53 protein-coding genes and 2 pseudogenes are annotated in these 55918 nt (G+C 70.0%); 33 read left to right on the top strand and 22 right to left on the bottom strand.

Annotated features, from left to right (window positions below; translation table 11 throughout):
* The first annotated feature begins 39 nt into the window (after positions 1 to 39).
* From ABZ192_RS12545 to ABZ192_RS12480, 14 genes and pseudogenes are all read left to right on the top strand, one after another.
* Complete coding sequence (locus tag ABZ192_RS12545; RefSeq protein ID WP_356924482.1) at positions 40 to 519, top strand: deaminase; 480 nt, start codon at positions 40 to 42, stop codon at positions 517 to 519.
* A gap of 109 nt (positions 520 to 628) precedes the next feature.
* On the top strand, positions 629 to 784 hold the full coding sequence (locus ABZ192_RS12540) for a hypothetical protein (protein WP_356924481.1): 156 nt from the start codon (positions 629 to 631) through the stop codon (positions 782 to 784).
* A 2-nt stretch (positions 785 to 786) separates the two neighbouring features.
* Complete coding sequence (locus ABZ192_RS12535) at positions 787 to 1026, top strand: hypothetical protein (RefSeq protein WP_356924480.1); 240 nt, start codon at positions 787 to 789, stop codon at positions 1024 to 1026.
* A 233-nt stretch (positions 1027 to 1259) separates the two neighbouring features.
* Positions 1260 to 1667 (top strand): hypothetical protein, encoded by a 408-nt coding sequence (locus ABZ192_RS12530; RefSeq protein ID WP_356924479.1) that lies wholly within the window; start codon positions 1260 to 1262, stop codon positions 1665 to 1667.
* A gap of 30 nt (positions 1668 to 1697) precedes the next feature.
* The gene (locus ABZ192_RS12525; protein ID WP_356924478.1) at positions 1698 to 1898 is read left to right on the top strand and encodes a hypothetical protein; all 201 of its coding nucleotides are present in this window, start codon (positions 1698 to 1700) and stop codon (positions 1896 to 1898) included.
* 71 nt (positions 1899 to 1969) lie between these two features.
* Entirely contained in the window at positions 1970 to 2293 is a 324-nt protein-coding gene (locus tag ABZ192_RS12520; RefSeq protein ID WP_356924477.1) for a hypothetical protein, read from the top strand.
* 507 nt (positions 2294 to 2800) lie between these two features.
* Positions 2801 to 2962 (top strand): annotated as a pseudogene (locus tag ABZ192_RS12515) (thiamine-binding protein); the annotation flags it as partial.
* Positions 2963 to 3149: 187 nt separating this feature from the next.
* The gene (locus ABZ192_RS12510; RefSeq protein WP_356924476.1) at positions 3150 to 4268 is read left to right on the top strand and encodes a SchA/CurD-like domain-containing protein; all 1119 of its coding nucleotides are present in this window, start codon (positions 3150 to 3152) and stop codon (positions 4266 to 4268) included.
* 61 nt (positions 4269 to 4329) lie between these two features.
* Positions 4330 to 4794, top strand: coding sequence for a cupin domain-containing protein (locus ABZ192_RS12505; RefSeq protein WP_356924475.1), 465 nt, complete (start codon positions 4330 to 4332; stop codon positions 4792 to 4794).
* Positions 4791 to 6059, top strand: a complete 1269-nt coding sequence (locus tag ABZ192_RS12500) for a beta-ketoacyl-[acyl-carrier-protein] synthase family protein (RefSeq protein ID WP_356924474.1) — start codon at positions 4791 to 4793, stop codon at positions 6057 to 6059. Before ABZ192_RS12505 ends, ABZ192_RS12500 begins: the two co-directional genes overlap by 4 nt.
* Complete coding sequence (locus ABZ192_RS12495; protein ID WP_356924473.1) at positions 6056 to 7306, top strand: ketosynthase chain-length factor; 1251 nt, start codon at positions 6056 to 6058, stop codon at positions 7304 to 7306. Before ABZ192_RS12500 ends, ABZ192_RS12495 begins: the two co-directional genes overlap by 4 nt.
* A 35-nt stretch (positions 7307 to 7341) precedes the next feature.
* The gene (locus ABZ192_RS12490) at positions 7342 to 7599 is read left to right on the top strand and encodes an acyl carrier protein (RefSeq protein WP_356924472.1); all 258 of its coding nucleotides are present in this window, start codon (positions 7342 to 7344) and stop codon (positions 7597 to 7599) included.
* A gap of 1 nt (position 7600) precedes the next feature.
* On the top strand, positions 7601 to 8080 hold the full coding sequence (locus ABZ192_RS12485; RefSeq protein ID WP_356924471.1) for an SRPBCC family protein: 480 nt from the start codon (positions 7601 to 7603) through the stop codon (positions 8078 to 8080).
* A 23-nt stretch (positions 8081 to 8103) separates the two neighbouring features.
* Positions 8104 to 8445 carry a TcmI family type II polyketide cyclase gene (locus tag ABZ192_RS12480; RefSeq protein ID WP_356924470.1) on the top strand — a complete coding sequence of 114 codons (342 nt, stop codon included), beginning with the start codon at positions 8104 to 8106 and terminating at the stop codon, positions 8443 to 8445.
* Positions 8446 to 8514: 69 nt separating this feature from the next.
* On the opposite strand, the gene ABZ192_RS12475 is transcribed toward ABZ192_RS12480, so the two are convergent.
* Positions 8515 to 9498 carry an amidohydrolase family protein gene (locus ABZ192_RS12475; RefSeq protein ID WP_356924469.1) on the bottom strand — a complete coding sequence of 328 codons (984 nt, stop codon included), beginning with the start codon at positions 9496 to 9498 and terminating at the stop codon, positions 8515 to 8517.
* Positions 9499 to 9533: 35 nt separating this feature from the next.
* Positions 9534 to 11162, bottom strand: coding sequence for an FAD-dependent monooxygenase (locus ABZ192_RS12470; protein WP_356924468.1), 1629 nt, complete (start codon positions 11160 to 11162; stop codon positions 9534 to 9536).
* A gap of 247 nt (positions 11163 to 11409) precedes the next feature.
* On the opposite strand from ABZ192_RS12470, the gene ABZ192_RS12465 reads away from it, so the two are divergent.
* The 5 genes from ABZ192_RS12465 (at position 11410) to ABZ192_RS12445 (ending at position 15713) form a co-directional block, all read left to right on the top strand.
* On the top strand, positions 11410 to 12669 hold the full coding sequence (locus tag ABZ192_RS12465; protein WP_356924467.1) for a cytochrome P450: 1260 nt from the start codon (positions 11410 to 11412) through the stop codon (positions 12667 to 12669).
* A 32-nt stretch (positions 12670 to 12701) separates the two neighbouring features.
* Positions 12702 to 13013 carry an antibiotic biosynthesis monooxygenase family protein gene (locus tag ABZ192_RS12460; protein ID WP_356924466.1) on the top strand — a complete coding sequence of 104 codons (312 nt, stop codon included), beginning with the start codon at positions 12702 to 12704 and terminating at the stop codon, positions 13011 to 13013.
* 32 nt (positions 13014 to 13045) lie between these two features.
* Positions 13046 to 13555 (top strand): MarR family transcriptional regulator, encoded by a 510-nt coding sequence (locus ABZ192_RS12455; RefSeq protein ID WP_356924465.1) that lies wholly within the window; start codon positions 13046 to 13048, stop codon positions 13553 to 13555.
* Positions 13556 to 13598: 43 nt separating this feature from the next.
* Positions 13599 to 13937: a DUF3817 domain-containing protein gene (locus tag ABZ192_RS12450; RefSeq protein WP_356924464.1), complete on the top strand. Its 339-nt coding sequence runs from the start codon at positions 13599 to 13601 to the stop codon at positions 13935 to 13937.
* A 75-nt stretch (positions 13938 to 14012) separates the two neighbouring features.
* On the top strand, positions 14013 to 15713 hold the full coding sequence (locus ABZ192_RS12445) for a methylmalonyl-CoA mutase family protein (protein ID WP_356924463.1): 1701 nt from the start codon (positions 14013 to 14015) through the stop codon (positions 15711 to 15713).
* A 262-nt stretch (positions 15714 to 15975) separates the two neighbouring features.
* Here ABZ192_RS12445 and ABZ192_RS12440 read toward each other — a convergent pair whose 3' ends face one another.
* Positions 15976 to 16611, bottom strand: a complete 636-nt coding sequence (locus ABZ192_RS12440) for a TetR/AcrR family transcriptional regulator (protein ID WP_356924462.1) — start codon at positions 16609 to 16611, stop codon at positions 15976 to 15978.
* Positions 16612 to 16845: 234 nt separating this feature from the next.
* On the opposite strand from ABZ192_RS12440, the gene ABZ192_RS12435 reads away from it, so the two are divergent.
* The 4 genes from ABZ192_RS12435 to ABZ192_RS12420 all read left to right on the top strand — a co-directional run bounded on the left by ABZ192_RS12435 (position 16846) and on the right by ABZ192_RS12420 (position 21130).
* The gene (locus ABZ192_RS12435) at positions 16846 to 17823 is read left to right on the top strand and encodes a tetratricopeptide repeat protein (RefSeq protein ID WP_356924461.1); all 978 of its coding nucleotides are present in this window, start codon (positions 16846 to 16848) and stop codon (positions 17821 to 17823) included.
* A 622-nt stretch (positions 17824 to 18445) separates the two neighbouring features.
* A complete protein-coding gene (locus tag ABZ192_RS12430; protein WP_356924460.1) occupies positions 18446 to 19078 on the top strand; it encodes a DUF6230 family protein in 633 nt (210 codons plus the stop codon).
* Positions 19079 to 19197: 119 nt separating this feature from the next.
* Entirely contained in the window at positions 19198 to 19761 is a 564-nt protein-coding gene (locus ABZ192_RS12425) for a DUF6114 domain-containing protein (protein WP_356924459.1), read from the top strand.
* Positions 19751 to 21130 (top strand): hypothetical protein, encoded by a 1380-nt coding sequence (locus ABZ192_RS12420; RefSeq protein ID WP_356924458.1) that lies wholly within the window; start codon positions 19751 to 19753, stop codon positions 21128 to 21130. Before ABZ192_RS12425 ends, ABZ192_RS12420 begins: the two co-directional genes overlap by 11 nt.
* A 101-nt stretch (positions 21131 to 21231) precedes the next feature.
* Here the strand turns inward: ABZ192_RS12420 and pyk are convergent, their stop codons facing one another.
* The 3 genes from pyk to pta form a co-directional block, all read right to left on the bottom strand.
* Positions 21232 to 22659, bottom strand: coding sequence for a pyruvate kinase (pyk, locus tag ABZ192_RS12415; RefSeq protein WP_356924457.1), 1428 nt, complete (start codon positions 22657 to 22659; stop codon positions 21232 to 21234).
* A gap of 74 nt (positions 22660 to 22733) precedes the next feature.
* Positions 22734 to 23948, bottom strand: coding sequence for an acetate kinase (locus tag ABZ192_RS12410; RefSeq protein ID WP_356924456.1), 1215 nt, complete (start codon positions 23946 to 23948; stop codon positions 22734 to 22736).
* Entirely contained in the window at positions 23945 to 26047 is a 2103-nt protein-coding gene (gene pta / locus ABZ192_RS12405; RefSeq protein ID WP_356924455.1) for a phosphate acetyltransferase, read from the bottom strand. The genes ABZ192_RS12410 and pta overlap by 4 nt, the downstream gene beginning before the upstream one ends.
* 235 nt (positions 26048 to 26282) lie before the next feature.
* Between pta and ABZ192_RS12400 the strand changes: the two genes are divergently transcribed.
* Positions 26283 to 27308, top strand: coding sequence for an ATP-dependent 6-phosphofructokinase (locus ABZ192_RS12400; RefSeq protein WP_356924454.1), 1026 nt, complete (start codon positions 26283 to 26285; stop codon positions 27306 to 27308).
* Between the two features lie 29 nt (positions 27309 to 27337).
* On the opposite strand, the gene ABZ192_RS12395 is transcribed toward ABZ192_RS12400, so the two are convergent.
* The gene (locus ABZ192_RS12395; RefSeq protein ID WP_356924639.1) at positions 27338 to 28030 is read right to left on the bottom strand and encodes a helix-turn-helix transcriptional regulator; all 693 of its coding nucleotides are present in this window, start codon (positions 28028 to 28030) and stop codon (positions 27338 to 27340) included.
* Between the two features lie 231 nt (positions 28031 to 28261).
* Here ABZ192_RS12395 and ABZ192_RS12390 point away from each other — a divergent pair, with 231 nt between their 5' ends.
* Positions 28262 to 28744 carry a PPOX class F420-dependent oxidoreductase gene (locus ABZ192_RS12390; protein ID WP_356924453.1) on the top strand — a complete coding sequence of 161 codons (483 nt, stop codon included), beginning with the start codon at positions 28262 to 28264 and terminating at the stop codon, positions 28742 to 28744.
* Between the two features lie 131 nt (positions 28745 to 28875).
* Here the strand turns inward: ABZ192_RS12390 and ABZ192_RS12385 are convergent, their stop codons facing one another.
* Positions 28876 to 29298 carry a hypothetical protein gene (locus tag ABZ192_RS12385; protein ID WP_356924452.1) on the bottom strand — a complete coding sequence of 141 codons (423 nt, stop codon included), beginning with the start codon at positions 29296 to 29298 and terminating at the stop codon, positions 28876 to 28878.
* A 199-nt stretch (positions 29299 to 29497) separates the two neighbouring features.
* Here ABZ192_RS12385 and ABZ192_RS12380 point away from each other — a divergent pair, with 199 nt between their 5' ends.
* Together ABZ192_RS12380 and ABZ192_RS12375 are read left to right on the top strand one after the other, a co-directional pair.
* Positions 29498 to 30835, top strand: a complete 1338-nt coding sequence (locus tag ABZ192_RS12380) for a gluconate:H+ symporter (protein ID WP_356924451.1) — start codon at positions 29498 to 29500, stop codon at positions 30833 to 30835.
* A 45-nt stretch (positions 30836 to 30880) separates the two neighbouring features.
* A complete protein-coding gene (locus tag ABZ192_RS12375) occupies positions 30881 to 32218 on the top strand; it encodes an enolase C-terminal domain-like protein (protein ID WP_356924450.1) in 1338 nt (445 codons plus the stop codon).
* 360 nt (positions 32219 to 32578) lie between these two features.
* Here ABZ192_RS12375 and ABZ192_RS12370 read toward each other — a convergent pair whose 3' ends face one another.
* From ABZ192_RS12370 to ABZ192_RS12350, 5 genes are all read right to left on the bottom strand, one after another.
* The gene (locus ABZ192_RS12370; RefSeq protein WP_356924449.1) at positions 32579 to 33418 is read right to left on the bottom strand and encodes a carbohydrate ABC transporter permease; all 840 of its coding nucleotides are present in this window, start codon (positions 33416 to 33418) and stop codon (positions 32579 to 32581) included.
* Positions 33419 to 33423: 5 nt separating this feature from the next.
* Complete coding sequence (locus ABZ192_RS12365; protein WP_356924448.1) at positions 33424 to 34353, bottom strand: sugar ABC transporter permease; 930 nt, start codon at positions 34351 to 34353, stop codon at positions 33424 to 33426.
* A 17-nt stretch (positions 34354 to 34370) separates the two neighbouring features.
* The gene (locus ABZ192_RS12360) at positions 34371 to 35738 is read right to left on the bottom strand and encodes an extracellular solute-binding protein (RefSeq protein WP_356924447.1); all 1368 of its coding nucleotides are present in this window, start codon (positions 35736 to 35738) and stop codon (positions 34371 to 34373) included.
* A 132-nt stretch (positions 35739 to 35870) separates the two neighbouring features.
* Positions 35871 to 36566: a response regulator gene (locus ABZ192_RS12355; protein ID WP_356924446.1), complete on the bottom strand. Its 696-nt coding sequence runs from the start codon at positions 36564 to 36566 to the stop codon at positions 35871 to 35873.
* Positions 36563 to 38251, bottom strand: a complete 1689-nt coding sequence (locus ABZ192_RS12350; RefSeq protein WP_356924445.1) for a sensor histidine kinase — start codon at positions 38249 to 38251, stop codon at positions 36563 to 36565. The genes ABZ192_RS12355 and ABZ192_RS12350 overlap by 4 nt, the downstream gene beginning before the upstream one ends.
* A gap of 177 nt (positions 38252 to 38428) precedes the next feature.
* Here ABZ192_RS12350 and ABZ192_RS12345 point away from each other — a divergent pair, with 177 nt between their 5' ends.
* Positions 38429 to 39823, top strand: a complete 1395-nt coding sequence (locus ABZ192_RS12345) for a cation:dicarboxylase symporter family transporter (RefSeq protein WP_356924444.1) — start codon at positions 38429 to 38431, stop codon at positions 39821 to 39823.
* A gap of 90 nt (positions 39824 to 39913) precedes the next feature.
* Here the strand turns inward: ABZ192_RS12345 and ABZ192_RS12340 are convergent, their stop codons facing one another.
* Positions 39914 to 40531, bottom strand: coding sequence for a TetR/AcrR family transcriptional regulator (locus tag ABZ192_RS12340; protein ID WP_356924443.1), 618 nt, complete (start codon positions 40529 to 40531; stop codon positions 39914 to 39916).
* Positions 40532 to 40641: 110 nt separating this feature from the next.
* Between ABZ192_RS12340 and ABZ192_RS12335 the strand changes: the two genes are divergently transcribed.
* A complete protein-coding gene (locus tag ABZ192_RS12335; RefSeq protein WP_356924442.1) occupies positions 40642 to 42312 on the top strand; it encodes a DHA2 family efflux MFS transporter permease subunit in 1671 nt (556 codons plus the stop codon).
* On the opposite strand, the gene ABZ192_RS12330 is transcribed toward ABZ192_RS12335, so the two are convergent.
* A complete protein-coding gene (locus tag ABZ192_RS12330; protein WP_356924441.1) occupies positions 42309 to 43208 on the bottom strand; it encodes an aldo/keto reductase in 900 nt (299 codons plus the stop codon). The genes ABZ192_RS12335 and ABZ192_RS12330 overlap by 4 nt on opposite strands.
* 1 nt (position 43209) lies before the next feature.
* A complete protein-coding gene (locus tag ABZ192_RS12325; protein WP_356924440.1) occupies positions 43210 to 44124 on the bottom strand; it encodes an NAD-dependent epimerase/dehydratase family protein in 915 nt (304 codons plus the stop codon).
* Positions 44125 to 44169: 45 nt separating this feature from the next.
* Between ABZ192_RS12325 and ABZ192_RS12320 the strand changes: the two genes are divergently transcribed.
* The 4 genes from ABZ192_RS12320 to ABZ192_RS12305 all read left to right on the top strand — a co-directional run bounded on the left by ABZ192_RS12320 (position 44170) and on the right by ABZ192_RS12305 (position 47836).
* Positions 44170 to 44679, top strand: a complete 510-nt coding sequence (locus ABZ192_RS12320; protein ID WP_356924439.1) for an Lrp/AsnC family transcriptional regulator — start codon at positions 44170 to 44172, stop codon at positions 44677 to 44679.
* A gap of 28 nt (positions 44680 to 44707) precedes the next feature.
* On the top strand, positions 44708 to 45121 hold the full coding sequence (locus tag ABZ192_RS12315) for a MerR family transcriptional regulator (RefSeq protein ID WP_356924438.1): 414 nt from the start codon (positions 44708 to 44710) through the stop codon (positions 45119 to 45121).
* Entirely contained in the window at positions 45115 to 45432 is a 318-nt protein-coding gene (locus ABZ192_RS12310) for a thioredoxin domain-containing protein (RefSeq protein WP_356924437.1), read from the top strand. The genes ABZ192_RS12315 and ABZ192_RS12310 overlap by 7 nt, the downstream gene beginning before the upstream one ends.
* A gap of 172 nt (positions 45433 to 45604) precedes the next feature.
* Positions 45605 to 47836 (top strand): ATP-dependent DNA helicase, encoded by a 2232-nt coding sequence (locus tag ABZ192_RS12305; RefSeq protein ID WP_356924638.1) that lies wholly within the window; start codon positions 45605 to 45607, stop codon positions 47834 to 47836.
* A gap of 20 nt (positions 47837 to 47856) precedes the next feature.
* Here the strand turns inward: ABZ192_RS12305 and ABZ192_RS12300 are convergent, their stop codons facing one another.
* From ABZ192_RS12300 to ABZ192_RS12275, 6 genes and pseudogenes are all read right to left on the bottom strand, one after another.
* Entirely contained in the window at positions 47857 to 48267 is a 411-nt protein-coding gene (locus ABZ192_RS12300) for a hypothetical protein (RefSeq protein WP_356924436.1), read from the bottom strand.
* Positions 48264 to 48734: a hypothetical protein gene (locus ABZ192_RS12295; protein ID WP_356924435.1), complete on the bottom strand. Its 471-nt coding sequence runs from the start codon at positions 48732 to 48734 to the stop codon at positions 48264 to 48266. The genes ABZ192_RS12300 and ABZ192_RS12295 overlap by 4 nt, the downstream gene beginning before the upstream one ends.
* A gap of 122 nt (positions 48735 to 48856) precedes the next feature.
* Entirely contained in the window at positions 48857 to 51760 is a 2904-nt protein-coding gene (glgB, locus tag ABZ192_RS12290) for a 1,4-alpha-glucan branching enzyme (protein ID WP_356924434.1), read from the bottom strand.
* A gap of 41 nt (positions 51761 to 51801) precedes the next feature.
* The gene (locus tag ABZ192_RS12285; RefSeq protein WP_356924433.1) at positions 51802 to 53244 is read right to left on the bottom strand and encodes a maltokinase; all 1443 of its coding nucleotides are present in this window, start codon (positions 53242 to 53244) and stop codon (positions 51802 to 51804) included.
* 192 nt (positions 53245 to 53436) lie between these two features.
* Entirely contained in the window at positions 53437 to 55137 is a 1701-nt protein-coding gene (treS, locus tag ABZ192_RS12280) for a maltose alpha-D-glucosyltransferase (protein ID WP_356924432.1), read from the bottom strand.
* A pseudogene (locus tag ABZ192_RS12275) lies at positions 55134 to 55918 on the bottom strand (alpha-1,4-glucan--maltose-1-phosphate maltosyltransferase); the annotation flags it as partial. The pseudogene ABZ192_RS12275 and the gene treS, both read right to left, overlap by 4 nt.

Genomic DNA, 55918 nt, shown 5'->3' with positions numbered 1-55918 from the left:
GTGCACTGCTCTGGGCGCTGAAGCCCTGGGGTGGAGCCGATGACTGATGCGAAGCGCCCGGATTGGGACACGTACTTTCTCGCTGGCGCTCACTGGGTGGCCACCCGCGCAGACTGCACTCGTAGCGCCGTTGGCGCCATCCTGGTCAATGCTCAGCGCGAGGTGCGCGGAACTGGCTACAACGGAGCGCCCAGCGGTGTACCGGGCTGTGCGTCGGCTGCCGCGTGTCCCAGGGGCCGGCACTGGCATGACGGGCAGATGGTTGGCTGGTACCCCGTTTGTGCCTGTGGCGAGCCCTGGCCATGCCCTGCGGCGTCAGCGCCGAACAGCGACTATGGCAACTGCACAGCGGACCACGCGGAGCGCAACGCCATTCGCCACAGCGCTGAACGAGACCGGCAGGGAGCAACTCTCTACACCACGCGTGCGCCTTGCCCCTTCTGCTGGACTCTCATACGAGCTGCCCGCATCGCTCGGGTGGTATGTCCCACTGCACGGTGGACGCTGAGGTATAGCTAGGCCGCGAAGCCAGCGCAGGTCACTTACGAATTTCTGTAGGTGGCTTGCGCTGCTTCGGCGTTTCACGCTACCTTCGTTCTCGCAAGGGCAGCTACGCAGAGGAGCACAGATGGTGCAGCTTGTGTTCATGAGGGTTCCGTTCAGGGACGTAGAGGTCGCTGAGTACTACGTGTTGGACGGGCAGGCGCGCATCGTCCTGGTTGGCCCTGAGGGGTTCCCCATGGACTTGCCTGCCTCGCACACCATGCTGGAAGAGGTGGCTTAGCCGTGATCCGTCACACGGAGGAAGCGAGTGAGGTCGTCGGCGTCCGTCTCGACACCAGCGAAGAGGTGGCCATGCTGGAACTGGACTACGTGACACCGGGCGGTATCCGTAAGACGCTGCGTGTACGCCACACCGACGCATTCAAGGTCCGCAGCGGTATCGCCGAGGTGTTCGACGAGATGGACCCTGAGGCGCGAAAGAGGTCAAGCTTCGCGAGTTTGGCTCAGCGCGCAGGTAGCTGAACGAAGCCCCAGCGTGATGCACTTACGACTTTCGTAGGTGGGTTGCGCTGGGGCATTTTTGTGCGTTTACATTGCTTAGTCTAACTAAGTATGGGCCAATTCTGCTACGCTACGTAGCGAAACTGTTCATATCCGTAACGCAGAAAGGGGTTGCATGCATATATGCGCGGGTACGGGAGTGACGCACGGGACCAAGGCCACCCCCCACAGGTCGAACGTTCTGGAGTACGGCAGTGGTTAGGGTGCAGCTAGAAGTGCCGACAGCGCAGATATGCGTTCAGGTGCCAACGTTCGCGGGCGAGCACTGGTCATGGGCCACCCTTGACATACCGGGGTGCTCCGAGGAGTACGTCTACACGCCGGCTGAGCTGAAGAGGGTATTCCTCGCATACGCAGCGGTAGCCAGCCCGATCGTCCAGCGGCTGTCCGTCCGACGCTTCCGCCTGACGGCACAGTGCTTGATCACAGCGCGCTGGCTGGGGACCTACGATCTTCGGTGGTGGAGCGAGGTGTACCGGTTCCTCCCTGAGGGTGAGCCGCTGGTCACTTGGTACCCGGCCGACGCGTGGCCAGACGAAGTCCTCAGAGGCGCTGTGCTGCACGCTGGTGACCCTGCGCCCAGGCCGAAAGCCATCGCCTGACAGCGCGTCAGACTGACTATGCTGCGCCGTATGGAACCCAGGCAGATAACAGGCAAGCGGGCCGAGCTGATCGCCGAACTGACCAACGACACAGGTTATTGGGGCATGATCGGCAACGATGACAACCTCACCGCAGCGGTTGACGGAGCGTCAGCACTGGCCGAGGGCGCTGAATCGGTGCGCGTGGGACACACGGTGTACGTAGTTGACGAGAGTACTGACAAAGCGTAGGTGGCGTGGCTACCCTGTGCTTATTGGTCCGGTAACGGGCCGGACCTAGCGCGGAGTTAGGACAACTACACATGACCGCCAGCGGACAGCGCTTACGCGCTGAGAATGTCGCTGCACCTAAGCCCAGCCGTACCGGGCAGAGGCCAGCAGCGAAGATCACGGCTCGCACTCCTCTGCCGAAAGGCTGGGCATCGTTTTGCTCGGAGCCGGACAGCCAGAATCCGGGGCGTTGGTACGCAACAGCGCCCTGGAATGTGTTCGGGCTGAAAGAGCAGTACGGGCCTAAAGCTGAGTACCTGGCTCAGATGGTCGACGCCCCGACCTGGGTTGAGCTGCACAAGAAAGTCAATGCCCAGGTGACCCTTTACGAATCGCTCGAACGGGGCCAGGAATGAGTGCCCTGGGCGATGCTTTCTGGGCAGCGTGGGGCAACCTGCTGAATCACGTAGTGCCCCTGGACGGCGAGCGCTGTGCACCATGCGCGAGTGCTTCAGATCTGCGAACAGGAGGCTGTGAGGAGGGCCAGCGGTTGCGGCGCGAGTTCCGTGACGCCCCCAGCGCACAGCCGGCCTGAGCTACAAGACTGCCCCGTCTGACCGCCTCCCCCGACGGTTGGGCGGGGCTTCGTGCGAGAGGAACAGCGAGATTGAAGACAGCATTACGCCAGCGCTACACCGTGCGGGCGAAACCCGATGGTCGCTGGGGCGTCTACGACAGCCACATGGCCGACTTCTGTGCCCTGTCTGGTGCGCCGATCGAGTGGCCGGTGCCAGCAGGTGCCCAGCACTGGCTGTACTTGTGCCGCGTGGCCTGGGGCGCTGAGCTGGTAGACGCGCCTGAAGGCTGGAACGGACGCTGATCAGCGTGCACGACGTCCATGTACTCAAGCCTATGCACGTTTGGGAGAGTGGGACGAGGTCATGGACGTCGTCCGGCGTGCGGTCGCCGCGGTGGAACGGAGGGCGCCTCGGGTGTCCCTCGTCCTCAAGGCGGACATCCGCCCCGGTGTGACCGACGGGCTGACGTCGAAGGTGGAGACGGTGGAGCGGCATCTCGCGGAGTAGGCCACAGGGACCACAGCCCCGGCTCGTGACGAGCCGGGGCTTTGCTGTGCGCCGGGCGGTTCCCTCTGATGACTCGTGCGGCTCGCGGAGTCCGAGGCATCGACCCACGATGAGGGCTCAGGGCCGACCGCCGTCCCGCTGCCGGACACGGCGGCCGCCGTCTGCCCAGCGAAGGAAGGGCCTGCCGGTGAACACTTCGACGTATACGTCCCAGTCGGCGTTCGACGGCTCCAGGCTGCGCGTCATCCTGCTCGTCGATCTCCACGAAGGCGCCCAGCAGCGGTTCCTCGACGCGTACGAGCACATGCGCAGCCGGGTCGCGTCGGTTCCCGGTCACCTCGGTGACCAACTGTGCCAGTCCGTGGAGAACCCGTCCCAGTGGCTCATCACCAGTGAATGGGCGACCGCGCCGCCGTATCTCGCCTGGGTGAACAGCGAAGAGCACCTGGAGACCGTCAGGCCCATGCAGGACTGCGTCCGGGACATCCGGTCGATGCGTTACAGCATCGTCCGTGAGACCGGGCGTGCGCACCGGCCCGCCGCTGGGACCGCTGACGGGGTCCAGGCGCCGGTGCGGATGGGTGACGGAGTGACGCGCCATGCGCTGACGTTCACCGTCAAGCCCGGCTCCGAGTCGAAGGTCGCGGACATCCTCGCCGGATACGCGCCGCCCCAGGCCCGCGCCGACGACTCCACACGACTGCGCCGCACGACGCTGTTCATGCACGGCAACCGAGTCGTACGCACCGTCGAGGTGGAGGGCGATCTGCAGACGGCGCTGCGCCACGTCTCGCGTCAGCCGGAGGTGCGGGCCGTCGAGGAAGCCCTCAATCCGCACCTGGAACAGAGCAGGGATCTGACCGACCCAGCCTCGGCGCGGGCCTTCTTCATCCGCGCGGCCATGCCGGCCGTCCACCATGTGGCGCGCGGCGGACCGGAGCCGGCCGGTCTGAGGCGCCACGCCCTGTACTACCCGGCCCGTGAGGGCTGCGGGATGGTACTGGCGCGGCTGCTCGCCCAGCAGGACGAGACCGCCGCGGCCGACCCCGCCGGCCCCGTGCACCGCAGCACCGTCTTCCACAGGGACGACCTGGTCGTCCGTCTCATCGACACGCGGGATCCCGAGACCGATCCGGTCAGGGCGCTCGGCATGCACGGCCCGAGGAAGGCAGCCGTGCTGGCCCGCCTGCTGGACGGTGCCGCACTCGGTGTCGAAGGGCCGCTCTCCGACGAGCGGGACGCCACACGCCTCCTGGCGCACTCCGACATGACGCTGATCACCGATCGCAGGGCTGCCCAGACCTGACAGTCCGTGAACGACACCCGCCCCTGGACAACACCCCCACAGAGCCACCTGGAGACGGACCATGGACAAGACGCGCCCGCGCATCGTGGACCTCAGCGAGACCGAGCCCAACCGCAAGCGTGGCGGCGACCTGCGCACCCTGCTCACGCCCCTCACGGTGGGTTCCACGAGCGGGTTCATGGGCCTGGCCATCATGCAGCCAGGTGAACGCATCAGCGAGCACTACCACCCGTACTCGGAGGAGTTCGTCTACGTCGTCCAGGGCGAACTGGAAGTCGACCTGGACGACGTGACCCACCCGATCCGCGCCGATCAGGGCCTCATGATCCCCATCGGCATGCGGCACCGTTTCCGCAACGTCGGTGACGCCGAAGCCCGGATGGTCTTCCACCTCGGTCCGCTGGCCCCGAAGCCGAGCATGGGCCACGTCGACACCGAAGCCCTGGAGGGGAACGCGAGCGGCGAGACGTACCCGGCCGTGCAGGGGGACGGAGCGCACCCGGAGCGACGCGGAGTGCCCTCATGACCCGGCGGGTGGCGGTCACCGGCATCGGCGTCGTCGCCCCGGGCGGTATCGGGGTGCCGGCCTTCTGGGACCTCCTCTCCAGCGGCCGTACCGCGACGCGCGGCATCACCCTGTTCGACCCGGAGGGGCTGCGGTCGCGCATCGCGGCCGAGTGCGACTTCGACCCGCTCGCGCACGGGCTCGATCCCGACCTGGTCGAACGCGCCGACCGGTACATACAGTTCGCCCTCGTCGCCGCCGCGGAGGCGGTGGCCGACTGCGGCATCGACTTCGGCGCCGGGAACCCCTGGCGCGTGGCCGTCTCGCTCGGCAGCGCCGTGGGCGGCACGACCCGCCTGGAGCACGACTACGTCCTGGTCAGCGAGCGAGGGCAACGCTGGGACGTCGACCACCGCGCCGCCGGCCCGCACCTGCACCGGGCGTTCTCGCCCAGCACCCTGGCGTCCGACGTCGCCGAGTACTTCGGCGCCCAGGGGCCGGTGCAGACCGTGTCGACCGGCTGCACCTCCGGACTCGACGCGGTGGGCTACGGCTTCCATACGATCGAGGACGGCCGCGCCGACATCTGCATCGCCGGAGCGTCCGACTCCCCGATCTCCCCGATCACCATGGCCTGCTTCGACGCCATCAGGGCCACATCGCCGAACAACGACGACCCCGCGCACGCCTCCCGGCCCTTCGACGCCCACCGCGACGGATTCGTCATGGGAGAGGGCTCCGCCGTGCTCGTCCTGGAGGAGCTCGAACACGCCCGTGCCCGCGGCGCGCACGTCTACTGCGAGATCGGCGGCTACGCCACCTTCGGCAACGCGTACCACATGACCGGGCTGACCAGCGAGGGCCTGGAGATGGCCAGGGCCATCGACACCGCGCTCGGACAGGCCCGTCTGGATCCCTCATTCATCGACTACGTCAACGCGCACGGCTCGGGCACCCGCCAGAACGACCGTCACGAGACCGCCGCGGTCAAGCGGTCCCTGGGCGCCCACGCCTACGACACGCCCATGAGTTCGATCAAGTCCATGGTGGGCCACTCGCTCGGTGCGATCGGCGCGATCGAGGTCGTCGCCTGCGTGCTGGCCCTGGCCCACCAGGTGGTCCCGCCGACGGCGAACTACGAGACCCCGGACCCCGAGTGCGACCTGGACTACGTACCGCGCACCGCACGCCCGCGCAAGCTCGCCAACGTGCTGTCCGTGGGCAGCGGCTTCGGCGGGTTCCAGTCCGCGGTGCTCCTGACGGGGCCGGCCGGGAGGAAGCGATGAGTGCTCAGCCGAACCGCCGCACCGCCATCACGGGGATCGGTGTGGTCGCCCCCAACGGGCTGCACACGGAGACCTACTGGAAGTCCGTCAAGGAGGGCCTGTCCGTACTCGACCGGATCACCCGGGAGGGGTGCGGGCACCTTCCGCTCCGCGTCGCCGGCGAGGTCCGGGGCTTCGACGCCTCGGCACTCATCGAGGAGACCTTCCTCGTCCAGACCGACCGGTTCAGCCACTTCGCGATGGCCGCCGCCGGTGCGGCCCTGAAGGACGCGGGACTGAGCGATGCGGCCACCGACTCCCCGTACTCCGTCGGTGTGGTCACCGCCGCCGGATCCGGTGGCGGTGAATTCGGCCAGCGGGAGCTGCAGAAGCTGTGGGGGCAGGGGTCCCGGTTCGTCGGTCCCTACCAGTCCATCGCCTGGTTCTACGCGGCCAGCACGGGCCAGATATCGATCCGCAGCGGTTTCAAGGGTCCCTGCGGTGTCGTGGCGAGCGACGAGGCCGGCGGCCTGGACGCCGTCGCGCACGCCGCCCGGACCGTGGGGCGGGGGACCGACGTGGTCGTGGCCGGGGCGGCCGAAGCGCCGCTCGCTCCGTACTCGATGGTCTGCCAGCTCGGGTACCCGGAGCTCAGCACGGTCGAGGACCCGGCACGGGCCTACCGGCCCTTCACCTCCGCGGCCTGCGGCTTCGTCCCGGCCGAGGGCGGTGCCGTGCTGGTCGTCGAGGACCTGGACCGCGCACGCCGGCGTGACGCGGACGTCCGCGCCACCGTGGCGGGCCATGCGGCGACGTTCACCGGCGCCTCGCGCTGGGACCGCTCACGCGAGGGACTCGCGCACGCCATCCGCGGTGCCCTCGACGAGGCCGGCTGCGCACCGGAGGAGATCGACGTGGTCTTCGCCGACGCGCTGGGTGTCCCGGAGGCGGACCGCGCCGAGGCCCTCGCCCTCGCCGACGCCCTCGGCGCGCACGGCACCCGCGTGCCCGTCACGGCCCCCAAGACCGGCATCGGGCGGTCCTACTGCGGGGCACCCCTGCTGGACGTCGTGGCCGCGGTGATGGCCATGGAAGGAGGGCTGATCCCGCCCACGCCCAACGTCTTCGACATCTGCCATGACATCGACCTGGTGACGTCGACGGCGCGCCCGGCCGAGCTGAGCACGGCCCTGGTCCTCAGCCGTGGACTCATGGGCTCCAACGCGGCGCTGGTACTGCGCCGCGACCCGGGACCGGCCGCCCGGTGAAGCCCACCGCATCCGTACGACAAAGGAGAACGCGCATGAGCAGTGAAGTGACCCTCGAAGAGCTGGCCGCACTGATGAAGAAGGCCGCCGGTGTCACCGTCGACCCGCACGACCTCGAAGCCCGGATCGACACCCCCTTCGCCGAGTTCGGGCTGGACTCGCTCGGCCTCCTCGGCATCGTCGGCGAGCTGGAGAACCGGCACGCCCGGGCGCTCCCCACCGACGCGGAGAAGTGCAAGAGCCCCCGCGACTTCCTCGACCTCGTCAACAGCACGCTCATGACAGGAGCCTGAGATGGCAGGGCACACCGAGAACGAGATCACCATCGCCGCGCCCCTCGACCTCGTCTGGGACATGACCAACGACGTCGAGAGATGGCCGCAGCTGTTCAGCGAGTACGCGGCCGCCGAGGTGCTGACCCGGCAGGGCGACACGGTGACCTTCCGCCTGACCATGCACCCCGACGAGAACGGCAAGGTGTGGAGCTGGGTGTCGGAACGGACCACCGACCGCGACAAGCTCACCGTCACGGCACGCCGGGTCGAACCCGGTCCGTTCGAGTACATGAACATCCGGTGGGAGTACGAAGAGACCCCCGACGGCACCCGGATGCGCTGGATCCAGGACTTCGCCATGAGGCCGGACGCGCCGGTCGACGACGCCGGGATGACGGACATCATCAACCGCAACTCGCCCGTCCAGATGGCCCTCATCCGCGACCGCGTCGAGCAGGCCGCCGACGAGCGGCGGACCTCGCCCGTCACGCCCGCCTGAACGCCGGCGCGTAAGGAGACCTCATGCACCACGCCCTGATCGTCGCCCGGATGGCCCCGCATTCGGCTCCGGACATCGCCGAGGTCTTCGCGGCCTCCGACCGCGGCGAACTGCCCCGCCTCGTCGGGGTGACCCAGCGTTCCCTCTTCCAGTTCGGCGATGTGTACATGCACTTCATCGAGGCCGAGCAGGACCCGGGCCCCGCCATCGCGCGCGTGGCCGGGCACCCCGAGTTCCGCGACATCAGCAGCAAGCTCGAGGCGTACGTCAGTCCGTACGACCCGCAGACCTGGCGCGGTCCGAAGGACGCGATGGCGCAGTGCTTCTACCACTGGGAGAGAGACACGGCCCCGGCCACCCGGTGAAGCCGACGAGAGAAGGCCGCCGCCCGCGAGGGCGGCGGCCTTCTCTCGTGCCTGCGGCCAGGCCAGGAGCTAGGAGGAGCGGGCCAGTACCGGCAGCAGACGCAGGGCGTTCTCCCGGTTGATGCCCCTGAGCTGCTCCGGCGAGACGAAGGGATCGGCGTCCAGGGCGGGTACCGCGATGTCGGCGACGACCTGCGCGGGGGTGGGCGGCCAGTCGGTGCCGAAAAGGATCCGGCTGGGGTCCACCGTGGCCAGCAGCGTGGGCGTGGCGGAGGGAGACATGGGGCCCGCCGTGTCGAAGTAGAACCGGTGCAGGTAGTCACGGACCCTGCCCGGCTCGATCCCGGGGGTGAGGTGCCCGCCGAAGAGTTCGAGCCGAGTGGCCATGTACGGCAGGAAGCCTCCTCCATGGGGAAGGACGAAGCTGAGATTCGGATAGCGGTCCAGGGTGCCGTTGCGGATCAGGTTGATGGCCGCGCGTGTGGTGTCCATGAGGAAGTCGCACACGAAGGGCGGCATCCCCGGCAGTCCGGGACTGCCGTCCTTGCCGGCCGGCACTTCCATGGGGTGCGTGCTGATGACGGCGGACCGGTCGTTCAGTTCCTGCAGGAGGCGGTCGTGGGTGGCGTCACCGAGGTAGACACCGTCCATGCTCGTTCTCGTGCTCACTCCGACGGCCCCGAGCTCGTCGAGTCCGTAACGGATGCTCCACTGCGAGAGTTCCAGGTCGTCCAGGAACACGGGAGTGAAGAAGGCGAAGCGCGCGGGATGGTCCTCGACGACATCGGCCGCCGCACGCAGGGCGATCCGTGCGCTCTCCTGGCGCTCCGCGCGCTCGCGGAACCGTCCGAGCATCGCGACGGTCATGACGGCGGTGCTGATGCCCGTCTTGTCCATGACCTCCAGAGCCGCGTTCAGGTCCCAGCGTGTCCACCAGGGCAGCCGCTCACGGTTGACGACCCCGTGTTCTTCCGCCCAGTCCAGCCAGGCCGGCGCGGTGAAATGGTGGTGGACGTCCACTCGGCCCGCGACGGGGCCGTCTTCGAATGTCATCGGCATGTCCTCGGCGTGGTCGTTTCGGTGGGTGTTCAGCCGCGGCAGAGCACGGTCCGCAGCACGTCCGTCAGCACACGACCGGCGGACGGCGGGTGGGTGGGCGCGCGCCAGGCGACGAAACCGTCCGGGCGTACGAGGACGGCACCGTCGTCGGCGGTGCCGTGCAGCGCCGCCCAGTCGGCGTCCGGCTCGGGAACGAGGTCGTGATCCGGGCCGTCTCCCACGAGATACACCTCGACCGGAACGCCCAGGCTCTCGCCGGCCTGCTGCGCCGCGCGGCGCCACCGCCCGCCTTCGGCCCCGGCGAGCACGACGAAGGAGCGCTCGTACAGATCGAGGGTGGAGATCCTGGCGCCTGCTCTGCGGACCCACATGTGGGGCGCGCGGCTCCCCGGCTCTCCGTCGATCAGGAAGGTCTCCGGGACGACCTGCCGCTCAGGGGAGGCGCCCACCACGGCGTCCGAGGCGTACCGGTAGCAGAGCGCGACCGTCATGAGGTCCGCCGCGTCGTTGTTGCGTCCCGCCGCCGCACCGAATGCGGGGTGCTGTTCCTCGGCAGCCTGCTGGGAGGCCCGCGCGCTCGTAGCGACAGCGACAGGCCGTCGTTCGCGCTCGTAGGTGTCGAGCAGCGGCAGGCCGGCCCAGCCGCGCAGTACCGCGGCGAGTTTCCAGGCGAGGTTGTGGGCGTCCTGGATCCCGGTGTTGGAGCCGAACGCCCCGTTGGGCGGCATTTCATGCGCCGCGTCACCGGCCAGAAAGACCCGGCCCTGTGCGTAGCTGTCCGCGACCTGTTTGGAGGCGTGCCAGGGTGCCTTACCCGTGATCTCGACATCAATGTCCGGAACACCGACGGCCGCGCGAATATGTGCCGCGCAGCGTTCGTCTCCGAAGTCCTCCAGGGTTTCGCCCCGATCGAAGGACCAAGGGATATGAATGACCCACTGTTCCTCGTTGTCCACGGGCAGCAGGGCGCCTTCCCCCTGTGGATCGGTGGTGTAGCAGACGATGAAGCGCTTCGGCCCGACGTAATCCTTGAGGGCCTTGCTCCGGAACGTGACACTGACGTTGTGGAACAGGGCACCGGGTCCGGACTGGCCGATTCCCAGACGTTTGCGCACGGGGCTTCTCGGGCCATCGGCGGCCACCAGGAAATCGGCTTTCACGGTACGGGTCTCACCGGTGTCCCGGCGCATCACCTGCGCCAGGACTCCCTCTGCGTCCTGCGTGAAGGAAAGCAGCTCCGTACCGAAGCGGATGTCTCCGCCCTGGCGGGCGCGGTCCAGCAGGACCGGCTCCAGATCGTTCTGACTGCACAGGCACCAGTCCGAGGAGCTGATCCGGGAGATATCCATGCCTGCGGCGATGTCCTGAACGATCCAGCGGCGCCGGTTCCCGACGAGGGTGTCCACCTGGAGAACGCCGTCGTTCCCGGCGAGAGCCATGGCGGCCTCCCGCACGCTCTGCTCGAGTCCGGCGGTCCGGAAGATCTCCATGGTGCGCACGTTGTTCCCGCGGCCACGCGGGTGCGTCGATGTCTCGGCATGCCGCTCCACCAGCATGTGCTCGATTCCGAGACGCCCCAGGAACACGGAGGTGGAAAGACCCACCAGGGATCCGCCTACGATGAGAACTGGTACAGATTCCACTCCGCGTCCGCTCACTGGTTTTCCTCGTCATCCGGCGACTGCACAGCCCGGGAACGGTGGACTGGCCCGTCCATGATGTTTACCAAGCAGGATCTGCGCGCGCGATCCGGGGCGCCCAGGAGTACGCCGGCCGGGTAACCGGAGCAATTCGGCACACCGCATTTCGACGCTCGAGCTCATATGGCCCAGCAGCGTTTGCGGCACAGTGCCGGCCGGGAAATCGTGTCACCGACCGACGAACTCTCGACCCCCAGGACCAGCCATGACGCAAGCGTTCGCATCCGAGGAAATGTCGTCAGAAGAGGCCGCCGCCGCGGCCTCGGCCTGCAGCCGGGAGTTTCGCGCCAACCCGCATCCCGCCTACGCCACGCTCAGGGCGACAGCACCCGTGTGCCCGCTGAAGCCCCCTCACGGGGTCGACACGTATCTCATCACCCGGTACGACGACGCCCGTGCCGCCTTGGCCGATCCCCGGCTGAGCAAGGACATGTACGGCGCCATCGACGCCTATCACCGGATCTTCGGCGACTCGTCGATCGCCCTGGACGACAACATGCTCTTCTCGGACCCTCCGAAGCACACCAGGCTCCGCAGGATCGTCGGCAACACCTTCACCCCCAAGAGGGTGGAATCGCTGCGCCCGAGGATCCAGAAGATCACCGACGAACTGCTGGACCGCTGCCCGGCGTCGGAGCCCGTGAACCTCCTCCCGGAGTTCTGCTTCCCGCTGCCGCTGCACGTGATCTGTGAGCTGCTCGGCGTCCCGGAGAACGAACGCAAGCAAGCCCAGGAGTGGTCCGCCACCGTCGCTCAGACCGGCTTCGGGCCGGAGGCGAGAAAGGCGCTGGAACGGGCCGAGGGCAATCTGCGCGACTATCTGGTGGACCTGATCGCGCGGAAGCGGAAGGAGCCGGACGGAGCTCTGCTCAGCGCACTCGTCACGGCGCAGGACGAGGACGGCGCGCTCACCGACCACGAACTCGTCTCCACCGCGTGGGTGCTGCTCTTCGCGGGCCACAAGTCGACCGCCTACCAGATCGGCAACGCCGTCTACCACCTGCTCAGCCGGCCGGAGCAGAAGCGGCTGGCGTTCCGGGACCCGAAGGCGACGGCCGCAGCCGTGGAGGAGATCTTCCGGTTCGAGACCTCCGTGGAGAACTCGACGTTCCGCTACGCGACGGAAGACATCAAGATGCGCGACACAGTCATCCCCAAGGGTGCGCTCGTGCAGATCTCGCTCACGGCGGCCAACCGGGACCCCGAGATGTTCCCCGACCCGGACCGCATGGACGTCGAGCGCCCGAACGTCCAGGCGACGCACCTCGCATTCGGCCTCGGTCCGCACTACTGCATCGGCGCGCCTCTGGCACGTCTGGAGATGCAGATCGCCCTCGGCACGCTCTTCGGGCGCCACCCCGGCATGGCCCTGGTCGGGGAGCCGGAGGACGTGCGCTGGCTGACCGTGCCGTTCCCCGCCTTCCGCGGGGTCGCGGAACTCCCCGTCGTTCTCGACCCGTCGTGACGGGGGAGGCCACGGCACCGGCGCGGGTGCGAGTGATTCGCCTGCTGCGCGTCCGGGAGGGAAGGGAAGCGGATTTCGTGGATGCCTACGAAGGCGTACGCGACGGCGCCGAGCGGTTTCCCGGACATCTGCGCGAACAGCTCTGCCGCTCCGTTGACGATCCCGGCCGGTGGTTGCTCACCAGTGAGTGGGAAAGCCTCGAAGCCATCGAACGGTGGCGCACCGACCCCGCTCACACCACCCTGGTCAGGCCGATGAACGCCTGTCTGCACGACGACCGGTGGACCGGGGTCTTCGAGATCGTGCCCGAGGGAGCTGGTGACCGAAGGCCGAGACAGGGCTGACCAGCATGTGACCGGCCGGTAAGGTCGGGTTCGTGCCGAAGCCGCTCAGTCTCTCCTTCGATCCGATCGCGCGCGCCGACGAACGCTGGAAACAGCGCTGGGGAAACGTGCCGTCCATGGCCGCGATCACCTCGATCATGCGTGCCCAGCAGATCCTCCTCGCCGAGGTCGACGCGGTGGTCAAGCCGTACGGGCTGACGTTCGCGCGTTACGAGGCGCTGGTGCTGCTCACCTTCTCCAAGTCGGGCGAGCTGCCGATGTCCAAGATCGGCGAGCGGCTCATGGTGCATCCCACGTCCGTGACGAACACCGTGGACCGGCTCGTGAAGTCGGGCCTCGTCGACAAGCGGCCCAACCCCAACGACGGGCGCGGCACCCTCGCCAGCATCACGGACAAGGGCCGCGAGGTGGTCGAGGCGGCCACCCGCGACCTGATGGCGATGGACTTCGGGCTCGGGGTCTACGACGCGGAGGAGTGCGCCGAGATCTTCGCGATGCTGCGGCCGCTGCGCATCGCCGCCGGGGACTTCCAGGAGGGGTGACCCGGGCCAAGATCTCCCGGAACGGGTCGTTACGCTCGACGGCATGAAAAAGAGCGTGCTGACCCGCTATCGCGTGATGGCCTACGTCACCGGCGTACTGCTGGTCCTGCTGACCTTCGGCATGATCGGCAAGTACGTGCTCGACCTGACCGGCGCGGCCGACTTCACGCGCGTCGTCAGCATCGCGCACGGCTGGCTCTACGTCGTGTACCTGATCTTCGCCTTCGACCTGGGCTCCAAGGCGAAGTGGCCGGTGGGCAAGCAGATCTGGGTGCTGCTCGCCGGGACCATCCCGACGGCCGCGTTCTTCGTGGAGCGCAAGATCAGCCACGAGCTCGAGGCCAGGGTCGCGGAGGGCTCGCCCGCGACCGCCAAGGCGTAACCGCACCGCCGTACGGACGAACGTACGGCGGTCTGCCATCGACATTTACTTGGACGTCCTAGTAAATTCGATGGTATGGACGCTGACGCCATCGAGGAAGGCCGCCGCCGCTGGCAGGCCCGGTACGACGCGGCGCGCAAGCGCGACGCCGACTTCACCACGCTCTCGGGCGATCCCGTGGAGCCGGTGTACGGACCCCGGCCAGGTGACAGGTACGAGGGATTCGAGCGGATCGGCTGGCCCGGGGAGTACCCCTTCACTCGCGGTCTGTACGCGACCGGCTACCGGGGGCGTACGTGGACCATCCGGCAGTTCGCCGGGTTCGGCAACGCCGAGCAGACCAACGAGCGCTACAAGATGATCCTCCGCAACGGCGGGGGCGGGCTCTCGGTCGCCTTCGACATGCCGACGCTCATGGGCCGCGACTCCGACGACCCGCGCTCGCTGGGCGAGGTCGGGCACTGCGGGGTCGCGATCGACTCGGCGGCCGACATGGAGGTCCTGTTCAAGGACATCCCGCTGGGTGACGTGACGACGTCCATGACCATCAGCGGACCTGCCGTGCCCGTCTTCTGCATGTACCTGGTCGCCGCCGAGCGGCAGGGCGTCGACCCGTCCGTCCTGAACGGCACGCTCCAGACGGACATCTTCAAGGAGTACATCGCCCAGAAGGAGTGGCTGTTCCAGCCGGAGCCGCACCTGCGGCTGATCGGCGACCTGATGGAGCACTGCGCGGCCGGCATCCCCGCCTACAAGCCGCTGTCCGTCTCCGGCTACCACATCCGCGAGGCCGGGTCGACGGCCTCGCAGGAACTGGCGTACACGCTGGCGGACGGCTTCGGGTACGTGGAGCTGGGGCTGTCGCGGGGTCTGGACGTCGACGTCTTCGCGCCCGGTCTGTCCTTCTTCTTCGACGCGCACGTCGACTTCTTCGAGGAGATCGCGAAGTTCCGGGCGGCCCGGCGGATCTGGGCCCGCTGGATGCGGGACGTGTACGGCGCGCGGTCCGAGAAGGCCCAGTGGCTGCGCTTCCACACGCAGACGGCGGGCGTCTCCCTCACCGCGCAGCAGCCGTACAACAACGTCGTACGGACGGCCGTGGAGGCGCTGGCGGCCGTGCTCGGCGGGACCAACTCGCTGCACACCAACGCCCTCGACGAGACCCTCGCGCTGCCCAGCGAGCAGGCGGCGGAGATCGCCCTGCGCACGCAGCAGGTGCTGATGGAGGAGACCGGCGTCGCCAACGTGGCGGATCCGCTGGGCGGTTCCTGGTACGTCGAGCAGCTGACGGACCGGATCGAGGCCGACGCCGAGAAGATCTTCGAACAGATAAGGGAGCGGGGGCTGCGGGCGCACCCCGACGGACAGCACCCGATCGGGCCGATCACCTCCGGGATCCTGCGGGGCATCGAGGACGGCTGGTTCACCGGCGAGATCGCGGAGTCGGCGTTCCGGTACCAGCAGGCGCTGGAGAAGGGCGACAAGAAGGTCGTCGGGGTGAACGTCCACACCGGCTCGGTGACCGGGGACCTGGAGATCCTGCGGGTCAGCCACGAGGTGGAGCGGGAGCAGGTCCGGGTGCTCGCGGAGCGGAAGGCCGGGCGGGACGACGCCCGGGTCCGTGCGGCGCTCGACGGCATGGTCGCCGCGGCGCGGTCGGACGCGAACATGATCGAGCCGATGCTGGAGGCGGTCCGCGCCGAGGCGACGCTCGGCGAGATCTGCGGGGTGCTGCGGGACGAGTGGGGGGTGTACACCGAGCCGGCCGGCTTCTGAGGCTCACTCATCGGTCGCTGACGACAGGAGGCCCTCCGTGGAGCCCATCACGGCAGGACTGCTCGTGCTTCGCCGCCGCGCTGGAGATGTGGCGGCGGCGGGCGGACGCGGAGGTCGCGTCAGGGTCCGGGGACGTGCGCAACGAGATCTCCGGCGGCACGCAGGGCACGGTGATCCAGGGCCGGGACATCCACGGCGGCGTCACCTTCGGTGGCGGTTCCTCCTGAGCGGCCCGCACGCCGGCGCCGCGGGCCGGCAGGTCTCAGCCGGCGGCCGTGTGCGCGGCTCCTGCCGCCAGTCCCCGGAGCAGCACCAGGGTGAAGCCGCGGACCCACTCCTCGTCGACCGGCTGCCCGCTCACCAGCGTGCGGTGGACCACCGCGCCCGCCACCATGTCGAAGATCAGGTCCGCGGTGCGGGACGCCGTGGCGGGGTCCGGTTCGGGCGGGAGCTCGCCTCTTTCCTGGGCTCGGGACCTGCCCTCCACGACCAGGCGCTTCTGGCGGTCGACCACCGAGGCGCGGATGCGTTCGCGCAGGGCGTCGTCGCGGGTGGCCTCCGCGACCACCGCCATCAGGCCGCTCTTCGCCTCCGGGCGGGCCAGGATGGCGGCGAACTGGAGGACGACGCCCTCGATGTCCGCGGCCAGTGAGCCGCTGTCCGGGAGCTCCAGTTCGTCGAAGAGCTCCGCGACCGCGTCGACGACCAGTTCGTTCTTGCCCGCCCAGCGGCGGTACAGCGTCGTTTTCGCAACCCCGGCGCGCGTCGCGACGTCTCCCAAAGTGAGCTTGGACCAGCCCAGTTCGACCAGCGCCGCCCGCGTCGCGGCCAGGATCGCGGCGTCCGCCGTGGCGCTGCGCGGGCGCCCGGTGCGGCTGACTGGGCTGCGACTCGGCATGACATGACCATAAACCGGCGTTTCCCGTGCGGCCGTGAGGGAGATCACCGGGGGGTGGTGTTCCGGCGGCGGGGTGGGGCATTACGCTACGACTCGTAGCGAAAGCTCGTGAGGGACGTACACGGGCTCGAGCGACCTGGCGTGGGGTGGGGACCCGGCGCCGAAGGGCACCCGACCGGCCCGGCTTTCACACCGTTTTTCACATGCGCGCGCAGTACGGGGGAGGATAGACGCATGCAGCCACGGAACATGTCCATGAGCGGAGTCGTCGACCTCGCCGCGGTGAAGGCGGCCCAGGAGGCCAAGGCGAAGGCGGAGCAGGCGCGTGCGCAAGCCGCCCGGGAGGGTGGCACGGGGGCGATCTCCCCGGCCGATCTCGTCATCGACGTCGACGAGGCGGGATTCGAGAGGGACGTCCTCCAGCGGTCCGCCGAGGTGCCCGTCGTCATCGACTTCTGGGCCGAGTGGTGTCAGCCCTGCAAGCAGCTGAGCCCGGTCCTGGAGCGGCTGGCCGTCGAGTACAACGGCCGCTTCCTGCTCGCCAAGATCGACGTCGACGCCAACCAGATGCTGATGCAGCAGTTCGGCATCCAGGGGATCCCGGCGGTGTTCGCGGTCGTCGCGGGGCAGGCGCTGCCGCTCTTCCAGGGGGCCGCGGGCGAGGCGCAGATCCGGCAGACGCTGGACCAGCTGGTGCAGGTCGCCGAGCAGCGCTTCGGCCTGACCGGTCTCGCCGTCGACCCCGAGGCCGAGCCGGGCGGTGGCGCCCAGGCGGCGCCCGAGCGGCCGGCCGGCCCTTACGACGCGCTCCTCGAAGCCGCCGTGCAGGCGCTGGATTCGGGCGACCTGAGCGGTGCCGTCCAGGCCTACAAGAACGTACTGAGCGAGGACCCGGGCAACGAGGAGGCCAAACTGGGCCTCGCCCAGGCCGAGTTGCTCCAGCGCGTGCAGGGCGTCGATCCGCAGCAGGTGCGCCGGGACGCGGCCGAGAAGCCGGCCGACGTGCAGGCGCAGATCGCCGCCGCCGACCTGGATCTGGTGGGCGGCCATGTGGAGGACGCCTTCGGCCGTCTCATCGAAACGGTGGGGCGTACGGTGGGTGACGACCGGGACACCGTACGGATGCGGCTGCTGGAGCTGTTCGAGGTGGTCGGACCCGAGGATCCGCGCGTGATCGCGGCCCGCAGGGCCCTGGCCCGGGCCCTGTTCTGACCAGTCGTTAAACACGCGGGCCTGTGGCGCCCATGTGAAAGATTTGCCGACAGAGCGTCACCGCGGCCGCGCTTTACCAAAACTTGGTAATCGCGGCCGCTGTTACTACGAGTAAGTCATGGGCGCTGATCTGTCGGTTTCTGTCCAGCGATCAACAGCTTTGTACCACCGTTCGGCACCACCCTGTGTCGTCGTCCGAGACCGGGGGGTCGTTGTTCGGTTATCCCGCCGTTACTAGCCAGTAACGAACCCCCTTGTGCGGGCGGCGAGAATGCACCACGATCGGCCACGCTCGGTCCATTCCCGTACCCCGGCAGCCGGTTGGGTCGCGGGACGTCCTGGGTCCCCACCGAGCAGAGCCGGCGGCAGTGGCGCCGGCTCTTGGACAGGGGGGTCTTCGCCCACCCGGCGAAGCCTGTCCAGCAGGGTTGTGCGTGATGCGTGTCAGGCGCGACCAGTGGTTGTCGCTCGGGGGTGATCGCCGGTGATTCGGGCGCTAGTTGCGCCGCCGAGTGCAGGCGCTCTCCTTCCCGAGGACGTAGCACTTCTCCCATCCCTGCACGGCTGAGCCGCGATTCGGGGCGAGCCAGGTCAGGAGATGTACGTCCGAGAAGGAGGAAATATGGAGTCCCAGGTGCGTGGCGGGACCAGATGGAAGCGGTTCGCTGTGGTGATGGTGCCCAGCGTCGCCGCCACGGCTGCGATAGGTGTCGCCCTCGCGCAGGGCGCTCTCGCCGCGTCGTTCAGTGTCTCCGGGCAGTCGTTCAAGGTCACGACCGACCAGCTCGTCGGTACGGGCTTCTCGCAGTACGGCGCCCTCGACGAGGGTTACACGATGGACGGCAAGAAGGCCGTCCACCCGGTCGCCGTCTCGTCGTTCAAGCAGGCGACGATCAAGAACCTGTGCCAGTCGGTCGTCACCCCGAACATTCCGGTGCTCGGGAACGTCAGCCTGATCCTGCGCGCGGGTCAGGGTGCGAAGCCGGTGGAGGCCCAGAACCTCTACATCGACGTCGCCGACCTCAGTGCCGACGCGACGTTCGAGAACATCGACATCGGTGTGGCCGCCAAGGACGCCAACAAGGGTCCGGCCATGAGGAAGGGCGAGACGGCGAACCCGTACGGCTTCGCCCAGCAGGCCGACAAGGCGACCCTGTCCGACGTGAAGCAGACGGCGTGGGCGACCACCGCCGGAACCTTCAAGCTCAGCGGCCTGAAGATGTCGCTGTCGACGGGTGTCAAGGAGTGCTACTAAGCACTCGATGACGGGCGGGGGAGCCGGTGGCGCCCCCGCCCGTCCACCTCTCCGGCCGGGCCTTCACGGACGGCCCACATCACCACCACAGCAACGCCGTACCAGGGAGCTGTTTTTCCATGAGCGCCGAGACCCCTGCCGCAGACGGCCAGTTCACTCTCCGGAGGCAGCAGTTCCGCGCCTGGCGGGGTACGCGGCCGTTCTGGGCCGGGCTGTTCGTCCTGCTCAGCGGACTGCCCATCGCCTACTTCCCGTACGCGAACCTCCAGATCGGTCACCTGACGCTGGCGATGGCGACCACCGCGGGTGCCGGTTCCCTGATCATCGGCGTGCTGCTCGTCGTGCTGGGCGTCAGTCTCTGGTTCCAGAAGCACGTCCGCGTCTTCGCGGGTGTCGCGGCGATCCTGCTGGCGCTGGTGTCCATCCCCGTGTCCAACCTCGGCGGCTTCCTCATCGGCTTCCTCCTCGCCCTCGTGGGCGGGGCGATGGCCGTGGCCTGGGCGCCGGGCCCGGCGCCGGCGGGGCAGCTCGCCGGCCACGCGACGACGGGCACGGGCGAGGCTCCCGGCGGCACGGACCACGACACCACGGTGCTGCGGCCCGTGGACGGGGTGGGCGAGCCGAACGATCTGTCAGGAACGAACCCGGCCAACGGGGCGAACGGGAGGCACAGTGCCGGCTGACGAGGTGACCCACGGGACTGATGTGGAGGCGTCCCGTGTGAGAACCGGGCCGCGCCACGCGGCACCCAAGAAGCCGCTGTTCACCAGGTTCAACAGGCCCGCGGGCAAGGCGATAGCCATGGCCGCGATGCCGACGGCGGTCCTCATGGGCATGGGCTTCACATCCACGCTCGCCATCGCCGACAGCGACACCCCGGCGACGCCGACGTCGAAGAGCCTGACGGCCGACGAGTACAAGGACTGCGTGGCGGCCCTGGAGGACGCCAAGAACCCCAAGGACGACGACTCCGCCTCGCCGACGCCGTCCCCCTCGGCGAGCGACGGCTCGAAGGACGACGACGCCGGCAAGGACGAGACGGCTCCCACGCCGTCCCCCTCGTCCGGCGGGGGCGGCACGGGCGCGGACAAGGACGACTCCTCTTCGTCGGATTCAGGTTCCGGCGACGAGGCCGCGCCAAAGCCGAGCCCGTCCACCAGCGCGTCCGCCGAGGACGACTCGGCCGCCACCCCGTCCCCGTCGCCGTCCGAGAGCGGCGGCAACCTGCTGGAGGACATCGGCGACGCCATCGGGGGCATCTTCAACGGCGGGAACAAGGCCGGCGCGAGCCCGAGCCCCACCCCGTCCGCCTCCGCGTCCGAGAACACCGGCACCACGGGCGACGACGCCGCCGGCACGGTGAAGGACACGGCCGAGAAGGCCGCCGGCACGGCCGAGGACACCGTCAAGGACACCACCGACAAGGCGTCCGAGACGGCACAGGACACCGGCAAGGCCGTCGACAAGGCGGCGGAGCGAGCCGGGAAGGTGGCCCAGGAGGCCGGGAAGGCGGCCGAGGAGGCCGGGCAGGCCACCGCCTCGCCCAGCCCGTCCCCGAGCTCCTCCACGGACGCCGAGGACTGCCCGGCCGCCACGGACGCCGAGGGCGGCGTCGACAACAAGGTGCCGCTGCCGGACGACCCGTGGTTCCTCAACGCCAGCTCGCTGACGCTGAAGGGCGCCGACTACAAGGGCGTCGTCGAGGTGCGCACCGCCAACGGCACCGTCAAGAAGGTCCTGAAGTACGTCATCTCCGGCGGCACCGACATCGGCGACCTCCACCAGACGGTCAAGGACAAGCAGTCGGGCAAGACCTACCACGTGCAGGCGGCCAAGGGCTCGACGTCCACGATCCGCGACGGCGACACGGTGATGTACACCGAGAGCATCTCCGGCAACCTGCTCGGACTGATCCCGATCACGTTCGACCCGGAGCACCCGCCGCCGCTGAACATCCCGCTGATCTACTTCACCAACGTGAAGGTCCAGCAGGCCGGCCAGTTCGGCGGGACGCTCCACGTGCCCGGGCTGCACAACTACATCACCGACTGAGCGCCTCTCAAGGCCCGTTCGGGAGCCGCACACACTGAGGGCGCCCCCTGGAATCCAGGGGGCGCCCTCAGTGCCGTACACGGGCCCTCAGGCCCTTTCAGTCAGCTCTTGACGGCGCCCAGGTGGTGGACGCGCACCATGTTGGTGGTGCCGGGGACACCGGGGGGCGAGCCGGCCGTGATGACCACGATGTCGCCCTCGTTGAAGCGGTTCAGCTTCACCATCTCCTGGTCCACCAGGTCGACCATCTCGTCGGTGCTGTTCACGAACGGCACGACGTGCGGCTCCACACCCCAGCTGAGCGCCAGCTGGTTGCGGGTGGACTCGTCCGTGGTGAAGGCGATGATCGGCTGGACGGCGCGGTAGCGGCACAGCCGGCGTGCGGTGTCACCGGACTGGGTGAAGGCCACCAGGCCCCGGCCGCCGAGGAAGTCGGCGATCTCGCAGGCCGCACGGGCCACCGAACCGCCCTGCGTACGCGGCTTCTTGCCCGGGACGAGCGGCTGCAGGCCCTTGGACATCAGCTCCTGCTCGGCCGCGGTGACGATCTTCGACATCGTCTTGACGGTCTCGATCGGGTACGCGCCCACGCTCGACTCGGCGGACAGCATCACCGCGTCGGCGCCGTCCAGGATCGCGTTGGCCACGTCGGAGGCCTCGGCGCGGGTCGGACGGGAGTTGGTGATCATCGACTCCATCATCTGGGTCGCCACGATCACCGGCTTGGCGTTGCGCCGGCACAGCTCGATCAGGCGCTTCTGCACCATGGGGACCTTCTCGAGCGGGTACTCGACGGCGAGGTCACCACGGGCGACCATCACGCCGTCGAACGCCATCACGACGTCCTCCATGTTCTGCACCGCCTGCGGCTTCTCCACCTTGGCGATGACCGGGACGCGGCGGCCCTCCTCGTCCATGATGCGGTGCACGTCCTGGACGTCCTTGGCGTCCCGGACGAACGACAGCGCGACCAGGTCGCAGCCCATGCGGAGCGCGAAGCGGAGGTCCTCGACGTCCTTCTCGCTCAGCGCGGGCACGTTGACGGCCGCGCCGGGCAGGTTGATGCCCTTGTGGTCGGAGATGACGCCGCCCTCGATGACGATCGTCTTCACCCGGTGGCCCTCGACCTCGGTGACCTTCAGCTCGACGTTGCCGTCGTTGATGAGGACCTGGTCGCCCTTGGTCACGTCGCCGGGCAGGCCCTTGTAGGTCGTCCCGCAGATCGTCTTGTCGCCGGGGACGTCCTCGGTGGTGATGGTGAACTCGTCACCGCGGACCAGCTCCACGGGACCCTCGGCGAAGGTCTCCAGACGGATCTTGGGGCCCTGGAGGTCGGCGAGGACCCCGATGGCCCGGCCGGTCTCCTTGGCGGCGGCACGGACCCGGTCGTACCGGCCCTGGTGCTCGGCGTGCGAGCCGTGGCTGAAGTTGAAGCGGGCCACGTTCATGCCGGCTTCGATCAACGCGACAAGCTGCTCGTGGGAGTCGACCGCGGGGCCGAGAGTACAGACGATTTTCGAACGGCGCATGGGGGCGATCCTATCGGTTTGTTTCGCAACGGAATATTCCGTCTGGCGGAAAATACAAAAGGGCGGGATGCCGCTCAGGTGTGATTCCCCGAACCAATTACCAGCGCGTAGGTCTGTGTCGCGATCTCCAATTCCTCGTCAGTAGGGACCACCGCCACCGCGACCCGGGCGCCCTCGGGCGAGATCAGCCGCGCCTCGTCGCCGCGTACGGCGTTGCGCTCGCCGTCCACCGCGAGGCCCAGCTCCTCCAGGCCCGCCAGGGCGGCCTCCCGCACGGGCGCGGCGTTCTCGCCGACGCCGGCGGTGAAGACCACCGCGTCCACCCGTCCGAGTACGGCGTAATAGGCGCCGATGTACTTCTTCAGACGGTGAATGTAGATGTCGAACGCCAGCTCCGCCTGCTCGTCGCCCTCGTCGACGCGGCGGCGGATCTCCCTCATGTCGTTGTCGCCGCACAGTCCGACCAGACCGCTCTTCTTGTTGAGAAGAGTGTCGATCTCGTCGGCGGACATTCCACCAACACGCATCAAATGGAAGATGACGGCCGGGTCCATGTCTCCCGACCGCGTACCCATCACGAGCCCCTCCAAGGGCGTCAGTCCCATGGAGGTGTCCACGCAGCGACCGCCCCTGACGGCCGAGGCCGATGCCCCGTTGCCCAGGTGCAGCACGATCACGTTCGTCTCGGCGGGGTCCTTGCCGAGCAGTTCGGCGGTGGCCCGGGAGACGTACGCGTGGGACGTGCCGTGGAAGCCGTAGCGCCGGATGCGGTGCTCGTCGGCCGTCTTGACGTCGATCGCGTAGCGGGCGGCCGACTCGGGCATCGTGGTGTGGAAGGCGGTGTCGAAGACCGCGACCTGCGGCAGGTCCGGGCGCAGGGACTGCGCCGTGCGGATGCCGGTGAGGTTGGCCGGGTTGTGCAGCGGGGCGACCGGGATGAGCCGCTCGATCTCGGCGAGCACGGCGTCGTCGATCACGGTCGGCTCGGTGAAGGACTTGCCGCCGTGCACCACCCGGTGCCCGATCGCGGCCAGTTCGGGCGAGTCCAGGCCGAGGCCGTCCTTGGCGAGCTCCTCGGCGACGGCCTTCAGGGCGGCGTCGTGGTCGGCGATCGCCCCGCCGCGCTCCCGGCTCTCGCCGCCGGCCGGGGTGTGCTTCAGCCGGGAGGTCTGCTCGCCGATGCGCTCGACCAGACCCACCGCCAGCCGGCTGTTGCCGCGCATGTCGAGCAGCTGGTACTTCACCGACGACGAGCCGGAGTTGAGGACGAGGACGCGGGTGGCACTCACTGGGCGGTTGCCTTCTCGTTCGGGGACGGGGCGGGGGTCTGGGCCTGGATCGCCGTGATGGCGACCGTGTTGACGATGTCCTGGACGAGGGCGCCCCGGGACAGGTCGTTGACCGGCTTGCGCAGGCCCTGCAGCACCGGGCCGACGGCGATCGCGCCGGCCGAGCGCTGCACGGCCTTGTAGGTGTTGTTGCCGGTGTTCAGGTCGGGGAAGATCAGCACGCTCGCCTGCCCGGCGACCTCGGAGCCGGGCAGCTTGGTCGCCGCGACCGACGGCTCCACGGCGGCGTCGTACTGGATCGGGCCCTCGATCCTCAGGTCGGGCCGGCGCGTGCGCACCAGCTCGGTGGCCTCGCGGACCTTGTCGACGTCGGCGCCCGAGCCGGAGGTCCCCGTGGAGTACGACAGCATGGCGATCCGCGGCTCCACGCCGAACTGCTCGGCCGTGGTCGCCGACTGGATGGCGATGTCGGCGAGCTGCTGGGCGTTCGGGTCCGGGTTGACCGCGCAGTCGCCGTAGACGAGGACCTTGTCGGCCAGGCACATGAAGAACACCGACGAGACGATGTCGGCGTCCGGCTTGGTCTTGATGATCTCGAAGGCCGGGCGGATGGTCGCGGCCGTGGAGTGCACCGAGCCGGACACCATGCCGTCGGCGAGGCCCTCCTGCACCATCAGCGTGCCGAAGTAGTTCACGTCCGAGACCACGTCGTACGCCAGCTCCACGGTGACGCCCCGGTGGGCCCGCAGGGCCGCGTACTTCTCGGCGAAGGCGTCGCGCAGGTCGGAGGTGGCCGGGTCGATCAGCTGGGACTCGCCGAGGTCGATGCCGAGGTCGGCGGCCTTCTTGCGGATCTGGTCGACCGGGCCGAGCAGGGTCAGCTCGCACACGCCCCGGCGCAGCAGCACCTCGGCGGCGTGCAGCACGCGCTCCTCGGTGCCCTCGGGCAGGACGACCCGGCGCAGGTCGGAGCGGGCCTGCTCCAGCAGCTTGTGCTCGAACATCATCGGTGTCACGCGGTCGCTGCTCGGGGCGGAGACGCGTCGGGCGAGGTCGGCGGTGTCGGCGTACCGCTCGAACAGGCCGAGCGCCCGCTCCGCCTTGCGCGGGGTGGCCGCGTTGAGCTTGCCCTCCAGGGAGAACAGCTGCTCGGCGGTGGGGAAGCTGGTGCCGGCCACCGACAGCACCGGGGTACCGGGCGCGAGCCGGTCGGCGAGCGTGAGGATGTGGCCGGCGGGCACCTCGTCCAGGGTGAGCAGCACGCCCGCTATCGGCGGGGTGCCGGCGCTGTGCGCGGCGAGCGCGCCGACGACCAGGTCGGCCCGGTCGCCCGGGGTGACGACGAGGCAGCCCGGGGTCAGGGCGCCCAGGAAGTTCGGCAGCATCGCGCCGCCGAAGACGAAGCCGAGCACGTCCCGGGCCAGGCCCGAGTCGTCGCCGAGGACCACCTTGGCGCCGAGGGTGTGGCCGATCTGCGAGACGGTCGGGGCGGACAGCGCGGGCTCGTCGGGCAGGACGTAACAGGGCACGGGGAGCCGGGAGTCGAGCTGGCCGGCGATCTCGTCGCGGTCCTCGCGGGCCACCCGGTTGGTGACCATGGCCAGGACGTCGCAGCCCAGCGTGTCGTAGGCGCGGTAGGCGTTGCGCGTCTCGGCGAGCACCGACTCGACGGTCTGCTTGCGGCCGCCCACGACCGGGATCACGGACGCGCCGAACTCGTTCGCCAGCCGGGCGTTGAGCGACAGCTCGTCCGGGAGCTGTGTGCCGGCGTAGTCGGTGCCGAGGACCAGGACCACGTCGAAGTCGCGGGCGACCAGGTGGAAGCGGTCGACGAGCGTGGACACCAGCTCGTCCGTGCCGGCCTCGGCCTGGAGGGCGGACGCCTCGTGGTAGTCCATGCCGTAGACGGTTGCCGGGTCCTGGGCGAGCCGGTAGCGGGCGCGCAGCAGCTCGAAGAGGCGGTCGGGCCCGTCGTGGACCAGGGGGCGGAACACACCGACCCGGTCCACCTGCCGGGTGAGGAGCTCCATGACCCCCAGTTCGACGACCTGGCGGCCGTCGCCGCGGTCGATGCCGGTCACGTACACGCTGCGGGTCACGCGCGCTCTCCGTTTCGTCTCGAATGGGGGTACACATCAAGCGGTACACATCAAGCCAACGGCTATCCAGCCACGGGCACAAAAATCGCCCACCGAGGTGAGCAGAACCCTCTTGACAATACCTCCGCCGATAGATAAGGCGCCCGTCAGCCTCGGGGTGCGACGCCGGGCTGGGGAGCGTGAAACAATCGGCAGAGGCTCACCGGTATCAACAGCGAGCAGGAGACACAGCACGATGCGTATCGGAGTTCTCACCGCAGGCGGCGACTGCCCCGGCCTGAACGCCGTGATCCGGTCGGTCGTGCACCGGGCGGTCGACAATTACGGCGACGAGGTCATCGGCTTCGAGGACGGTTACTCGGGCCTGCTGGACGGCCGCTACCGCGCCCTCGACCTGAACGCGGTCAGCGGCATCCTGGCCCGCGGCGGCACGATCCTCGGGTCGTCCCGGCTGGAGCGCGACCGGCTCCGAGAGGCCTGCGAGAACGCCTCCGACATGATCCACGAGTTCGGCATCGACGCGCTGATCCCGATCGGCGGCGAGGGCACGCTGACGGCGGCCCGCATGCTGTCCGACGCGGGTCTGCCGGTGGTCGGCGTCCCGAAGACGATCGACAACGACATCTCGTCGACCGACCGCACCTTCGGCTTCGACACGGCGGTCGGCGTCGCCACCGAGGCGATGGACCGTCTGAAGACCACCGCCGAGTCCCACCAGCGGGTGATGGTGGTGGAGGTCATGGGACGCCACGCGGGCTGGATCGCGCTGGAGTCCGGCATGGCGGCCGGTGCGCACGGGATCTGTCTGCCGGAGCGGCCGTTCGACCCCGCCGACCTCGTGAAGATGGTCGAGGAGCGCTTCGCCCGCGGCAAGAAGTTCGCGGTCGTCTGCGTCGCCGAGGGCGCCCACCCCGCCGACGGCACCATGGACTACGGCAAGGGCGCCATAGACAAGTTCGGCCACGAGCGGTTCCAGGGCATCGGCACGGCACTCGCCCACGAGCTGGAGCGACGGCTCGGCAAGGAGGCCAAGCCGGTCATTCTCGGCCACGTCCAGCGCGGCGGCTCACCCACCGCGTACGACCGCGTGCTCGCCACGCGGTTCGGCTGGCACGCGGTGGAGGCCGCGCACCAGGGGCAGTTCGGCAGGATGACCGCGCTGCGCGGGACGGACATCGTGATGGTGCCGCTCGCGGAGGCCGTGACCGAGCTGAAGACGGTCCCGAAGGACCGCATGGACGAGGCCGAGTCGGTCTTCTAGAGCGGCCGGCCGGCCGGATCGGGGCCGGGCTAGGCCGGGCTCTTCTGGATCCGCGTCCAGAAGTGCTCGACGATCCGGTCGAGGAAGTCCCGTGCCGCGTCGCCGGCGTCGCTGCTGCCGCCGCCCCAGCTCAGGGTGGCGGCCATGTGCCCCTGGTAGTCCTGGTGCAGCCCCTGGAGGGCGCCTTCCAGGAAGGGGCGGTCCAGGGGCACGACCTTGGCCACCGGGCGCACGTAGGCCTGCCAGCGGGTGGTGACGGCGTTGCGCAGCAGTTCGCCGAGCTTGGCGTCGCGGCCCGTGACGGTGACGAAGTCGGGCAGGCGCAGGCCGAGCAGATCGGCGAGGGCGGCGGACTGGCGGTCGGTGCCGCGCCAGGTGTCGGTCTCCTCCATCCGCAGGTAGGCGTGGAGTTCGTGTCCCACGGCGCGGGCCACGTCCTCGGGGGCGAAACCGCGGGCGATGCGGTGCTCGCGCAGGGTGCGGGGTCTGCCGATGAGTTCGCCGGGCGAGCACCACAACACCCCTGCGAGTGCGGTGAGTTCGGAGCCGGAGGGGGCCGCCGCCCCGCGTTCCCAGGCCCTGACGTGGTCCGGGGTGATGTGGGGGTGCCCGTAGGAGACGCGTATGTCGTGGGCGACGTGCTCGGGTGTCATGCCGAGGGCCGCGCGCAGCCGGCGGGCGGCGGGGGCGTTGAAGGGCGGGGGTGTCGGGGTGGCGGGCACGGAGTGGGGTGCGGGCTGGCTCGGGCGGGCTGAAGGTCGGCGCACGGGCCACAAGTTAGGGGTGCGGGGCAGTGGTGACTACGGTCTGTTCGGCCAGGATCACGGATTGTAGGAAGCTACGGCTACCGGCGGGTTCGACCGGGGCTGAAGATCGTCTGTCGGCCAGGGAGCGCGAGCGGCGAGGATGGCGCCGGGCCTGGCGAGCGTGGGCCCGGAAAGGCGGCCACTCGGATGAACGGCAAGCTCAAGGGGCATATTCGCGAGCGTCTCCTCGCGACGAACTTCTGGCATCTCGCGACGGTGGGTGCGGACGGTGCGCCCCAGGTGTCGCCCATGTGGGCGGACATCGAAGGGGAGTACGTCATGGTCAACACGTCCGTCGGGCGGGTGAAGGAAGAGAACCTGCGGCGCAATCCGTACGTTTCGCTGTCCCATCACGACCCCTCCAACCCGTACGACCGGGCCGAGATCCGGGGGAAGGTCGTCCGGTTCGTGGAGGGCGAGGAGGCGGAGCGGGCGATGGACCGGCTCGCGCGGAAGTACCTCGGGGAGGACCGGTATCCATGGCTGCTGCCCGGGGAGCGCCGGGTGATGCTGCTGATCGAGCCGACGCGGGTGCGGAGGCTGGAGGGTGTGGAGCCGTTCCGGGCGGGGGTCCTGCCGGACGGGACGGCCGAGGCGGCCGACGGGGCGGCCGACGGGGCGGCCGGCTGAGGGGCGCAGTGCGCGGCTGGGCGGGTGGCGGTGCCGGGGCGCTGTGCCCGGGCGGCCGGGCGCCCGCAGGGTCGTGGGGGCGGGTCGGACAGGTCCGGCCCGCCCCCCTCGCTCGCGGTGCCGCGGCTGCTCTACTCGCCAAGTGACGCCGCGATACGGACGGCGGTCTTCTCGCCCGCTCGCTGTTTGATCAAGCCTTCCTTGGCGGCCGCGCGGAGCCTGACGTCCGTGCCGGCCTCCCCGCTTCTTGTCACCAGCGCGGTGACCACCACGGGATTCAGGCCGCCGAAACCACCGCCGGCGACGACTCGGATCGTTTCCTGGTCCACGCCGTGCTCGACCTGCACGGACCCGCCTGCTCGTCCGGCTCGGCCGAGCACTTCGGTGACACGCTTGACGGCATCGTCGAACGGCAAGGGCATGACGAGGCCGATCTCATGGACGTTCTTCCTCAGTGCCTTGGCGACGAGCCGGGTCGCGCGACCGCTGCCGCCGCTCGCCGCGCCCAGAGCGGCGAGCTCGGCAGCAAGGATCTCGTCCTCGCTCTGGTCCATCGCCCCCACCCCTTCGGTCATGTGAGCCGGCTTCACGCCGCGGACATCTCTGCTGTCCTGCGCGCGGCTCATCGTAGGCCCGCGCGAATCCGTGATCACCCGGCCATTGACCCGGCACGTTCACCCACTTAGCCTCCATCTTCATACGTGGACGCCGTCTGCATATAGGGATGGGACACCGGTTCAAAGGGGAACTGCCTTGCCTCTGCTCGTAGTCGGGATCAGCGTTCTGGTTCTGCTCCTGCTCATGACCAGGCTGAAACTGAACGGCTTCGCGGCCCTGCTGCTCGTGGCGGTCGGGGTCGCACTCGTCCAGGGGATTCCGGTGGCGACCATCCCGGACGTCCTCTCCGAGGGCATCGGGGACCAGATCGGCGACACCATGCTGACGATCGGACTCGGTGCCATGGTCGGCCGGGTGATGGGGGACGCGGGCGCCGCGCAGCGGATAGCCGGCAAGCTCCTCGACGCGTTCGGACCGCGCTGGGTCCAGGTCGCCATGGTGGTCACGTCCATGCTGATCGGCGTGACCATGTTCTACGAGGTCGCGTTCGTCATCATCGTGCCCATCGCGTTCACCCTGGTCAGGGTCACCGGCGCGAAGCTGCTGTGGGTCGGGCTGCCGATGTCCATCGCCCTGTCCACCATGCACAGCTTCCTCCCGCCGCACCCCGGCCCCACCGCCGTCGCCGCGACCTTCCACGCCTCCGTCGGACTCACGCTGTTCTACGGCCTGTTCGTCGCCGTGCCCGCCGGTGCGCTGATCGCCCTGACCTGGCCCCGTCTTCCGTTCGTCGCGCGGTTGACGCCGGCCATCCCCAAGGGTCTGGTCAGCGAGCGCGAGTTCACCGACGAGGAGATGCCGGGCCTCGGCTGGTCGCTGGTCGTGGCGATGTTCCCCGTCGTGCTGATCGTGGCCGCGGCCGTGACCGACATGGCCGCCTCGGGCGACAGCCCGTTCCTGCACTTCGTCGCCTTCGTCGGGTCGGCGCCGATCGCCCTGCTGCTGACCCTGTGTCTGGCGGTGTGGGCGTTCGGGCCGCGGATCGGGCGCAGCCTGAGCGACGTCGGTGCCTCCTGCGGCTCGGCGGCCCAGGCGATGGCGATGATCCTGCTGGTGATCGGCGCGGGCGGGGCCTTCAAGAACGTCCTCGTCGAGGGCGGGATCTCCGATTACATCAAGGACGTCACCGACGGCTGGTCCATCTCGCCGATCGTCCTCGCCTGGCTCGTCGCCGTCATCCTGCGCATCGCGCTGGGCTCGGCCACGGTCGCCGTCGTCACGGCCTCCGGGGTGGCGCTGCCGCTGCTGGCGGGCAGCGGGGTGCACCCGGAGGTCATGGTGCTCGCCGTCGCCTGCGGCTCCATCGCCTTCTCCCACGTCAACGACCCCGGGTTCTGGCTGTTCAAGGAGTACTTCAACCTGTCCGTCGTCGAGGCGATCAAGGTCCGTACGTCCTATACGACCGTGCTCGCCGTGCTCGGGCTGGGCGGGGTGCTCGTCGTGGAGCGGGTCCTCGACGTCTTGAGTCTGTGAACCGTGTGCCGGTCCGTGAATTTGGTTTCTGAGAAAGGACATGTGATGAGCAGCAGGCAGCAGCCGACCGTCACGGGGTTCTCCGTCTACCCCGTGGCGGGCCGGGACAGCATGGAGCTGAACCTCTCCGGCGCGCACGGTCCGTACTTCACCCGCAATGTCGTCGTCCTCACCGACTCCGAGGGGCGGACCGGGCTGGGGGAGGTGCCCGGCGGGGAGAAGATCACGCAGACGCTCCGGGACGCCGAGTCGCTGGTCGTCGGGGCGAAGGTGGGCGACTACAAGCGGGTGCTGCGCGAGATCGGTGAGCGGTTCGCCGACCGGGACGCCGGGGGGCGGGGCGCCCAGACCTTCGACCTGCGGACCACGGTCCATACGGTGACCGCGGTCGAGTCGGCGCTGCTCGATCTTCTCGGGCAGCATCTGGACGTGCCGGTGGCTGCGCTGCTGGGTGACGGGCAGCAGCGGGACTCCGTGCGGGTGCTGGGGTACCTCTTCTACGTCGGTGACCCGGACCGGACGGATCTGGAGTACGTCCGCGAGCCCGACTCGTCCGTCGAGTGGTACCGGGTGCGGCACGAGGAGGCGCTGTCGCCGGAGGCGATCGTGCGGCAGGCGGAGGCGGCCTACGAGCACTACGGGTTCCGGGACTTCAAGCTCAAGGGGGGTGTGCTGGCGGGGGCCGAGGAGGTCGCGGCGGTGCGTGCGCTCAAGCGGCGGTTTCCGGAGGCCCGGATCACCCTCGACCCGAACGGGGCGTGGTCCCTGCGCGAGGCGGTGGAGCTGTGCCGGCCGCTGGTCGGCACGCTGGCGTACGCCGAGGATCCCTGCGGGGCGGAGGGCGGTTACTCCGGGCGGGAGATCCTCGCGGAGTTCCGGCGGGCCACGGGTTTGCCCACGGCGACGAACATGATCGCGACGGACTGGCGTCAGATGGCCCATGCGCTGGCACTCCAGTCGGTCTCCATTCCGCTGGCCGACCCGCACTTCTGGACCATGCAGGGGTCGGTGCGGGTGGCGCAGTTGTGCAACGCGATGGGGCTGACGTGGGGGTGCCACTCCAACAACCACTTCGACATCTCGCTGGCGATGGTGACGCACTGCGGGGCGGCGGCGCCGGGGGAGTACAACGCGCTGGACACGCACTGGATCTGGCAGGAAGGGCTGGAGCAGTTGACTGTCTCCCCGCCCCGCATCGTGGCCGGGGAGATCGCCGTCCCGGACGCGCCGGGGCTGGGTGTCGAACTCGACATGGACCGGCTGCTGGCGGCGCACGAGCTGTACCGGGAGAAGGGGGTGGGGGCGCGGGACGATGCGGTGGGGATGCGGTATCTGGTGCCGGGGTGGGAGTTCGACGGCAAGCGGCCGTGTCTGGTGCGGTGATCGCCGGGTGGTGCGGGTGCCTGCGGCGGCCTGCCCCTGGTTCGGTGGGGGTGCGCGTAGCGCCTACCGGGGTGCGGTGGGTCGGGGCCGCGCCGGGGGGTGTCCGTCCTCGGAACGGCGCGATGGGGTTGCGTACCGACTCGCTGTCCGTTGACGCGCCAACCGCTGCGGGCGGACACCCCCGACAGGTCCCCTTCCGTGCGTACGCGGGTGCGGGTGGGTCTCGCCTCAGCTGCGGGCAGTCGTGCCTCCCCCGGTGCCTTAAGGGCCTGGGAGGTGCCCCCAGGGCGGCACGGGTGGGCGCAGCGGCACCTCGTCGCGCCGAGCCGCGCACCCACCCGGCCGCGGGGTGAACGCCGGTCAGCCCTTCACCGCCCCTCCCAGTGCGAAGCCCCCTCCCAGGCGCCGGGCGATCAGGACGTACAGAAGGATCACCGGGGTCGAGTAGACGACCGAGAACGCCGCCAGTTGCCCGTACGCCACCATCCCCCGGTTTCCGAAGAAGTCGTTGATGCTGACGGACGCCGGCATCTGGTCGGGGGTGAGCAGGAGCATGAAGGGGACGAAGAAGTTGCCCCACATCATGACGAAGGAGAAGACCGTCACGACGGCCACGCCCGGGCCCATCAGGGGTAGCACGATGCGGAGCAGGGACTGGAGGGACGACGCCCCGTCGGTCCAGGCCGCCTCCTCCAGTTCCTTCGGAACGCCGTCCATGAAGTTCTTCATCAGCCAGATGGCGTACGGCAGTTGGGACGCGGCGAAGAAGAAGATCGTGCCCTGCATGGTGTCGATGAGGTCCACTCGGACGAAGAGCGCGTAGACCGGGACCATGATCGCCGTGATGGGCAGGCTCGTCGCGAAGAGGATCGTGAGGAGGAACGGGCGGTTGAAGCGGGAGCGGAAGCGGGAGAGTGGGTAGGCGGCCAGGGCCGCGCAGATCACCGTGAGCGCCGTCGCGCTGCCGCACAGGATCAGGCTGTTGAGGAGGGGGGTGAAGGTGATCTCGGGGGTGAGGATCGCGTCGAAGTTGTCCAGGGTGAGGCCGTCGGGTGTCTTGACCCGGAGGTCGGCGTGAGGGTCCAGGGAGGACAGGACGACCCAGGCGAGGGGGAGGACGAAGGCCGCGGCGAGCACCAGGAGGCCCGCGTCCGCGGCCAGGCGGCGGGCCGTGCGGCGGGAGGCGAGGGTGACGGCCATGACGGTCAGACCTCCGTCCGGAGCAGGCGCAGGTAGACGAGGGAGAAGAGGGAGCCGACCAGGAGGAGCAGCAGGGCCACCGCCGTGCCGTAGCCGATCAGGCTGTTCTGGAAGGCCTGCTCGTACATGAAGAGGGGGAGTGTCTGGCTCTTGCCGCCCGGACCGCCTCTCGTCATCACCCAGATCAGGCCGAAGACCGAGAGGGTCTGCAGGGTGTTGAGCATCAGGTTCGTGGCGATGGAGCGGCGGATCATGGGCAGGGTGATGTGCCACATGCGGCGCCAGCCCCCGGCCCCGTCCACCTCGGCGGCCTCGGTGATCTCCTGGGGGATCTCGTTGAGCGCGGCCGAGTAGACCAGCATCGAGAAGGCCGTGCCCCTCCAGACGTTGGCGAAGGACACCGCCAGGATCGGCAGGGTGAACAGCCAGTTCTGGGAGGGCAGGTGGAGCCAGTCCAGGAGGGCGTTCAGGGTGCCCTCGCGGCGGAAGAAGGCGTAGAGGAGGAAACCGGCGACGACCTCCGGCAGGACCCACGCCGTGACGACGATGCCGCCGGTGAGCGTGCGGACCGGTTTCGACGCGCGCTGCATCAGCGCCGCCAGGGCGAGACCCAGCGTGTTCTGCCCGACGAGGGACGACAGGACCGTGAACACCAGGGTCAGCCATACGGCGTTGAGGAACGCCTCGTCCCGGACGGCCCGGGTGAAGTTCTCGAAGCCGACGAACGAGTCCTCGGCCTGGCCGGTGAGCTGGAGGTCGGTGAAGGCGATGGAGACGCAGTAGGCGATCGGACCGGCGAGGAAGAGGAGCAGGAGGACGACGGCGGGCGTGAGGGGGAGAGCCCGGACGAGTGCACCCGGGCCCCGCCGGTGGCGGCGGGGGGCCGTGGGGCCGGGCGCTTTGCCGAGGCCGGTGTGCGGTGCTGTGGTGGTCATCGGGGCGCACCCGTCGCCTATCGCTCGACGACCTGGCTGTCCGTGGCGTCCTTCAGGGCGTCCACGTAGTTCTCCGCCGCCTCGTCCACCGACATGTCGCCCGTCGTCACGCCCTCCATGGCCTCCTGGATGGCCGTGGAGACCTTGGGGTAGGCCGGGTAGGCGGGGCGGTAGTGGGTGTGCCGGACCAGGTCGGTGAAGAACTTGGTGCCGGGCTGGGCGGTGGCGTACGCGGGGTCCTTCGCCACGTCCTCGCGGACCGCGATGCCGGAGTTGGCGACGTACCACTTCCGTGCGTTGGTCTTGGTCTGCATCGTCTTGATGAACTCGAAGGCCAGGTCCGGGTTGCCGGCCTTGGCCGGGATCGACCAGGTCCAGCCGCCGGACATGCTCACCTTGCCGGGCGCCTGGCCGTTCTGGGTCGGCATGGCGGCCAGGCCCAGCTTCTTCGACCACTCGGGCCACTCGTGGCCGCTGCCGGGCAGCCAGTCCTGCGGCAGCCAGGAACCGTCGAGGGCGATGCCGAGCTTGCCCTGCGGGAGCCACTCGCCGCGGACCCGGGTCATGACGTTCGGGTCGAGCGCGTCGGAGACCTCCGGGCCCAGCTTCTCCTTGTAGACCGTCTCGACGAAGGCGAGAGCGTCCTCGAAGCCCTGGCCGCCGGCGATCCACTTCTTCGCGTTCTTGTCGTACAGGGGGTCCGTGCTGCCGTCGTTCGTGCCGTAGAGCAGCATCTCGAAGGTCTGCATGGTGGCCGCCTCGCCGACCGGCTTGCCCGTGTAGACGTTGAGCGGGATGACGCCGGGGACCTTCTGTTTGATGGTGCGGGCCGCGGTCAGGACGTCCTTCCAGGACTTCGGCTGCCAGTCGGCGGGCAGGCCGGCCTTGGCGAAGATGCCCTTGTCGAACCAGAGTCCGCGGGTGTCGGTGCCGTCGGGGACGCCGTACGTCTTGCCGTCCTCGCCCTTGGCCGCCGCCTTCGCCGTGTCGATGAAGCGGTTCCAGTCCGGCCACTTGGCGAGGTAGGGGTCGAGGGGCTCGAGGTAGCCGCTGGTGATGTCCGAGTTGATGAGGAACGTGTCCTCGTAGACCAGGTCGGGCGCGGTCTTGGGGGAGCGGAGCATCTGCTGGAGCTTGGTGTAGTACTCCGAGTCCGGGGCCTTGATCGGGACGAGTTCGACCTTCTTGCCCGGGTGGGCCTTCTCGAACTGCTGCTTGATGTCCGCGAGATACGTGTCCATCACCTTGATGGAGTTGTCCGTGGACTGTTTGAAGGAGACCTTCACGGTGTCGGGATCGCTGCCGGAACCGCCACCGCAGGCGGTGAGGGTGGTCGCGGCGAGGGCCAGGGCGAGGAGAGGTGTGAAAGCGGCGGTGGGGCGCACGGCACGAACCTCCTACGGACGCACTTCGTTGTGGCCGGGACGGCTGCGTGGTGAACCTAAGTTGAGTGGTCTAGTCAGGTCAATGCGTGTGCGCGGGTTCGATCGTGGGCATCGGGAGCTGACGACCCGTCACTAGCCGGTGACCCAGCGGTACTGCAGCTCCGGGCGGCCCACCGTGCCGTACTGCGGGCGGCGGGCCGCGCGGCCCGCGTCCACCAGGTGTTCCAGGTAACGGCGGGCCGTGATGCGGGAGATGCCCACCGTCTCCGCCACACCGGCGGCCGTGAGGCCCTCCGCGCTGTCGCGCAGGGCCACCGTCACCCGCTCCAGCGTCGGTGCGCTCAACCCCTTCGGCAGGGCGGCCGGGCCCGGGGCGCGCAGGGCGGCCAGCGCCCGGTCGACCTCGTCCTGGCCGCTCGCCTCGCCGACCGCGGCGTGGAACTCGGCGTACCGCACGAGACGGTCCCGCAGGGTCGCGAAGGTGAACGGCTTCAGGACGTACTGCACGACTCCGAGCGAGACGCCCTCGCGCACGACCGCCAGATCGCGCGCCGACGTCACCGCGATCACGTCCGCGTGGTGTCCGGCCGCCCGGAGGGACCGCGCGAGGTGCAGTCCGTGCACGTCCGGCAGGTGCAGGTCGAGCAGGAGCAGGTCGACGGGGGTGCGCTCCAGGGCCCGGCGGGCCTCCGCGCCCGTGTGTGCCTTGCCCACGGCGACGAAGCCGGGGACGCGGCCGACGTACAGCACGTGCGCGTCGGCGGCGACCGGGTCGTCCTCCACGACCAGGACGCGGATGTCCCTCTCGGGCGTGCTGTCGCTCGTCATGCGTTGCCTCCAGCGCCTCTGGACACCGAGGTCCCGGCTGACACGCCCTCGGCCACCGCCCCCGACTCCCGCAGCGGCAGCCGTACCTCGAACTCCGCCCCGCCCCCCTCGGCCTCCGCCACCGACAGCGTCCCCTCGTGCCGCTGGGTCGCCTGCCGTACCAGGGCCAGTCCCAGGCCCCGGCCGCCCGGACCCGCCGGCTTGGTCGAGAAGCCGCGCTGGAAGACGGCCTCGGCGTGCTCCGGGTCCACGCCCGGGCCGGTGTCCGAGACCCGCAGCACCAGCTCCGGGGCGCCACCGAGGGCCCCGGGATCCTCGGTGTCTTGGGCGTACGCCGCCACCGTCACGCGCGCCCGCACGCTGCCCTGCGCCGCGTCCACGGCGTTGTCGATCAGGTTGCCCAGGATGGTCACCAGGTCCCGCGACGGGAGGGACTCCGGCAGCAGGCCGTCGTCCAGGCTGCTGTCCTCCGACACCATCAGTTCCACGCCCCGCTCGTTCGCCTGGGCCGTCTTGCCCAGCAGCAGTGCCGCCAGCACCGGCTCGCTCACCGCCGCCACGACCTGGTCGGTCAACGCCTGCGCCAGCTCCAGCTCGGCCGTCGCGAACTCCACCGCCTCCTCCGCCCGGCCCAGCTCGATCAGCGAGACGACCGTGTGGAGCCGGTTCGCCGCCTCGTGCGCCTGCGAGCGCAGCGCCTGTGTGAAGCCCCGCTCCGAGTCCAACTCGCCCATCAGCGACTGGAGTTCGGTGACATCACGCAAGGTGACGACCGTACCGCGCCGCTCACCGCCCGATACCGGGGACGTATTGATCACCAGGACCCGCGACGCCGTCAGATGCACCTCGTCCACCCGCGGCTCCGACGCCAGCAGCGCACCCGTCAGCGGGGCGGGCAGCCCCAGCTCCGCCACCGACCTGCCCACCACGTCCCCGGCCACGCCGAGCAACTCGCGCCCTCCGTCGTTGATCAGCGCCACACGGTACTGCCCGTCCAGCATCAGCAGCCCCTCGCGTACGGCGTGCAGGGCGGCCTGGTGGTAGTCGTGCATCCGGCTGAGCTCGGCCGCGTTCATGCCGTGGGTGTGGCGGCGCAGCCGGGCGTTGATGACGTAGGTGCCGACGGCGCCGAGGACCAGCGCGCCGGCCGCGACGCCGAGCAGAGCCGTCAGCTGGTCCGACACGCGCTGGCTGATCTCCTCGACCCGGATGCCCGCGCTGACCAGGCCGACGATCTCCTTGCCGTCCTGGATCGGGGTGACCGCGCGGACCGAGGGGCCGAGCGTGCCGGTGTAGGTCTCGGTGAAGGTCTGGCCCTTCAAGGCCTTCTCGGTGTGGCCTTGGAAGGGCTGGCCGATCCGGTCCGGGTCGGGGTGCGTCCAGCGGATGCCCCGCGGATCCATGATCGTTATGAAGTCGACCTCGGTGTCCCGCATGACCTTCAGCGCGTACGGCTGGAGCTCGGCGGTGGGGTTGGGGGTGCGGGCCGCCTGGAGCACCGAAGGGGAGTCGGCGACCGATCGCGCCACCGCCCTGGCCTGGCGCGCCGCGGCCTCTTCGGCCTGGCTGCGGTCACTGACATAAGTGAACAGCGCGTATCCGGCCACGACGACCGCTATCAGGACGGCCTGCATGGCGAAGAGCTGGCCCGCCAGACTGCGGGGACCGGGTACGGAGAAGCGCATGCCGTCAGTCTGCACCGTGGCTGATTGTGAACTAAATGAACGGAAGGGTGACCGCGCTCACAGAGCAGGACATAGTCACGGCATTCCCCAATACGCATCTCCGGGAGCCCCCGCTCCCTTTTCCCGGACGTGAGCCGCACGCCGGTGATGCCGACGACGTCGTCAAGGAGGGCCGCCGTGACCAGCGCAGCCGATACGGCACCTACCGCACCAAAAGCCAAGCGGGACCGCACGCACTATCTCTACATCGCGGTGATCATCGCGGTCGCCGCCGGTATCGCGGTGGGTCTGGCCGCACCCGACTTCGCTGTCGAGCTGAAGCCGATCGGGACCGGCTTCGTGAACCTGATCAAGATGATGATCTCGCCGATCATCTTCTGCACGATCGTGCTGGGCATCGGCTCGGTCCGGAAGGCAGCCAAGGTCGGTGCCGTCGGCGGTATCGCCCTGGGCTACTTCACGGTGATGTCGCTGGTCGCGCTGGGCATCGGCCTGGTCGTCGGCAACATCCTGGAGCCGGGCACCGGCCTCGCGGTGACCGATGCGGTCAAGGACGCCGGTCACGCCCAGATCGACCCCGAGGCCGGCAAGAGCACCACCGAGTTCCTGCTCGGCATCATCCCGACCACGATCGTCTCCGCCTTCACCAACGAGTCGGTCCTCCAGACGCTGCTGATCGCCCTGCTCGCCGGCTTCGCGCTCCAGGGCATGGGCTCGGCCGGCCAGCCGATCCTGCGCGGTATCGAGCACATCCAGCGGCTCGTCTTCCGCATCCTGGCCATGGTGATGTGGGCCGCCCCGATCGGTGCCTTCGGCGCCATCGCGGCCGTCACCGGCTCGGCGGGCGTGGACGCGCTCAAGAGCCTCGCCGTGCTGATGCTCGGCTTCTACGTCACCTGCTTCCTCTTCGTCTTCATCGTGCTCGGCATCCTGCTGCGCGTGATCTCCGGCCTGAACATCCTCACGCTGTTCAAGTACCTGGGCCGTGAGTTCCTGCTGATCCTGTCCACCTCCTCCTCCGAGTCCGCGCTGCCGCGGCTCATCGCGAAGATGGAGCACCTGGGCGTCAGCAAGCCGGTGGTCGGCATCACGGTCCCGACCGGCTACTCCTTCAACCTCGACGGCACCATGATCTACATGACCATGGCGTCCCTGTTCATCGCCGACGCCATGGGCACGCCGATGTCGATCGGCGAGCAGATCCCGCTGCTGCTGTTCCTGCTGGTCGCCTCCAAGGGCGCCGCCGGTGTCACCGGCGCGGGCCTCGCGACCCTGGCCGGTGGTCTCCAGTCGCACAAGCCGGCCCTGGTGGACGGCATCGGCCTCATCGTCGGCATCGACCGCTTCATGAGCGAGGCCCGTGCGCTGACCAACTTCGCCGGCAACGCCGTGGCCACGGTGCTGATCGGCACCTGGACGAAGGAGATCGACAAGGACCGCGTGAACCAGGTCCTCGCCGGTCAGATCCCCTTCGACGAGAAGACGCTGCTGGACGACGGCCACGGCGGTCCGGCCGAGGACCACGTCGAGGTGCCCGAGCAGGGCGGCGAGAAGGAGCTGGCGAAGGCCTGACGGCCGCGCCCCGCGAGACTCCGGGCGGCTGAGTGTCCCCCCGTCGCTCAGCCGCCCGGCCCGTCTTCATCCGGCAGGGCCCCTGACAGATCAATCGTTCAGCTTCACCACCAGTTCGGTGGCTTTCGAGGCGGGCACGCCCGCCGCGGTCAGCACAGTGACCGCGGCGCAGCGGCCCGCCTCTCGCGCTGCCACGAGCCCGTCGTTCACCGCCTCCATCAGCGCGACCAGCATCTGCTCGTGCACGTACGCCAGGGCCGGCGCGGGCAGCGGTGAGCTGAAGACGCCCTCGTCGAGGCCGCGCCGGAGGACTGCGGTGGCGGCCTCCCGGACCGGGGTGAGCCGCTCCCGGATGCCCTGCATGGTGACCGTGCGCTGGGCGAGCGCGATCAGCAGCCGGTAGCGGTCGGCCAGCTCCCACACCGCCAGCACCGAGCGGGCCACGGACTCCGCCGGATCCTCGACGCCCTCCCGGCCCGCCGCGTGCGCGGCCGACAGGGCCTGGACCGCCTCGTCGACGAGCGTGCTGATCAGCGCCTCGCGGCTCGGGAAGTGCCCGTACACGGTCCGCCGTACGACGCCCGCCGCGCGTGCGATCTGGTCCATGGACGCGTCGGGGTCGCGCAACAGCTCGCCGAGGGCGACGTCGAGGATGCGGCGCCGGTTGGCGTCGGCGCGGCTGGTGGTGCCCGTGGTCATGGACGCCATTGTGCCCCTTCCCTCATCGATTTGCACAGCACTGTGCAACGACGTACATTGCACAATGTTGTGCAAGTGCACACCCCTGTGCAAGTCAGTGAGGAAGGCGACCCCCTGCCATGCGACTCGTCATGACCGAACCGGCCGAGAGGATGGACCGCCCCTACGCACGCCGCTGGTGGGCGCTCCTCGTGCTCTGCCTGAGCCTGCTGATCATCGTGATGGCGAACACCGCCCTCACCGTCGCCGCGCCCGCCATGACCGAGGACCTCGGCCTGTCCAGCGCCGACCTCCAGTGGGTCATCGACGGCTACACCGTCCCGTACGCCGCGCTGATGCTGCTGCTCGGCGCGATAGGCGACAAGTACAGCCGCCGGGGCGCGCTCGTCCTCGGGCTGGTCGTCTTCGGCGGCGGTGCCGTCTCCGGCTACCTCGCCGACAGCGCCACGGCGGTGATCGCGGCCCGAGCCGTGATGGGCGCCGGCGCCGCGATGATCATGCCCGCCACGCTGTCCCTGCTCGCGGCGACCTTCCCGCGCGCCGAGCGCGCCAAGGCCATCACCCTGTGGACCGCCACGGCCGGACTCGCCATCGCGGCCGGGCCGCTGGTCGCTGGGGCGCTGCTGGAGCACCACGGCTGGTCGTCGACGTTCCTCATCAACGTGCCCGTCGCCGCCCTGGCCGTCGTCGGCGCGCTCGTCCTCGTACCGCCGTCCAGGTCCGGCCGGCAGGGGCGGATCGACTACGGCGGCGGACTGCTGTCGGTGGTGTGGATCGGCGCGCTCGTCTACATGATCATCGAGGGCCCGCACTTCGGCTGGGGCGTCAAGGCGGTCACGGCGGCGGTCGTCGCGGGCGTCGCGCTCGTGGCCTTCGTGCTCTGGGAGCTGCGCCACCCGCGTCCCCTCCTCGACGTGCGCCGCTTCACCGACCGCCGCTTCGCGGGCTCCAACCTCGCCGTCGCGCTGTTCTTCCTGGCCGTCTTCGGCGCCTTCTACTACCTGACGCAGCACCTGCAGTTCGTCCTTGGCTACGACGCCCTGGACACGGGCCTGCGGATGCTGCCGCTGGCCGGCGCCGTCTTCGCGGGCTCCGCCCTCACCGGCTACCTCACCCCGCGGGTCGGCATGAAGTGGACCGTCACGGCCGGCATGGTCGGCGGTACGGCGGCCCTGGCGCTGCTCACCCGGGTCGACTCCGGGTCGTCGTACGGCGATTTCGTCGCACCTCTCATCGTCCTCGGCCTCGCGATCGGACTCGCGCTCTCGCCCTGCACGGACGCGATCATGGGGGCGTTCCCGGAGTCCCAGCTGGGCGTCGGAGGCGCGGTGAACGACACGTCGCTGGAGCTCGGCGGGTCGCTCGGCATCGCCATCCTCGGCTCGCTGCTGGCCACGTCGTACTCCGGCCACCTCGCGGACGCGACGTCCGGCGGCAAGCTCCCCGCCTCCTCGCTGGAGACGGCCCAGGACTCCGTGGGGGCCGGGTACGCCGTCGCCCGGGGCATCGGTGACAAGGCACGGCAGCTGGCCGAGCAGGCGGCGCACACGAGCGACCCCCAGCAGGCGGAGCGGCTCAAGGCGCAGGCCGGGCAACTCGCCGGTGGTGCACGGCAGATGGCCGATGCGGTGGGGTCGTCCTTCGCCGACGCCGTCGCGCACACCAGTCTGGTCGGGGCCGTGATCCTGGGTGTCGGTACGGTCGTGGTGGCCCTGCTGCTGCCCCGCAAGGGGAAGACCGCGGACGAGCCCGCCGAGGACAAGGAGCCGGAGTCCGCCGGGGCGCGCTAGACGCGGACCGGCTCGGTGGCCTCGTCCAGCCGTGCCCGTTCCTCCGTGCTGAGCACCAGGTCCGCCGCGGCCGCCGAGTCCCTGGCCGTCTCGGGCCGGCTCGCCCCCGGGATCGGGACGACGGCGGGGGAGCGCGCCAGCAGCCAGGCCAGGCCGACCTGGTGAGGGCTGACGCCGCGCTCCGCCGCGACCTCGTGGAAGGCGGCCAGGCGATCCCTGCCCTCCGTGCGCGACGGCCCGTCCAGGGAGCTGCGGGCCAGCCCGCCCAGCGGGCTCCACGGCAGGAACGCCAGCCCCAGTTCCGCGCACAGCCGCAGCTCCGGCTCACTGTCCCGGACGGCCGGGGAGTACCGGTTCTGCACCGACACCAGCTTCTCGCCGAGGATCTCCCGGGCCCGCCGGATCTGGTCCGCGTCCGCGTTGGACACCCCGGCCAGCCGGATCGTGCCGGCGTCGAGCAGCTCGCGCAGGGCACCGACCGACTCCTCGAAGGGCACCTCGGGGTCCGGCTTGTGGAGTTGGTAGAGGCCGATCGCCTCCACACCGAGGCGGGTGCGGGAGGCCTCGGCGGCGGCCTTGAGGTGGCGCGGGGAGCCGTTCACCGTCCAGTCGCCGTCGGCGGGGCGGCCACGCCCGCCCTTCGTGGCCACCAGCACGCCGGAGGAGTCATCGCCGTACGTGGCCAGCGCGCGGGCCAGCAGACGTTCGTTGTGGCCGGGCTCCGCGCCCGGCAGGTGGTACGAGTCGGCCGTGTCGAGGAGGGTCACACCCGCGTCGAGCGCGGCGTGCACGGTGGCCAGCGCCCGCTCCTCGTCCGGGCGGCCCTCGATGGACAGCGGCATCGCGCCGAGCCCGATCGCGCTCACCTTCAGCCCGCCGAGTGTCCTGTACCGCATGTCAGTCGCCCTTCCCGAGCGTCTCGGCGACGGCACGCGGCAGCCACTGCCGGGCGTCGGTGAAGGTGAAGCCGAGCCGGGCGGCGCGGGCATTGTCCATGCCGTAGGAGCGGCGGAAGGAGAACGGGGAGACCTCGCCGACCTCGACGGGCCGGAACACGGCCCGGCCGTCCGGGACGTGCGCGGCCACCGCCTCGCACAACTCCTCGGTGGTCAGCGGCCCGTGGGAGGCGGCGTTCACCGGCCCGGTGAAGTCCTCGCCCGCGGCCCAGGCCAGGAACCGGCCGATCTCCTCGACGTGCACGTAGGTGGCGGGCCGGTTCACCACCGGCACGGCGATCGGCTCGCCGGTGCGCATCCGCTCGGCGTAGTGGGCCAGCCGCCCGGTGAAGTCGTCGGCCCCGCCCAGCACATGGGCCACCCGCACCGCCGTGTACGCAAACGCCGGGCCGTCGGCCGCGAGGACCGCCTCGGCCTGCCGCTTGCCCTCCCCGTAGTTGGCCTCAAGGAACGCCGGGTCGTCCCAGGGCAACCCGAGGTCCACGGTGACCGTGGCCGGGTCGACGGCCTCCTCGCGCACGAGGGCCGGGGAGTCCTCGTACTCGTACACCTCGACCGTGGAGGTCATCACATAGCGGCGGGTGCGGCCGGAGAAGACGCGGCGGGCGAGGGCCGCCTGGAGGGGTGTGTAGCAGACCTGGTCGACGACGACGTCGAAGACGCGCGAGCCGAGCGCGCCGGTCAGGGACCGCTCGTCGTCCCGGTCGGCGACCAGGTGCTGCGCTCCGGCGGGCGGCGGGGCGGACCCCCGGTTCAGCACGGTGACGCGGTGCCCGTCGGCGAGCAGCCGCGCGATCAGACGCTTTCCGGCGTACCGGTTCCCGCCGATGACCAGGACTTCCAGGGCCTTTTCCATGACCATAATTCTCCTGGCGCACAGCCACGCCTTGAAGGGGGAACCATGGGAGTTCAGGCCGCTACGCCGAAAGAACCGCGGTATTCGCGCACCGTCGCCGACGAAACCTCGGTGGCCTTCGACGCGCTGGACCGGCAGATCCTGCAGTTGCTGCAGACCGACGGCCGGATCAAGCTCAGCGAGCTGGGCCGCCGGGTCCGGCTCAGCCCGGCGGCGGTCACCGAGCGCGTGCGACGGCTGGAGGCGGCGGGCGTGATCAGCGGCTACGGCGCCCATGTCGTGCCGGCCCGACTCGGCTACGGCATCCAGGCGTTCATCCGGGTCGACCCGCACGGCGGCTACAACCTCAAGCACCCCAGGACCCTGGAACTGATCGAGCGGCCCGAGATCACCGAGGTGCACCACGTGGTCGGGGAGGACTGCTGGATCCTCAAGGCCGCCGTCCGGGACACCGTCCACCTGGAGGAGGTGCTGGAGGCGGTCTCCGCGCTGGGCCGCACCACGACGTCGATCGTGCTGACCTCCCCGGTGGAGCGGAAGCCGCTGTTGCCTTGACGTCGGCGTCAAGGACTACGTTCGACGCATGCGAATCGGCGAGCTGGCCGCACGGGCCGGGACCACGACGCGGACGCTGCGGTACTACGAGTCGCGGGGGCTGCTGCCCGCGCGGCGAGAGGGCAACGGATACCGGACGTACGACGAGTGCGACCTGAAGCTGCTGGAGCAGATCAGGACGTTGCAGGACTTCGGGTTCGACCTGGAGGAGACGCGGCCCTTCGTGGAGTGTCTGCGGGCCGGGCACCCCGAGGGTGACACCTGTCCGGCGTCGCTCGCGGTCTACCGGCGCAAGCTGGACGAACTCGACTCCCTGATCGGTCAGCTGACGGCCGTCCGGGAGACGGTCGCCCGGCAGCTGGCGCGGGCGGAGCTGGCCGCCGAGGCGGAGGCTCCGGGGGGTCCGGAGCCGCAGTGCGAGCTGGGGAGGCACACATGGTGATCGATGTGACGGACGCGGACTTCGAGGCGGAGGTGATCGGCGCGGACCTGCCGGTGCTGGTGGAGTTCACCGCCGACTGGTGCCCGCCCTGCAAGCAGATGGGTCCGGTGCTCAAGGCCCTCGCCTCCGAGGAGGGGGAGCGGCTGAAGGTGGTGCAGCTCGACGTGGACTCCAACCCGGAGACCACGAACGCCTACAAGGTGCTGTCGATGCCGACGTTCATGGTGTTCCGCGGCGGCGAGCCCGTGAAGGCGATGGTGGGCGCACGGGCCAAGCGGCGGCTGCTTCAGGAACTGGCGGACGTGCTCTAGGCGACCCGCCCGCAGAACAGGAAATCCCCCGAGCAATTGCGCTCGGGGGATTTCCTTGCGTATATTTGTTCATTCGTGACTTCAAGTTGATTGAAGTCATAGTGAAGTTCAGTGAGCACAGTATATCCGGGCGGGAGCGGAATTGTCAAACACCGAATTTCCGGACGATGAATTGCGGCAGGAGCAGGAATTCATCGACGGGTTGTACGCGCGCGTGGACGCGCTGCGCGGCGACGCCGAGACCTCCGTCACGGACGCGCTCGCGCAGGGCAACACCCCCATGCAGGCCAGACTGGAGCGGGACATCCTGGTCGCCGAGCGATCGGGGCTGCTCGCCGCCCTGAACGCGGTGGACGGCTCCCTGTGCTTCGGCCGGATCGACCTCACCTCGGGCGTCACCCACCACATCGGCCGCATCGGCCTGCGCAGGGACGACGCCGAGCGCACACCGGTCCTGATCGACTGGCGTGCCGAGGTCGCCCGCCCCTTCTACCTGGCCACCGGCCACACCCCGATGGGGCTCAGGCGCCGACGGCACATCGCCACCGACGGCCGCCGGGTCACCCACCTGCACGACGAGATCCTCGACCTCGGCGACGAGACCCGCACCGGCCACGAGGACCCGTCGGGCGACGCCGTGCTGCTCGCCGCGCTCAACTCGGCGCGCACCGGCCGCATGAGCGACATCGTGCAGACCATCCAGGCCGACCAGGACCGCATCATCCGCGCCCCGCACCGGGGCGTCCTGGTCGTGGAGGGCGGCCCGGGCACGGGCAAGACGGCCGTCGCCCTGCACCGCGCCGCCTATCTGCTGTACGAGCACCGGGAGCTGCTCGCCAAGCGGGCGGTGCTGATCGTCGGGCCCAACCCGGCGTTCCTCGGCTACATCGGCGAGGTGCTGCCCTCCCTCGGCGAGACCGGTGTGCTCCTCGCGACCGTCGGCGAACTGTTCCCCGGCGTGAAGGCGACCGCCACCGACACGCCCGAGGCCGCCGCCGTGAAGGGCCGCGCCGACATGGCCGACGTCCTCGCCGAGGTCGTGAGCAGCCGGCAGGCGCTGCCCGACCCGGTGATCGCCATCGAGCACGAACGCGAAGTGCTCATGCTGGACGACGGCCTGGTGAACGTCGCGCGCGAGCGCACCCGCGCCGCGAAGCTGCCGCACAACGCCGCCCGCGAGCACTTCGAGGGTCACATCCTCAACGCGCTCACCGACCTGTACGCCGAGCGGATCGGCACCGACCCCTTCGACGGGTCCAGCCTGCTCGACCCCAGCGACATCACCCAGATCCGCGACGACCTCGCCGAGAACCCCGAGGTCTGGGCCGCCATCGACCAGCTGTGGCCGCTGCTGACCCCGCAGCGGCTCGTCGCCGACTTCCTCGCCGCGCCGGAGGAGTTCCTGCCCGCCGAGGACGCCGCCGCCGTACGCCGTCCGGTGACCCGGCGCTGGACGGTCGCGGACGTGCCGCTGCTCGACGAGGCCGCCGAACTCCTCGGCGAGGACGACCGGCTGGCCCGGCAGCGCGCGCAGCGCGAGCGGGAGCGGCAGATCGCCTACGCGCAGGGCGTGCTGGACGTGTCGTACGCGTCCCGGACCTACGAGTTCGAGGACAAGGAGGAGGACGACCCCGAGTCCTCCGAGGTGCTCTCCGCGCACGACATCATCGACGCCGAGCGGTTCGCCGAGCGGCACGAGGAGGACGACCACCGCAGCGCCGCCGAGCGCGCCGCCGCCGACCGCACCTGGGCGTTCGGGCACATCATCGTCGACGAGGCGCAGGAGCTGTCGCCGATGGCGTGGAGGCTGCTGATGCGGCGCAGCCCGACCCGCTCGATGACCCTGGTCGGCGACCCCGCGCAGACGGCGGAGGCGGCCGGTGTCGGCTCCTGGTCGGGCATCCTCGCCCCGTACGTCGAGGACCGCTGGGAGCACACCCGGCTGGGCGTCAACTACCGCACCCCGGCAGAGATCATGGACGTCGCCGCGGCCGTGGTCCGCGCCGAGCACCCGGACTTCGAGCCGCCGAGCTCGGTCCGCTCCACAGGCCTGAGCCCCTGGGCGCGGGCCACCGACGACCTCCCGGGCGCCGTCGCCAAGGCGGTCGGGGAACTCACTCCCGACGAGGGACGGCTCGCGGTGATCGCCCCGCGCGACCTCCACCGCGGCATCGCCGCCCGGCTGGACGGCGTGACGGCGGGCACCGAACCCGACCTCACCCGGTCGGTCGTCCTCCTCGACCCGCGCCAGGCCAAGGGCCTGGAGTTCGACTCCGTCCTCGTGGTCGAGCCCGGCCGCTACGGCACCAGCGACCTGTACGTGGCCCTGACCCGGGCCACCCAGCGGCTCGGGGTGCTGCACACCGGGAAGCTGCCCGAGTCCCTGTCGGAGGCGTTCGGGTAGCCCCCTCCCACTGAACGCGCCTACCGCAGGAGGGACTTCGGATCACGCAGGGCGTGCCACAGCCCGGCCGCCAGCGGTACGGCCGTCAGGGCGAAGAAGACCCAGAACAGGAACGCGGCCCCGGGCGCGAGGTCGTAGACGGTGCCGTCCTCCCACGCGCAGTAGGCGCGGGGCGGGAACGGCGTGGAGACGCCCGACACCCGGCCGCTGCCGATCACGCCCTCCCGATACGGCTCCCTGGGACAGGGAGCCGTATCGGGGAACAGCACGGAGTCGTCCGCGGCCATGATGTACAGCCACGTGACGGCGCCGAGCGGCACCGCCCAGAACACCGAGGTCCGCACCCACAGCGGCAGCAGCGGATGCGCCAGCAGCCCGCGCAGCGCGACCCAGCCGATCACGAGTCCGGTGAAGACCGGGAGCAGCGTCATGGAGCCGCCGCGGCCTTGCGGGCACGGAACTCCGTCGCGTACCCGGCGCCGATGGCGAGCAGGGCGGCGGACAGGGCGAGGAGCGCGCTCGACCAGTTCATCCACACGTAGAAGGAGTCACTGGCGTAGACGGAACCGTCGTCGCGGACGCAGTCGAAGCGCAGCGGCAGGTACGAGGACCGGTGGTGGGTCAGGCCCTGGATCATGGCCGGGTCGAAACCGTCGCGGCAGGCCGGGGCCGGCACCGAGTTCGCCCCGTCGTTGAAGTCCGACTCCGACGCCAGCACGGCGAAGAACCCCAGGCAGTACACGGCTGCGGCCGCCCACGCGGCCGTCGCCGCCGCCCGCCGCATCAGATGCACGGGCCACGGCTCGGGCCGCCCGGGGAACGCCATCGCGGCGGTCCCCGCGGCGGCGATCAACGCGGCGACGGCGCAGGCCGCCGAGACACCGAGACCCACGAGCACGGGCCTCAGCCCTTTCCGGGCCGGCGGGTGAGTGGGGTGGCACGCATGCGGCCACCCCACCAGGCCCGGCCCGGACCGGCTGTGACGGAAGCCACTCCTCCCGTCACACCCGTGTCACAGGCCTACGCCGGGCGCAGCCAGACCGTGGCCAGCGGCGGCAGCGTCAGCCGGATGCTCGCCGGGCGGCCGTGCCAGGGCTGGGCCTCCGGCTTGACCGGGTCGGGGTTGGTGACGTCGCTGCCGCCGTAGCGCGCGGCGTCGGTGTTGACGGCCTCGTGCCAGGCCGGGACGTCCTCCGGCACGCCCAGGCGGTAGTCCTGGCGGACGACCGGCGCGAAGTTCGACACCGACAGGATCGGAGTGCCCTCCGGGTCCAGCCGCAGGAACGCCAGGACGTTGTCGTCGGCGGCGTCCCCGACCACCCACTCGAAACCGGCCGGGTCCGTGTCGAGCCGCCACAGCGCGGGAGTCGCGCGGTAGACCGTGTTGAGGTCGCGGACCAGGTCCCGCACGCCCCGGTGCTCGGCCTCGGCCCCGTAGCCCGGGTCGAGGAGCCACCAGTCCGGGCCGTGCGCCTCGGACCACTCGGCGCCCTGCGCGAACTCCTGCCCCATGAACAGCAGCTGCTTGCCGGGGTGGGCCCACATGAAGCCCAGGTACGCCCGGTGGTTGGCGCGCTGCTGCCACCAGTCGCCCGGCATCTTCGACACCAGGGAGCGCTTGCCGTGCACGACCTCGTCGTGGGAGATCGGCAGGACGTAGTTCTCGCTGTACGCGTACACCATCGAGAACGTCATCTCGTGGTGGTGGTACTTGCGGTACACCGGCTCGTGGCTCATGTACTGGAGCGAGTCGTGCATCCAGCCCATGTTCCACTTCAGCCCGAACCCGAGCCCGCCGAAGCCGCTCGGGCCCTTGTGGTGGGTGGCCCGGGTGACGCCGTCCCAGGCGGTCGACTCCTCGGCGATCGTGACGACACCGGGCACCCTGCGGTACACCGTGGCGTTCATCTCCTGGAGGAACGCCACCGCGTCCAGGTTCTCCCGGCCGCCGTGCTCGTTGGGCGTCCACTGGCCTGGCTCGCGCGAGTAGTCGAGGTAGAGCATCGACGCCACCGCGTCCACGCGCAGCCCGTCGATGTGGAACTCCTCGCACCAGTACAGGGCGTTCGCGACGAGGAAGTTGCGCACCTCGTTGCGCCCGTAGTCGAACTCCAGCGTGCCCCAGTCAGGGTGCGCGGCCCGCAGCGGATCCGCGTGCTCGTACAGGGGGCGGCCGTCGAACTCGGCCAGCGCCCAGTCGTCGCGCGGGAAGTGCGCCGGCACCCAGTCCATCAGTACGCCGATCCCGGCCCGGTGCAGCGAGTCCACCAGGTGCCGGAAGTCGTCGGGCGTGCCCAGCCGGGCCGTCGGCGCGTAGAAGCCGGTGACCTGGTAGCCCCAGGAGCCGCCGAACGGATGCTCGGCGACCGGCATCAGCTCGACGTGCGTGAAGCCCAGGTTCTTCACGTACCCCGGGAGCTGCTCCGCCAGTTGACGGTACGTCAGCCCCGGCCGCCAGGAGGGCAGATGGACCTCGTACACCGAGAAGGGCGCCTCGTGCGCCGGGGCTTCGGCGCGCCGGGCCAGCCACGCGTCGTCGCCCCACTCGTACTCCGAGGACGTGATGACCGACGAGGTCGCGGGCGGCACCTCCGTGCGGCGGGCCATCGGGTCGGCACGCAGCGTCTTCGAACCGTCCGGGCGGGTGATCTCGAACTTGTACAGCTCGCCCTCGCCGATGTCCGGCAGGAACACCTCCCACACGCCCGACGAGCCGAGCGAGCGCATGACGTGGCCGGTGCCGTCCCAGAAGTTGAAGGTGCCGGCCACGCGCACGCCGAGCGCGTTCGGCGCCCACACCGCGAACCGGGTGCCGGTCACGCCCTGGTGGGTCATCGGGTGCGCGCCCAGCGCCGTCCACAGCTGCTCGTGCCGGCCCTCGCCGATCAGGTGCAGGTCGAGGTCGCCCAGCGTGGGCAGGAAACGGTAGGCGTCCTCGGTGTCCAGGACGGTCCCCTCGTACTCCACGAGCAGCCGGTACTGCGGGACCTCCGGCAGCGGCAGCAGCCCGGAGAAGAACCCCTCCCCGTCGTTCTCCAGCTCCGTCCGCACCTCCCCGGCGACGACGGTCACCGACAGGGCGTACGGCCGGAACGCCCGGAACGCGATCCCGCCGGGCACGGGGTGGGCGCCGAGCACGGAGTGCGGGTTGTGATGCGTGCCGTTGAGCAGCCGCTCCCGGTCGGCCGCGCCGACGGCGGGCGAGACGGCGACCTCCATCTCCGGGGGGAGGGTCTGGGCGGGGGCGGCGGTGCCGGTACCGGCGGTGGCTTTCTTGGTGGTGGCCTTCTTGGCGGGAGCCCTCTTCGCGGGGGCTTTCTTCGCGGGGGGCTTGGCGGTGGTGGCCTTGGTGCCGGCGGTCTTGGCAGCCGTGGACTTGGTGCCGGTGGTCTTGGTGGCAGTGGTCTTGGCGGCCGCGGCCTTGGAGGCGGTGGCCTTGGAGGCCGCGGCCTTCGTGGCGGTGGACTTGGTCGCTGCCGCCTTCGTCGTCGTGGCCTTCTTGGCGACCGCCTTCTTGGCTGTCGCCTTCTTGGCAGCGGCCTTGGTGGCCGTCGCCTTCGTCGTCGTGGCCTTCTTGGCGGTGGTCTTCTTCGCCGTCGTCTTCTTGGCGGCCGTCTTCGTCGCGGCCGTCTTCTCGGCGGCGGCCTTCGTCGCGGGTGCCTTCTTCTCGACGGCCTTCTTCGCGGTCGTCTTCGCCGGGGCCGCCTTCTTGGCCGTGGCCTTCGTCGCGGGTGGCTGCGCGGCGGGCGTCGTCTTGGCGGCGGCCTTCTTCGCGGGGGCCGTCGCCTTCTTGGCCGCCGCCTGTTTCGGCACCGACGTCTTCTTCGCGGCGCTCTTCTTCTGGGCGGCCGTGGGCTGCTCGGGGATCTTCTCCCCGGCCGTCCCCTTGGGACGGGAACCGCTGGACTCAGGACGGGGGGTCACGGGCGGAGCCTCCAGGACGCAGGTGGATCTGTCAGGTCGGGTCAGGTCAGGTGGCCGGTCGAGGCGAGCCGGTCTATGGCGGCCAGGGGCACCGGCAGCCAGTCGGGGCGGTGCCGGGCCTCGTACACCACCTCGTAGATCGCCTTGTCCGTTTCATAGGCGCGCAGCAGCACCGGGTCGGTGCGCGGATCGAGGCCGGAGGCCTCGGCGTACCCGGAGCAGTACGCGGAACGGCAGGTCTCGGCCCAGTCCGGCTGGGGCGGATCGGCCGAGCGTGCCGCGTAGTCGAAGGACCGCAGCATCCCGGCGACGTCCCGCACCGCCGGCTGCGGCATGCGCCGCTCGGCCAGCGGCCGGGCCGGTTCGCCCTCGAAGTCGATCAGCCACCACTCGCCGGCCGGCGAGCGCAGGCACTGCCCGAGGTGCAGATCGCCGTGCACCCGCTGCGCGGTCCAGGTGCGGCCCTCGGCAGCCAGATCGCCCAGCGCCGTGAACGCCGAGCGCAGCCCGCCGGCGTAGGGCCGCAGCGCGGGCACCGCCTGGACGGCCGCCTCCAGCCGCTCGATCATGCCGTCCACCATGAGCCGGAGCTGCATGTGACCGAGCGTGACCGTCGGCAGTGCCCGGGCCAGCGTGGTGTGGACCTCGGCGGTGGCCCGGCCCAGCGCCCGCGCCTCGGCGCCGAAGTCCTCGCCCTTGGCCAGCTCGCGCAGCGCCAGCTCCCAGCCGTCGGAGGCGCCCTGCACGAACGGCTGGAGCACCCCCAGCACATACGGCTGGCCGGCCAGGTCGGACGGGCCCGCCGAGATCACCGGGTCCGCCGCGGGGTCGACGTCCGCGACCATCCAGGCCGTCGGCGCGGGCACCCGGGGGCAGCCCTCGCGGGCCAGCGCCAGCGGCAGCTCCAGATCCGGGTTGACCCCGGGCACGATCCGGCGCAGCAGCTTCAGGATGAACGTATCGCCGTAGACGATCGACGAGTTGGACTGCTCCGCGGTCACCACGCGCGGCACCAGTCCGGACCGGATGTCCTGGTCGAGGTCCCGCTCGAAGCGGAGCCCGCCGATCCGGGCCTGGGTGCGCAGCGCCTCCAGGAGCAGTTCGGCGGGCCTGGCGTCGTGCAGGGCGTCGTAGACCGTCCGGCCGGCCAGCGGCCCCGTCGCCATGTGTCCGATCAGCGCGGGCGCCAGCCGAGGCGGCAGCGCCTCGCGCGCACCTATCAGCAACTGGTAGCAGTCGCCGGGGTGGCCGGGCGCGCCGTGCGACGGGACGGACGGCTGGTGGGCGCGTACGAGCAGGTGGTACAGGCCGAGCTTGCCCGTGGCGGGGAGCAGCTCCGTGGCCTCGACCAGCGTGAATCCGGTGACCGGACGTCCCTTGCCCGCGAACCAGCGCTGCCGTGGCAGCCACTCCCGCAGCAGCGGATCGAGTGAGGCAAGAAGGCCGGGCGGGGCGGTGACGGTGCGTGTGACGGCTTCCGACATGGCGTCGCGTCCTTTCACCCATGATTGGTGCGCCTCCGGGTCCTTCGGCAGGTGCCGGCGGCGCCCCTCCGGCTCACGCGGATGGGCGGGGTGTTACTGATGCGTGCCCCGGGCGGGGCGGGAGAAACGCCCCGCCACGGGGGTTTGCGGCCCGCCCCGTGATTGCGGGGCCTCGTCAGGCCGTCTCAGGCCTCACAAGGTATCCCTGCGGAGCCGGAACCAGTAGAAACCGTGACCTGCCAGCGTCAGCAGGTACGGCAGTTCGCCGATCGCCGGGAAGCGGACCCCGCCGAACAGCTCCACCGGGTGCCGCCCCTCGAAGGCGCTCAGATCCAGCTCCGTGGGCTGCGCGAACCGCGAGAAGTTGTTCACGCACAGCACCAGGTCGTCCTCGTACTCCCGCAGGAAGGCCAGCACCGCCGGGTTCGTCGACGGCAGCTCGGTGTACGAGCCCAGACCGAAGGCCGGGTTCTGCTTGCGGATCTCGATCATGCGGCGGGTCCAGTGCAGCAGCGACGACGGCGAGGCCATGGACGCCTCGACGTTCGTCACCTGGTAGCCGTAGACCGGGTCCATGATCGTGGGCAGGAACAGCCGTCCCGGATCGCAGGAGGAGAACCCCGCGTTGCGGTCCGGCGTCCACTGCATCGGCGTGCGCACCGCGTCGCGGTCGCCGAGCCAGATGTTGTCGCCCATGCCGATCTCGTCGCCGTAGTACAGGATCGGCGAGCCCGGCAGCGACAGCAGCAAGGCCGTGAACAGCTCGATCTGGTTGCGGTCGTTGTCCAGCAGCGGGGCGAGCCGGCGCCGGATGCCGATGTTGGCGCGCATCCGCGGGTCCTTGGCGTACTCGGCCCACATGTAGTCGCGCTCTTCGTCGGTGACCATCTCGAGCGTGAGCTCGTCGTGGTTGCGCAGGAAGATGCCCCACTGGCAGCCCGAGGGGATGGCCGGGGTCTTGGCCAGGATCTCGGAGACCGGGTAGCGGGACTCGCGCCGTACGGCCATGAAGATGCGCGGCATCACCGGGAAGTGGAACGCCATGTGGCATTCGTCGCCGCCGCTCGGATAGTCGCCGAAGTAGTCGACGACGTCCTCGGGCCACTGGTTGGCCTCGGCGAGCAGCACGGTGTCCGGGTACTGCGCGTCGATCTCCTTGCGCACCCGCTTCAGGAAGTCGTGGGTGGCCGGGAGGTTCTCGCAGTTGGTGCCCTCCTCCTGGTACAGGTACGGCACCGCGTCCAGCCGGAAGCCGTCGATGCCCAGGTCCAGCCAGAACTTCAGCGCGGAGATCATCTCCTCCTGCACGGCCGGGTTCTCGTAGTTGAGGTCCGGCTGGTGGGAGAAGAAGCGGTGCCAGTAGTACTGCTTGCGGACCGGGTCGTAGGTCCAGTTCGACGCCTCGGTGTCGACGAAGATGATCCGGGCGTCCTGGTACTGCTTGTCGTCGTCCGCCCACACGTAGTAGTCGCCGTAGGGCCCGTCGGGGTCCTTCCTCGACTCCTGGAACCACGGGTGCTGGTCGCTGGTGTGGTTCATGACGAAGTCGATGATCACGCGCATGCCGCGCTGGTGGGCGGCGTCGACGAACTCCACGAAGTCGGCCAGGTCACCGAACTCCGGCAGGACGGCGGTGTAGTCCGATACGTCGTAGCCGCCGTCGCGGAGAGGGGACTTGAAGAACGGCGGCAGCCACAGGCAGTCGACACCGAGCCACTGGAGGTAGTCGAGCTTCGCGGTCAGGCCTTTCAGGTCCCCGACGCCGTCACCGTTGCTGTCCTGGAACGAGCGGACGAGTACCTCGTAGAAGACGGCGCGCTTGAACCACTCCGGGTCCCGGTCCCTGGCGGGAGTGTCCTCGAAGGTGTCCTGAACGGGTTCGTTGACGATCATGTTGTGGGTGACCCTCCGATCTGCGGGGTGGACGGTCGCAGAACCGAGAAGACATGCGCGGGCCTACGGCCCGGTTCGAGGCGCACATAGTTGGCCCTGCCCCAGTGGTAGGTCTCGCCGGTGAGCTCGTCGCGCACCGGCACCGACTCGTGCCAGTCGAGGCCGAGTTGCGGCATGTCCAACGAGACCGTGGCCTCCTGGGTGTGGTGGGGGTCGAGGTTGGCGACCACCAGAACCGTGTTCGAACCCTGCCGCTTCGAGTAGACGATCACCGCTTCCTGGTCCGCGTGGTGGAAGTGGAGGTCGCGCAACTGCTGGAGGGCCGGGTTCTCGCGGCGGATGGTGTTGAGCCGGGTGAGCAGCGGGGTGATGGTGCGGCCCTCGCGTTCGGCCGTCTCCCAGTCACGGTGCCTGAGCTGGTACTTCTCGGAGTCGAGGTACTCCTCGCTGCCCTCCCTGAGCGGGGTGTTCTCACACAGCTCGTAGCCGGAGTAGATGCCCCAGGTCGGGGAGAGGGTGGCGGCGAGGACGGCGCGGACCTCGAAGGCGGGGCGGCCGCCGTGCTGGAGGTAGGCGTGCAGGATGTCGGGGGTGTTGGCGAAGAAGTTCGGCCGCATGTAGGAGGCGGCCTCCCCCGACAGCTCCGTGAGGTATTCGGTCAGCTCCTGCTTGGTGTTGCGCCAGGTGAAGTAGGTGTAGGACTGCTGGAAGCCGATCTGGGCGAGGGTGTGCATCATGGCGGGGCGGGTGAAGGCCTCGGCCAGGAAGATCACGTCGGGGT

The sequence above is a fragment of the Streptomyces sp. NPDC006235 genome, from assembly GCF_040613735.1.
In the GTDB taxonomy this organism is placed as follows: Bacteria; Actinomycetota; Actinomycetes; order Streptomycetales; family Streptomycetaceae; genus Streptomyces.
Note: the sequence above shows the minus strand (reverse complement) of the source record. Positions and strands in the feature narration are given on the sequence as shown.

Coding starts and splice junctions, on each gene's coding strand:
- ABZ192_RS12320 (WP_356924439.1), top strand. CDS start 44,170: ATGGGAGTTCAGGCCGCTACGCCGAAAGAACCGCGGTATTCGCGCACC.
- ABZ192_RS12435 (WP_356924461.1), top strand. CDS start 16,846: ATGCAGCCACGGAACATGTCCATGAGCGGAGTCGTCGACCTCGCCGCG.
- ABZ192_RS12480 (WP_356924470.1), top strand. CDS start 8,104: ATGCACCACGCCCTGATCGTCGCCCGGATGGCCCCGCATTCGGCTCCG.
- ABZ192_RS12385 (WP_356924452.1), bottom strand. CDS start 29,298: ATGGACCAGAGCGAGGACGAGATCCTTGCTGCCGAGCTCGCCGCTCTG.
- ABZ192_RS12425 (WP_356924459.1), top strand. CDS start 19,198: ATGAGCGCCGAGACCCCTGCCGCAGACGGCCAGTTCACTCTCCGGAGG.
- ABZ192_RS12350 (WP_356924445.1), bottom strand. CDS start 38,251: ATGCGCTTCTCCGTACCCGGTCCCCGCAGTCTGGCGGGCCAGCTCTTC.
- ABZ192_RS12485 (WP_356924471.1), top strand. CDS start 7,601: ATGGCAGGGCACACCGAGAACGAGATCACCATCGCCGCGCCCCTCGAC.
- ABZ192_RS12440 (WP_356924462.1), bottom strand. CDS start 16,611: ATGCCGAGTCGCAGCCCAGTCAGCCGCACCGGGCGCCCGCGCAGCGCC.
- ABZ192_RS12505 (WP_356924475.1), top strand. CDS start 4,330: ATGGACAAGACGCGCCCGCGCATCGTGGACCTCAGCGAGACCGAGCCC.
- ABZ192_RS12540 (WP_356924481.1), top strand. CDS start 629: ATGGTGCAGCTTGTGTTCATGAGGGTTCCGTTCAGGGACGTAGAGGTC.
- ABZ192_RS12450 (WP_356924464.1), top strand. CDS start 13,599: ATGAAAAAGAGCGTGCTGACCCGCTATCGCGTGATGGCCTACGTCACC.
- ABZ192_RS12330 (WP_356924441.1), bottom strand. CDS start 43,208: ATGCGGTACAGGACACTCGGCGGGCTGAAGGTGAGCGCGATCGGGCTC.
- ABZ192_RS12310 (WP_356924437.1), top strand. CDS start 45,115: ATGGTGATCGATGTGACGGACGCGGACTTCGAGGCGGAGGTGATCGGC.
- ABZ192_RS12325 (WP_356924440.1), bottom strand. CDS start 44,124: ATGGAAAAGGCCCTGGAAGTCCTGGTCATCGGCGGGAACCGGTACGCC.
- ABZ192_RS12475 (WP_356924469.1), bottom strand. CDS start 9,498: ATGACATTCGAAGACGGCCCCGTCGCGGGCCGAGTGGACGTCCACCAC.
- ABZ192_RS12400 (WP_356924454.1), top strand. CDS start 26,283: ATGCGTATCGGAGTTCTCACCGCAGGCGGCGACTGCCCCGGCCTGAAC.
- ABZ192_RS12375 (WP_356924450.1), top strand. CDS start 30,881: ATGAGCAGCAGGCAGCAGCCGACCGTCACGGGGTTCTCCGTCTACCCC.
- treS (WP_356924432.1), bottom strand. CDS start 55,137: ATGATCGTCAACGAACCCGTTCAGGACACCTTCGAGGACACTCCCGCC.
- ABZ192_RS12445 (WP_356924463.1), top strand. CDS start 14,013: ATGGACGCTGACGCCATCGAGGAAGGCCGCCGCCGCTGGCAGGCCCGG.
- ABZ192_RS12430 (WP_356924460.1), top strand. CDS start 18,446: ATGGAGTCCCAGGTGCGTGGCGGGACCAGATGGAAGCGGTTCGCTGTG.
- ABZ192_RS12390 (WP_356924453.1), top strand. CDS start 28,262: ATGAACGGCAAGCTCAAGGGGCATATTCGCGAGCGTCTCCTCGCGACG.
- ABZ192_RS12520 (WP_356924477.1), top strand. CDS start 1,970: ATGACCGCCAGCGGACAGCGCTTACGCGCTGAGAATGTCGCTGCACCT.
- ABZ192_RS12300 (WP_356924436.1), bottom strand. CDS start 48,267: ATGACGCTGCTCCCGGTCTTCACCGGACTCGTGATCGGCTGGGTCGCG.
- ABZ192_RS12500 (WP_356924474.1), top strand. CDS start 4,791: ATGACCCGGCGGGTGGCGGTCACCGGCATCGGCGTCGTCGCCCCGGGC.
- ABZ192_RS12545 (WP_356924482.1), top strand. CDS start 40: ATGACTGATGCGAAGCGCCCGGATTGGGACACGTACTTTCTCGCTGGC.
- ABZ192_RS12335 (WP_356924442.1), top strand. CDS start 40,642: ATGCGACTCGTCATGACCGAACCGGCCGAGAGGATGGACCGCCCCTAC.
- ABZ192_RS12365 (WP_356924448.1), bottom strand. CDS start 34,353: ATGACCACCACAGCACCGCACACCGGCCTCGGCAAAGCGCCCGGCCCC.
- ABZ192_RS12465 (WP_356924467.1), top strand. CDS start 11,410: ATGACGCAAGCGTTCGCATCCGAGGAAATGTCGTCAGAAGAGGCCGCC.
- ABZ192_RS12355 (WP_356924446.1), bottom strand. CDS start 36,566: ATGACGAGCGACAGCACGCCCGAGAGGGACATCCGCGTCCTGGTCGTG.
- ABZ192_RS12315 (WP_356924438.1), top strand. CDS start 44,708: ATGCGAATCGGCGAGCTGGCCGCACGGGCCGGGACCACGACGCGGACG.
- pyk (WP_356924457.1), bottom strand. CDS start 22,659: ATGCGCCGTTCGAAAATCGTCTGTACTCTCGGCCCCGCGGTCGACTCC.
- ABZ192_RS12495 (WP_356924473.1), top strand. CDS start 6,056: ATGAGTGCTCAGCCGAACCGCCGCACCGCCATCACGGGGATCGGTGTG.
- ABZ192_RS12370 (WP_356924449.1), bottom strand. CDS start 33,418: ATGGCCGTCACCCTCGCCTCCCGCCGCACGGCCCGCCGCCTGGCCGCG.
- ABZ192_RS12490 (WP_356924472.1), top strand. CDS start 7,342: ATGAGCAGTGAAGTGACCCTCGAAGAGCTGGCCGCACTGATGAAGAAG.
- ABZ192_RS12340 (WP_356924443.1), bottom strand. CDS start 40,531: ATGGCGTCCATGACCACGGGCACCACCAGCCGCGCCGACGCCAACCGG.
- ABZ192_RS12285 (WP_356924433.1), bottom strand. CDS start 53,244: ATGTCGGAAGCCGTCACACGCACCGTCACCGCCCCGCCCGGCCTTCTT.
- ABZ192_RS12525 (WP_356924478.1), top strand. CDS start 1,698: ATGGAACCCAGGCAGATAACAGGCAAGCGGGCCGAGCTGATCGCCGAA.